Here is a 57,671-nt window from a genome sequence, read left to right on the forward strand (position 1 = left end):
CATCTACTGTAATATTTTTACCACCGGCTGAAATAATTTCACCCAACCTTGGCGCTATAATATGCACAACCGCTCCCTGTGCAACAAGGAAATCTTTAACTTTGCTAAGTGTCTGTTCATTTACTCCATCTGCAGCAAGTATTGCAATTTTTCTTGACTTGATGGTATCTTTGATCGTTGTAGCCATACTTAGCGCTATAGACCTTGCAAGGCTTCCTTTAGGGTTTACAGAAGCATAATCCTTCCTTTTGCCATCAGCTGGCAGGCTATTGTTTAGGTCTGCCAACGGGATTTTTGGAATCTGCAGGCCAAGTGCCTGCGCAACTGCCTCAGCCAGGCCCTTATCTATCTGGGTTAATACAGCCAGCATACGCTCGCGGACCGGAATAGCTTTTACTTTGCCGAGTTCAAAACTAAGGGCATCAATAAGGTGGTTTTTTTCGGCATTGCTCTGTGAATTGAAGAACAAACGGGCCTGCGAAAAATGATCAAAAAAACTTCTGCTCCTTGCCCGGATCTTTCTGGCATCAATTACTTCATTATGACTTACAAAGCCACCCTGTGCAGCAGGTGCCTGCCTTGGGTCGTTTGCGCCGAGTCCGTTCGGACCATAACTGGTTTTACCCCTGTTAATTGTTTGGCGCATATGGCCATCGCGTTGGTTATTATGTACGGGAATTACAGGTCTGTTAATCGGGATTTCATGAAAATTTGGGCCACCCAATCGGATTAGCTGGGTATCGGTATAAGAAAACAATCTGCCTTGTAATAGCGGATCGTTAGTAAAATCGATACCTGGCACAACATGACCAACATGGAAAGCGACCTGCTCCGTTTCAGCGAAAAAGTTATCGGGATTTCTGTTAAGTGTCATCTTACCAATACGCTGCACAGGAACAAGTTCTTCAGGGATCAGCTTGGTAGGATCCAACAGATCAAATTCAAACTTAAACTCATCAGCTTCAGGAACGATCTGCACACCGAGTTCCCATTCTGGAAAGGCGCCGGCCTCAATAGCATCCCAAAGATCCCTTCTATGAAAATCAGGGTCTTTGCCCGAAATATTCTGTGCCTCATCCCAAGCTACCGAATGAACACCCAAAAGTGGCTTCCAGTGGAATTTAACAAAACTGGCTTCACCATTGGCATTCACAAACCTGAAGGTATGTACGCCAAAGCCCTCCATCATGCGGTAGCTCCTTGGTATGGCGCGATCACTCATCAACCACATAATCATATGCGACGACTCTGGCATCTGAGAAATAAAATCCCAGAAAGTATCGTGAGCCGAAGCGGCCTGTGGCATTTCGTTATCAGGCTCTGGTTTTACTGCGTGAACAAGGTCTGGAAATTTAACCGCATCCTGAATAAAAAATACTGGCATGTTATTACCCACAAGATCAAAGTTCCCCTGTTGGGTATAAAATTTTACTGCAAAGCCCCTTACATCACGTGCCAGGTCTGTCGATCCCCTGGAACCTGCTACTGTTGAAAACCTAACAAACACCGGAGTTTCTGCTCCCGGATCGCATAAAAATGCAGCCCTGGTTAACTTAGACATGTCTTCGTATACCTTAAAAACTCCATGTGCAGCCGAACCCCTGGCATGCACTACCCTTTCGGGTATGCGTTCATGATCGAAATGTGTAATTTTCTCCCTAAGGATAAAATCCTCTAAAAGTGTTGCTCCTCTTTCTCCGGCTTTGAGCGAATTCTGATCATCGTTAATACCGACCCCATGGTTAGTTGTTAAAAATTCGCCTGTCGAATCTGCTACGAAAGATTCGAGATTAGCCGTCTTATCATTTTCCGGCTGGGCAGGTTTAGTTTTTCTTTTTGGTGCTTTCTTGTCCATAGTTTTTTGCTTGCGCCTCTTTTTGGGCTATTAACAATTAATTTTCTTCTGTGATTAATGCATTACTGGTTGAGGGAAAAACTATCGGCCAATGTGCCGTTGGCACGGACAAAGTTTATCTTTGCCAATGTATTTTCATCAACAATCTCTGATATTTTTTATGGCACCGGATGTATTTTCGGTGGCATATAGAAAACCTGCAAAAACAACAAATGGTTTTAACAATTTGCCCTACCATGTTAAGTACCAACTTTGGGCAACGCTTTTAAAAACTCTGCTTAGGGATAACTAAGTACTTACACTATTAGCGTCCGTAAAGTTCGGTTTCTGATTTCAACCATTTTCGAAGCGCTTTGTTTGCTTCATTTTTTAACTAACCAAAAGTTGTATTGTTGTCGTGGGTTCCGGTATAGATAATAAAAGTGTTTATTGAATTATACGCTTTCAAAAAAATTAATCCTGATGAGGAGTTCCGTAATCTTCTGCGCGGTCTGCATCCGAATCCGATTTTGCTGCCTGTTTTGATAATTCCCTGGCAGATGCCTCATCCTGGTAAGCACTATCTGCATCACTAGCCTCAATCTGTGAATGCGGTACAATACCAACCGTATTTTCATTGTCCTGTTGATCTGTTTTTTTGTTTTCCATTGTTTTAAGTTTAAACATTCAAAATTATTTCCTGCAAGAAGCGCAAACCTTTGTTTTAAAGCATGTACTTCATTAAATAAACAAGGTAAACTGTTACAGGTTTGATTTATTTAACGGTTAAAGTATTTGGTTACAACACCGGTTAACATTTCAATTAAATGTTAACCAGCAGACACAGTACCAACATGTGTTTAATAACTTAAAAAAGGAACGCCCAGGTATTTATATCCCCAAAGCCAGCAAGAGAAAACAAAAACTGAAAACCATCTGAAATTTTCACCTGTTTATATAACCAAAAACAACCCCTTAGACTTAATACTAAAGAATATGACAAACAAGCAAAACTTTTTTGAGCGTATATCTGACAGGATTACTTATTGGACCGGAAGTGCAAGCGCCTTCACCATAGCTGTCGGCATTATCGTAATCTGGGGCATTAGCGGACCTATTTTTAACTATTCGGATACCTGGCAACTGGTTATTAATACCGGAACAACAATTATTACTTTTTTAATGGTATTTCTGATCCAAAAAACCCAGAATAAGGACTCGAAAGCCATACAATTAAAACTTAATGAGTTATTGGCAGCCAGCAGACATGCCAGTAACCGCATGGTTGATATAGAAGATCTTTCGGAAGCAGAACTGGATGTACTGCACAAATACTATGCGAAACTTTCTGATGTGGCAGAAAAAGAAGAAGATATCCACCATTCCCATTCAATTGATTCTGCAAAGAAACGTTCAGAAGAAAAATTAACAGGTGAACCCAGATTAGTTAAAAATAAAAAAATGGTTAAACCTTAGTTGTTTCATTTATAATTTAATAGCACATTAATTAATAAGCTAAGCTTATATTTCTGCTATGAAAAATAAAAACAACCCGAACCAACACTGCTTTTTTATTGTTTATTACTTAAATACAGCAATAAGCAATCAACTTTAAATTATGATAAAACAAATATGAGCAACCTACCCTTAAATAACAACCAAGAAGATCTGCATAAGTTAAAGAAAAAATTTGATGATGGGTTAATTGAATCATCATGGAGCGAAAATGGAGAATTGACCTATATTATCAACGATGGATTGGATTTAAATGAATATGCTAACCTGGCCAAACAGATTCTGGAAAGTGAAGGCGATATTGCCCATGATTTTACCGGCAAGGTTACCAATAAATCAGGAACTTCATCCGCAAGATTCGAATACAGGTCTGGCTGGTTTTTAGATGGCATGGCTGATGGAGAAATTGAATAACCGGTAGCAGCAATGTGCAAACATACTGATAACGAAATATGAAATTAGGGAAAGCATACATCGGCACATCGGGATGGAAATACCGCCATTGGGAAGGCAATTTTTATCCTGATGATCTTAAAAAGAAAGATCAGTTTAAATATTTTACCGAACATTTCGATACTGTAGAGCTGAATAATTCATTTTATCGCCAACCAAGTATTGATAACTTTAAGCAATGGCAATTGCAAAGCCCGAAAAATTTCACTTATACTGTTAAAGCCAATAGATATTTTACACATCTCAAAAAATTGAATGTGGAAAAGGCCGAAATCCTGGATTTTTTAAAAGCCAGTGAAGGGCTGGAAAACAAACTGGGACCTATGCTTTTTCAGCTCCCGCCTAAATGGAAATTAAATACCGAAAGGCTGGAAAGGTTTTTAGAATTGCTTCCTAAAAAGCACCGATACACTTTCGAATTTAGAAATCCAAGTTGGTATCATGATGATGTATTTATGCTGCTCGCCAAACATAACTGTGCTTTTTGCATTTATGAGCTGGCCGGGCATCAATCTCCCATTTTGAGCACAGCAGATTTTGTGTATATCAGACTACACGGACCTGAAGGAAAATATCAGGGAAGTTACAACGAGCATAGCTTAACAAAATGGAACAACATGTTAATTTCGTGGATCAAAGAAGGAAAAGACGTGTACCTCTATTTCGATAATGACCAGGCTGGTTATGCTGCTTTTAATGCGCTCGAAATAAAAAAGATGATCGGTCCAGCGTATCAAAAATTTGGCAAGTAAAAAAATTAGGCTAAAATACCCAAGCTTATGTTGGTTAATTTTTCGCTTTGCTTAAAACTTTTAATCTGATGGTTCTGTTTATTTTAACAAAGTAAACCGCATTATGGCAAATACGAAAAACGACAGAAAAGACCTTGAGAAAGGTAATCAAAGGAAAAACCAGGAACAGCTAAATCAAATTGCTTTGGGCAATACTGAAATAAAAAACACGCCGTTAACCAATAACAACGATCTTTTAAGTTTGCCCAAAACCTCTGGCACAGGTGCGAACCCTGCCGCGGCCTCCCCCCATTCGCTTATTGTACACGAAGATGAAAAGGATAAAGACAGGTATGAAGAAGGCAACAATAAAGATCAAAAAAATGCCACTACAAAATAACCCGAAAACGCAAATGGTATTTTTAATGAACAAATTTTAGTGTACAAACTATTTATTTATGAGTAAACTGATCTGTATACTTGAGGATGATGCAGGGATAAGAGATATATTACAGTTCCTGCTTTTAGAAGAAGGCTACCAGGTAGCATGTTATACTACCGTTAATGAGTTTTTGAGCAGAAAAAATATCAATCCAGACCTTTATTTATTAGATGTAATGCTGCCCGACGGCAACGGCATGGCGGTATGTAAACTGCTTAAGGCTGACCCTCAAACCGCTGCGACACCAGTAATTATGATGAGTGCCCATGCCGATATAAAACAAATGACCAGCGGATGTAATGCCGAAGAATTTGTGGTAAAACCCTTTGATATCTTTGTATTACTAAAAAAGATTGTCAATCTATTAAATTTAAAAAGTGCTGCAAAGGATACATAAGTGGTTAATTAAACTTCAGCCAGGTTAGATTAAAACTTTGTATAATTATAGCGCGAACACCAGAACAATAAAAACTGGGGGCGGTAACATCAGCTTTGCTTATTTTTTTAAGCCTTGGATTTCATTCAGGTCTGCCGTCCAATGGGCAATTTTTGCTTCAGCCCAGGCCCTCAAATCAGGGTTGAGCAATCCTGCAGAACCAGTAGCTTTTACGTGAAAACCAATCATTTTTTGGTCTGAATCTATGAGAAGTGAATGTAACTGTTCAAATTGGACCGGATTATGTTGACGCAATAGCGTTAGTTTTTGTAAGTGTTCTGCTTTGAGCGAAGTTTGTAAAAATTGATCCTTTGTATTTGTATTTGCTACTAACTGCTGAATATAGGCTTGATTTTCATCCCCTCTCCTGATGCCTAAATTCTTAATTTCTGGCGCATCAGCCATCTTTTGTAGTTCAAGGTTCAACTGCTGCTGATATTGCATTTCAGGATACACCGAGTCGGTAAATTCGCGATCGTGCATGGTAAATTCGGTCTGATCATGCTTACAGCCAAGCAAAAACAGCGCAACGATTAGAAATAGACAAAACTGAGGATATTTCATGATTTTAATGCTTTTACTAAATATTAATTTACCTATTAATAAACCAGCACAATTGTTCCCCATACTTATCTGGTTTTTCACCATAAAACAAAATAAGAACAGAGATAGTTTTATAAAATAATTGTTGATCGTGCAGAAAAGCATAAAAAATACCAATGGTTGTGCAGTAAATAATTGCACGGACTAAAAAGAAACTGAAAAGAAAAATTCGTAAAACTTTCACAAAAGCGCAATTGTTTTATTACCAGTATTTTAACACTAATTCTATTCTTATGAAAAAACTTATGATTATGATGCTGGCCTGCTCAATCTGCCTGGCATCAGTTGCTCAAACACGGCAAGACACCACCAAAAAAAAGACAGAAAAAACAAAGCCTGCAAAGAAAAGCAAAGAATGGCCGTCTAAAAAAGACACCACCAAACGTGACACGCTCAAACGTGACACCATGTACAAAACCAATCCAGTACATTAAGCAAGGGCCCTCACGGGCCTTTTTTAATGCATCAACAATTTTTCTAAAAATTTAAGTTATTTAGACATCAAGTGGCTTACAAGCTCAACCTCATTGGTCAAATCTAACCGCAACGGCGTAATAGAAACATAACCATGATCAATAGCCCAACGGTCGGTGTCTTCTTCGGCCGGCTCAAGCGGAGTTACAGTAATCCAAAAATGTTTCCGTCCCATCGGATCTTCTCCTGGAACAACATTTCCATCATACAGGCGTACAGACTGCCGCGTCCACTTAATGCCCTTAGGTTCTGGCGGAAAATTAACATTATACAGGGCAAGCTCGTTGTTTATAAATAATTCCTCGAGTGAACTGACCACAAAGGATTTTAGTTTTTCGAAATCAGGTTCGGTACGGCCAACCGGCGTACTTAAAGCAATGCCTTTTACGCCCAAAAGAACAGCTTGTTTTGCCGCGGCTAATGTTCCCGAATGCCACATGGAATTGCCTAAATTTGGTCCCATATTAATCCCCGAAAGCACCACATTGGTATCAGGGTATAAGTGCAGGCCAAGTGCAACACAATCGGCCGGTGTACCGTTTACACGAAAGGCATCTATACCCTCAAAAGCAATCGGCGATTTTTTGTAGCTCAAAGGCCGTGAATGTGTTATTGCATGGCCCATAGATGACTGTTCTACATCAGGGGCAACAATTCTTACTGAGCCAAAAGTTTTGGCAATGTTGGCAAGTGCTGCTATTCCGGGGCTATAAATGCCATCGTCATTGGTGATCAAGATATTCATTTCTATTTTTTTTACTGTTTATACCTCTTAATAAAACTAAGTCTGGCCTGTATTGTTCAAATAAAGATGAAAAAGCCAGCGCCTTTAGTTCATGTAATCCATAATCCTGGAGCGGGACAGCAGAAACATTCAGAAAAAAAACTCTCGTCAGCCATTGAGCGTCATGGCTTTTCGATAGATTACGCGTCTTCTGAAAAACGTTCGTTAAAAGATATCCGCCCCGAAACTTCATTTATTGCCATTGCCGGCGGCGATGGAACCATAAAAAAAACGATTATCAAACTTCTTGATAAAAAATTGCGTTACAAACGGCCGGTAGCCCTTCTCCCTTTCGGTACTGCAAATAATATTGCAACCTCTCTTGGTATTTCAGACGATCTGGACCGTAATATAGCTTCCTGGTCTAATTACATTCTGCGAAAATTTGATATTGGACAGGTTACCGGAACAACAGAACCACTCTTTTTTATCGAATCTTTTGGCTTTGGCATTTTTCCTAAACTGATGCAAAAGCTCGAAGGCATGGATACAACAGCAATCAAAACGGCTGAGGATGAATTCAAAATTGCACTGGATACGCTATTAGCCATCACCGAAACCTATGCTGCTCACACCTGTAGCATAGAGGTAGAGGATGAAAAAATAAGGAAAAAATGTATCATGATCGAAATCATGAATATTTCGCGCCTTGGTCCCAATTTGAGGTTAAGTGAACATGCCGATCCCAGCGATGGTTTTTTTGATGTGGTAATTGTAGAAGAAAACCAAAGGGAAATTCTAAAAAACTATGTCGCAGAAATTGCAAAAGGAAAAGATGTAGTGTTTCCTATACCCCCGATAAGAACAAAACACTTAAAGATAAAATGGAACGGAAAAGATGCGCACGTTGATGACCAACTGATAAATGACATAAAAAAGAGCCGTTTAAAAGTAAACCTCATGCACAGCCTTTTAGAAATAATGGTGGAAAGTGACAAACTCAAATAAATTTGTTTTGCGCTATTTAAAACTACTGTTACTGATCATCCTACTTATCAAAGATTGTAGAAGTTAACACGGCTTTTTTATCCAAAAAGAACATTCATAGGTTTAGGTAAAAAATAAGTCAAGGAAAATCGCCAATAATTCAAAAACCTTTGCGCTTTGCTTCCTGTTTTAACATAAAAACAGCTTATGAAAAACAGTAATGACCTTACGTCCACCAGGGACGAAAAAAATGAAAGTCTTTGGCAGGTTTCGCATCCTAGCCTGGAAATCAAACCGCTCAAAGAAAATACAGTTTACGATGTAGTAATCGTTGGAGGAGGAATTACCGGCGTAACCACCGCACTTGAACTACAGCGAAAGGGTAAAAAATGTCTTTTGATAGAAGCGCAAAACCTGGGCTTCGGCACAACAGGAGGCACGAGCGCACACCTGAATACCTTTTTGGATGCCACTTATCCGGAGGTTGATAGCGATTTTGGAAAAGAAGCCTCTGCCCAGCTTGCCCGTGCTACAAAAGAAATAATCGAAATGATCCATCGTAATATCAAAGCACTCGAAATCGATGCAGACTTTGAATACAAGGATGCTTTCCTTTTTTCTCAGAACCAGGAAGAGACCGAGCAGCTTAAATCTATCCTTTCCTCTTCACAGCAGGCTGGTGTTAAAGTAAGTGAAGTATTTGAAAACGGCATTCAAATCGATTTCCAACACGTATTATTATTTAAAGAGCAAGCGCAATTCCATCCCATAAAATATATACTTGGCCTCGCCAGAGAATTCCTTAAATTGGGCGGAGATATCCTGGAGCATACCTTTGTTGAAAACAGTGAATATAAAGACGACATCCACTATATAAGTGCAGGAAATATAACCGTTCAGGGCAGGCGTTTGGTATGGGCTACACACATTCCACCTGGAATTAATATCCTCTCGCTCAGAAATGCACCTTACCGAAGTTATGTACTGGCCGCTAAACTTAAAAACGGAGATTACCCCAACTGCCTGGCCTACGATATGCAAGAGCCTTATCACTACTTCCGAAGTCACGAAATAGATGGAGATCAATACCTGTTAATTGGTGGCGCTGACCATAAGACGGGGCACGATGATCCGGAAAAGGCCTTTTCGGCGCTAGAGCAATATGCAATGGAAAACTTTGACATTAGTTCCATTGATTATCGGTGGTCATCACAATATTATGTTCCCGTAGATGGCCTACCCTATATTGGACAGTTTCCGGGTGGCGATGCAAACAGCTTTGTAGCAACGGGTTTTAACGGGAACGGAATGATCTTCGGCAGCCTTTCGGCCATTATCTTAACCGATCTGATATTGGGTATTGAAAACGATCTTGCAAAACTGCTCAGCCCGTCGCGATTGAAACCTATTTCTGGTTTTATGGATTTTGTGCAAGAAAATGCAGATGTGGCCTATCATTTCATTGCTGACCGGTTTGGAACAGAAATTATCCAGTCAACAAATGAACTAAAAAACGATGAAGGCAAAATAGTAGAGTTAGAAGGCAAAAAGCTCGCTTTATATAAAGATATAAACGGCAAGGTTATCGCATTAAACCCTGTGTGCACACATGCCGGTTGCATTGTTAACTGGAACGCCAGTGAAAAGAGCTGGGACTGTCCTTGTCATGGGGGAAGATTCGCTACTGATGGTCGTGTTCTTACAGGGCCGCCAAGGAAAGCGTTGGAGAGAATAGAAATCCATAAGACTGGAGAAGCCTGATAAAGCAAGATCAGATATTAACCTGAACAAGATTTCAACCTTTACTAAAAGGTGCTAAAAAAGATCAATGTCCAAACAAATCCATCAACATTAGGGTTGTAATTTCATGGCTTCATTTAATATCCAGATCGATCATGGTGATGATAAAATTACCCTGACAATTATTCCAAAGGAAGATTATTATATAATCGTTTATCTAGGCAGTATACTCGGTGCCATCCGAAAAATGGGGCTGGACTGGATACTGCTTCAACAGGAAGAGATTGATCCCGGAATGCCAGAATATTCCGATCATAAACTGAATTCCGAAGCGACACAGGTATCATTAGGCATTCATGAAATTAACCTCATTGCAGGCGAAATTGAAAATCACCTTGCAAATCAGTAATAACAGAAGCTTAGCCAGATCTTCATTTTTATTATCAGAGAAGTTCCGTTCTTACTCCCTATTGCATAAAACCATTTATCCATAAAGGTTGTTATTTAGGCCAAGGACTCCATATTACCGGCATCAGGACTGTAGAGACCTGCAAAACTGATCTGTTTATGTGGGGGCCAATAGTTAGATTTTACAATGAATGAAAAGATGAAAAGTGTAGGCAAAATGCTCATTGGCAGAAACCTCACAATTGCTTTTGCTGAAAGCGCAACGGCAGGCCGGCTTTCAGCAGATTTTTCAATGATAGATGATGCAGGTAAATTCCTTAAAGGAGGCATTACCTGTTATGATGCCTGCTTAAAGGAAGATCTTTTACAGGTTGACGCTTCGTTGATCAAGATGTATACACCTGAATCAATGGAGGTTACACAGGCCATAACCCTGGGACTGTCAAAATTGATAGATGCTGACATCCATATCGGCATTACCGGACTTACAGCTCCCGGAGGAAGTGAAACCCAGGAAAAACCGGTAGGCACCATTTTCATCTACGCTACCCACCACCACGAACTGGCTTTTTCAGAAAGGCTTAATTTTACCGGAAGTCGTGAGGAAATTGTTACAGCAACCGTATTGGCTTGCGCAACCATGTTAGAAGATTACATCATCTCTTTAGATAACTAATAAATAGATATGAAAGCAAAGAAAGTATTTCCAAAAAAGACCTGGCTGTACCGGAACGGACTTTCGGTAACTTTTATCAGCCTATTTGTTTTTACACTCCTCGCACAGGCAATTACCGGCTGGAAAGAACACAATGGCGAACTGAGCGACCAGGGAGCTTCGCCGATCTCTTTTAATAATTACCTTCATACCGGGCATTTTATTTCAGCCACTTTCGAAAATTTTGAAAGCGAGTTCCTGCAGATGGTTCTTTATGTGCTGCTAACCGTAAAATTACGTCAGATCGGTTCGGCCGAATCTAAAAAACTTGATGAAGAAGAAGCGGTAGACCGCGAGCCTGTCGCCTCGAAGGATGCCCCATGGCCTGTACGCAAGGGCGGGCTGATTTTGAAACTGTATTCGAACTCGCTTTCTATTACTTTCAGCATACTTTTTCTGTTAAGCTGGTACCTCCATTTTTATGGTAGCTGGCGAGATCACAACGCTGAGCAAATATTAAAAGGTAAAGCAACAGATACGATGACTGCCTATCTTGGCCAGGCCAACTTCTGGTTTGAAACCTTTCAAAACTGGCAGAGCGAATTTCTTTCAGTAGCTGCTATTGTCGTATTAACCATTTTCTTAAGGCAGAAAGGCTCTCCTGAATCTAAACCCGTAGATGCGCCGCATATGGAAACGGGAAAATAAAAAGATCAGAATATTAAAATTGACAATGATTAATAGATTAATAGCAAGAATTTAAATAAAAAACATAAAACCATTTGAAATTTCAGCTTGTTCTATAAATATCAAAAACCTATTAAAATTATAATTATGGCAACTACAAAAACAGCGGGCAATAAAGCCTCAAAATCTACATCAAAAACAGGAAAAATAGAAAATTCTGAATTCCATGATTTTTTTATTGATGAATTAAAGGATATTTATTGGGCAGAAAAACACCTTGCTAAAGCGCTTCCAAAAATGCAGAAAGCAGCCACTAGCCCTGAGCTTGCAGCAGCTTTTGAAAAGCACACCACGGAAACTCAACAACATGTAAGCACACTGGAAGAAGTTTTTGGGCTTTTAGGTGAAAAACCGGTAGCTAAAAAGTGTGATGCAATGGCAGGTTTACTGGAAGAAGCCGATGGAATTATCGCTGATACCGATAAAGGTACAATGATAAGAGATGCAGGACTTATCCTGGCAGCTCAAAAAGTGGAACATTATGAAATTGCAACCTATGGTACCCTAAGGGTATTTGCCGAAAATATTGGACATAGCGACGTGGCCGAACTGCTTTCTCAGACCCTTGACAATGAAAAGGCAACCGATGTGGCACTTACTGAAATTGCTGTCAACGCGGTTAATGAAGAGGCCGTTGCAGAATAAAAAGAGTTTGTATCATAAAGGCATTTTACCTCAGATGTTGTCCTGTTGTCCAAAGGACTCCTATGAAGGGCCTGTTTAAATACTCTTAAGGAGGTTTAAACAGGCCTTTCGACAGGCTACCGTTGATAGCTTGCAAAAAACAGTCGTCTTTCCCGCGCAGGCGGGAATCTTAAAGCGCTGGTAGCGATCGTTGTAAGATTGCTTCGTCGGCGGAAAAGCCTTCTCGCAATAACGATTCTTGGAAGATTTCTCCTCAGAAGGAGTTCCTTTGGAACACTACGATCGAAATGACGATACTTCGAGACCATTTAGTGTTATTATTATGCAAATGATATGATCAACGCAGGAAATCCCATATTCAGCCACAAATTCACTTCTGATCCAACTGTTTTGTTATACGATCAGAAAGTATATTTATATACCGGGCATGATGAAGCACCACCAGGGGTACAAAGCTATATCATGCGCAACTGGCTCTGCTTTTCTTCCACTGACCTGATCCACTGGGAAGAACATCCGATACCACTACGGGCAAAAGATTTTAGCTGGGCTAGTGGGGATGCATTTGCATCCTGTGTGGTTTTTAACAAACAGCACTTTTATTGGTTTGCTGCAGTCTCCCATCGTGATATACCAGGCAAAGCAATTGCACTTGGAATATCAGAAACACCAACAGGTCCTTTCCGTGATCCAATCGGATCGGCACTGATCACTGGAAATGATATCCCTTTCGACAAAAATCCGATGGCGAACCTCGACCCTTCTGTAATCATTGACACAGACGGCCAGGCTTATATCTTTTGGGGTAACCAACAGTGCTATTTCGCTAAGCTAAGTGACGATATGCTCAATTTGCAGGGCAAAATCAATACGATTGAGCTACCTGGTTTCTCTGAAGGTGCCCATGTTTTTAAACGCAACGACTGGTACTATCTAACATACGGTTATGGCAACCCGGAAAAGGTAGCCTATGCCATGAGCCCCAGCATACGTGGGCCATGGGTATTCAAAGGAATATTAAACGAACTGGCCGGAAACTGCGAAACAAACCGTCCAGCCATTGTCGAATTCAATGGAAGGAACTACTTCTTTTATCATAGCGGCGCATTAAAAGGCGGAGGCAGTCACAGGCGTTCGGTCTGCGTTGATTATCTTTATTATAATCCAGATGGGACAATCAAGCGGGTGCTAATGACCAGCGAAGGGTTAGGCTAGCACTCCCAGCTTAGACCGCCTGACCAACAAAAAACACCATCCTAATATACTCCAGCAATGATTTATAGTTCTAATCCAGATCGCTGCAATTGCATTTACCAGGGAAGCACAAAACAAACAGGTATTATGAAAAAAACACCCGATTATTCAAATGTACTAGTAAAAATGACGAAATAAACTATTCTCATAGCCACAATCCGAATAATTTAGCCTGCTGATCATCAAACCAGATTATGAGCCGAAAGCCGAACAAATTACTAGCGATTCTGCTATTCCTTTTCTTAGGGGTCCTAACCTTAAGTGCATACAAAAGAGCCAGCGGGCTTAAAGATTACTATAAAAATTATTTCCCCATAGGTGTTGCCGTTAAGCCGAGCGACCTCCATAATCAAGAAAAGTCGTTGATCTTAACACATTTTAATAGTATCACGGCAGAAAATGCAATGAAAATGGGTCCAATACACCCTTTTGAAAATAGATTTTTCTGGAAAATTGCAGATTCAATTGTTCAATTTGGATTACAGAATAAGATAAAAGTAAGGGGCCACTGCTTAGTTTGGTATGCCCAAACACCAAGATGGTTATTTAAAGACTCTACAGGAAACCAGGTAACGAAAGAAGTGTTGCTTTCCAGGATCAAAAACCATATTAACACCGTTGTATCACGCTACCGTGGGAAAATTTATGCCTGGGATGTAGTAAATGAGGTGATTGCAGATGACACCAGCACTTTCCGAAAATCTCAGCTGTATAATATTGCCGGAGAGGAATTTATTGAACAAGCATTTAGGGATGCACATGCAGCAGATCCAAAAGCATTGTTGTTTTATAACGATTACAATACGGAAAATCCCATCAAACGGGATAAGATATATCGGATGCTTAAAAAGCTATTAGCCAAAGGAGTTCCCATCCATGGCATTGGATTACAGGCGCATTGGTCTATCAGTAACCCTACCCGCTTCGAACTTGAAAAATCTATTGAATTATTTTCATCACTAGGTCTTCAGATCCAATTTACCGAACTGGATATTTCCGTGTATTCGGGAAGACAGGGCGGCCAGATGATTACAGGCGAAAAAGGCATTAATGCAGCTGTTTTTACACCAGAAATGGAACAGCAGCAATTGGAAAAATACAAGATGGTTTTTGAGGTGTTCAGAAAATATAAAAAGAACATTACAGGTGTTACTTTTTGGAACCTCTCCGACCGTTATAGCTGGCTCGATGCCAGGGGTAGGAAAAACTTTCCATTACTATTTGATACCGATTTAAAACCCAAAAAAGCATACTACGAGGTTACAAAGTTTTAAACAAGCAACCATTTGATGATCAAAGACAATATCTACTGCTAAATCATCAGCTATTAAGCGTAACAAAACATCAATTAACTATAACCAAATATGACTAAACTTCGTGCCATCTTTACATGCGCAGCTTTATTGCTGATCAGCATTCCCTCATTTTCACAAGATTCGAATTTTTATATATTTCTGTGTTTCGGACAATCGAACATGGAAGGTGCCGCCAAATTTGAAACACAAGATACTACAGCAGTTGACCAACGGTTTCGCCTGTTGGAAGCCGTTAATTGCGACAACTTAAACCGTACAAAAGGCAACTGGTATACTGCTGTCCCACCACTAACACGATGTAAAACAGGACTGGGGCCGGTAGATTATTTCGGCCGGACACTTGTTGCCAACCTGCCCAAAAATATTAAAATCGGTGTAATCAATGTCGCCGTAGGCGGATGTAAAATTGAACTGTTCGACAAAGAAAATTACCAATCCTACACGGCAACAGCGCCAGATTGGATGAAGGGTATGTTAGCTGAATACGAGGGAAACCCATATGCCAGGATGGTAGAGATGGCTAAAATTGCACAGCAAAGTGGCATAATCAAAGGGATATTGTTGCATCAGGGAGAGTCAAACACCGGCGACAAAGCCTGGCCAGAAAAAGTAAAGGGCGTGTATGAAAACTTATTAAAAGACCTAAAATTAGAAGCTAAAAAAACGCCGCTACTGGCCGGAGAAGTGGTAAACGCCGATCAGGGTGGAGTTTGTGCCAGCATGAACGCCATTATTGCAACTTTACCGCAAACCATCCCCAATGCACATGTTATTTCTTCTGCGGGTTGCCTCGATGGACCGGACAACCTTCATTTTTCTGCCGAAGGCTACCGCATGTTAGGCAAAAGATATGGAGAAAAGATGCTGAGCTTACTCGGCAAAAAATAATCAAATAGCCTATACTTTTCCAAACTGATCAAGATACAATGAGTGCCAAAAATATATTTTCTACTTATATCCTATCTCTATTCTTTGTACTGGGCTTCGAAGGATGTAAAACGGGTCAATCGCTTTCCAGTAATCAAACAGATACCAGGGGTTTAAAAGGTTTTTACAAAGATTACTTTTCAATTGGTGTTGCCGTTGGCAAAAGAAATCTGAGCGGAGAGGAAAGTGCGTTGATTAAAAAACATTTTAACAGCATTACAGCAGAAAACGACATGAAAATGGAGTCGATGCAGCCTATAGAGGGGAAATTTAATTGGCGGGAAGCCGATTCTATTATCAGCTTTGCAGCGCAAAATAACATCAAAGTACGTGGCCATAATTTATGCTGGCACGAACAGGCACCCTCATGGTTTTTCACCGATAAAGAGGGAAAGAAAGTAAGTAAAATAGTATTGTTACAACGGTTGAAGGCACATATTGATGCCGTAGTTGGGCGATATAAGGGAAAAATATATGCCTGGGATGTTGTAAATGAGGCCATTGACGATGATTCTACAAAATACTTACGAAATTCGAAATGGTACCAAATCTGTGGTGAAGACTTTATCATTAAAGCCTTTGAATATGCACATGCCGCCGATCCCGATGCAAAGCTTTATTACAATGATTACAATACCGAACGACCAGAAAAAAGAGAACGCGTATACAAGTTGCTAAAAAGCCTGAAGGACAAAGGCGTACCTATAGACGGTGTTGGCCTCCAGGCGCATTGGTCTATCTACGAACCTAGTGAAAAAGAACTTGTTACAGCAATTGAACGCTATTCATCTTTAGGTCTTAAAATACAGTTTACCGAGTTAGACCTTTCCATTTATCCATGGGAGAAAAATAAACGGGCCAAACGTGCGAATGAAAGCGATGCTTACACCGCTGAACTTGAAGCCAGGCAGGTTGAAAAGTACAAAATGGTGTTCAACGTGTTCAGAAAGTATAAAAATGTAATCACCAACGTTACATTCTGGAACATTTCTGATCGCCGTACCTGGCTGGATGGTTATCCTGTACCTGGCCGCAAAAATTACCCTTTACTTTTCGACACGCAATTAAAACCAAAAAAAGCCTATTGGAGCGTTATTAAATTTTAAATAATGAAGAAAATATTTCCGCTCATCCTACTCCTTTTCAACGTCCTCATTGCACAAGCCGCCGGGTTCGGTCCAATTACGGTAAATACTTATTTGCCTGGAAGTTTTGCTGTGGTGAGCAAAGGTAAGGTCCCGTCTATTTTAGTAAGTGCCAACGAATGGCCAGGTGCTATACGTGCTGCCCAAAATCTTCAAAACGATATTAAAAAGGTAAGTGGACTTGAACCTGAGCTTTTAACGGATAAAACAACCAGCATGCCGATCATCATTGGCACTATCGGCAACAGCAAAATCATCGACGAAATGATCAGGAACCATAGTCTAAATGTTTCCGAAATTGCCGGAAAATGGGAAGCCACATTAATTCAGGTGATAAAAAACCCAATTAAGGGTATAGATTCTGCTTTAGTAATTGCTGGAAGCGATAAGCGGGGAACGATATACGGAATATACGAGCTTTCTGCTCAAATTGGTGTTTCGCCTTGGTACTATTGGGCCGATGTTCCAATAAAAAAAAGCAGTTCACTCTATGTTATTGCGGGGCGTCATGTAATTTCTTCACCTGCGGTAAAATATCGGGGGATATTTTTAAATGACGAAGCTCCCGCACTTTCCGGATGGAGCAGAAAAGAATTTGGAGGTTTTAACCATAAGTTCTATGAGAAGGTGTTCGAATTGATTCTTCGCTTAAAAGGAAATTATTTATGGCCCGCCATGTGGGGAAGTGCATTTAACGACGACGATAAACTCAACCCTGTTTTAGCCGACGAGTATGGCGTAGTAATTGGCACTTCTCATCACGAACCCTTAACACGGGCCCATGATGAGTGGAAAAGATATAAAGGCGGCAAATGGAACTATGATCAAAATCCAGAACAGTTACGTGCATTTTGGGAAAGCGGCCTGCAACGTGTAGCCGATAAAGAACAGATCATCACTGTTGGCATGCGTGGCGATGGCGACGAGCCCATGTCTACAGGCACAGCTACGGCATTATTGGAAAAAATTGTAAAAGATCAACGTGAAATAATTGAAAAAGTAACCAAAAAACCTGCAGCGCAAACGCCACAGCTATGGGCCTTGTATAAGGAGGTTCAGGATTATTACGATAAAGGGATGCGCGTTCCCGATGATGTAACTTTACTTTTATGCGATGATAATTGGGGCAACATTAGAAAATTGCCAGGTTTAGGTGAAGCGCCCAGAAAAGGCGGTTATGGGATTTATTATCACTTCGACTACGTCGGTGGCCCCAGAAACTACAAATGGGTAAACACTAACCCTATCCAAAAAATTTGGGAACAGATGCGATTGGCTTACGAACACGATGCCAATCAGATCTGGATCGTAAACGTAGGCGATTTAAAACCAATGGAGTTCCCCATCCAATTCTTTTTAGATTATGCCTGGAATCCTGACGCCATCCCGGCCGATAAATTAATAGACTACACAATTAATTGGGCGACCAACCAGTTTGGGAATGAACACGCTACAGCAATTGCCAACCATATAGATACTTATCTAAAATACGCAGGTAGAACTAAACCAGAACTGCTTAATGCAAATACCTATAGTTTAAGCAGCTATAACGAGTTCGAACAAGTTGCCGCTGATTTTAAAAAACTTAAAGAACAAGCAATTACAACACAACATCAATTACCTGTCAATCAAAAAGACGCCTATTACCAATTGGTTCTTCATCCCATTGAAGCTGTGGCTAATTTATATGAGATGTATCTCGCGGTAGCCAAAAACAAACTATATGCCAAACAGGGCAGATTTTCAGCCAATGGTTTCGCCGGCAAAGTTGATTCTCTATTTAAGCGGGATGCCGAAATCAGCACTTACTACAATAAAATAATGGCTGGAGGAAAATGGGACCATATGATGGATCAAACGCATATTGGTTACACTTCCTGGCAACAGCCCGATAGCAATATTATCCCTAAAACTACGCTGATTAACAATGCTACTACCACCCTAGGTGTTTCACTGGAGAACTCGGAGCTCCATTATACGGGAAAAACAAAGGTAGCGCAGGGCTTCACTTTTTCAGCGCTTGCAAATACATCACATACGCTCGAAATTTTTAGAACAGGTGCGGGTGAAATGAAATACGACATCAAAGCTCCAGATTTTGTAATGTTAAGCAGCAAAAAGGGAACACTTAACGATGATCAGAAAATTCAGATCAGCATCGATTGGAATAAAGCGCCAAAAAACACCAAAACAAGTGAAATTCTCATTTCTGGCAGTGATAAATCGAGCATCACCATCCCCATTAAAACCGAAAACATTATACCAACCGACTTACCTGCTAATTTATTCCTCCCTGATAAGGGCTATATTTCGATGGAAGCGACAAGTTATAACAGAGCGGTAAACAGCAGACCTATTTTCTGGAAAACCATTCCCAATTACGGAAAAACCAGGGGCGGCGTAATCGCAACACCTGTAACTTCACCAATTCAGCAGCCTGGTGAAGGCTCACCACATTTAGCTTATGACATTTTTGTAACTGAAACGGGCAATTTTACCTTAAATACCTTTATCTCCCCTACTATTGATTTTACCGGGAAAGATGGACTAAAGTTCGCCGTGTCATTAGACGGGCAAGCTCCCATAGTAGTTAATATCAGTAAGGATTACACCGCTGATTATGCCTGGGGACAATCGGTAGCCAACAACATCAAAATTTTTAAAACTCCCCTTGTCTTTAACAAAACCGGAAAACACACCATCAACTATTGGATGATTAATCCAGGTGTGGTACTGCAAAAATTAGTACTAGATCTTGGAGAATTAAAACCAAGTTACTTAGGACCACCAGAAAGCATTAAAAGCACACGAAATTAAATTAACCAAACCATGAACAACATGATTAACGAATTAAAAAAAATCACCCTTTTTTCATCCATTATGGGAATGGCTATTGCCAGCTCCTGCCAGCAAGCAAACCAAAAAACAGAAAAGGAAACGGCAAATACGCCTAAAAAAACCAGCTATTTATCACAGCCAATAATCTCCAAAATTTATACTGCCGATCCTTCTGCCCACGTTTTTAATGGAAAAATTTATGTTTACCCTTCACATGATATCGAGGCTGGCACTCCGGAAAATGATAATGGTGATCATTTTGACATGAGAGATTACCACATTTTGAGCATGGACAGTATTAATGGTAAAGTTACCGATCACGGTGTGGCATTAAGCATAAAAGATATTCCATGGGCCGGCAGGCAACTTTGGGCTCCGGATGCCGCCTTTAAAAACGGAACCTATTATCTGTATTTCCCGGTTAAAGATAAATCTGATGTATTTAGAATAGGTGTTGCTACATCAAAAAGTCCGGCAGGGCCATTTAAGGCTGAACCTGAACCTATTAAAGGGAGTTTTAGTATCGATCCGGCGGTGTTTACAGATACTGATGGCGCCAGTTACATGTACTTTGGTGGAATTTGGGGCGGGCAGTTGCAACGTTGGAATAATGGAAAATACGATGCCAATGGATCTAAAACCGACTCACAAAAAGAAAATGAACCCGCATTGAGTGCTAAGGTAGCGAAATTGAGCAGCAGTATGTTATCGTTTGATGGCGAAGTGAAAGATGTTCAACTAGTAGATAAACAAGGAAAAGCACTACTCACTAATGACCACGACAGACGTTTTTTTGAAGGTGCCTGGATGCACAAATTTAATGGAAAATATTATTTCACTTACTCAACAGGTGATACCCATTATTTAGCATATGCGATTGGCGACAAACCTTATGGACCGTTTGTTTACGAAGGCACTTTTATGAAGCCCGTTCAAGGTTGGACCACCCACCATTCCATTTTAGAGATAAAAGGCAAATGGTATATTTTTTACCACGACACCCAGCTTTCGGGGAAAACACACCTCAGAAATGTGAAAGTGACGGAATTGAAGCACAATGCCGATGGAACAATCCAAATGATTGAACCATGGGTTGAATAAGGGTGTATCATAAAAGCGATTTCACCTCAGATGCTGTCATGTTGAGCCTGTCGAAACTCCTTAAAGGGTATTTAAATGGGTCCTTCGACAGGCTCAGGATGACAAATCTATCTTTATGATACAACCTCGTTGTACGGATTGAAGCAATTGATGAAGTTAATCTAGGTAGAATTATTATTATCCCCAGGTTTCTGGAATTGACAATTGAGAAATCTGGGGACAAAAAACGCGCAATACAGCGAATAAATGCCCTTCGACTACACTATCAATGACAGATCCTAGTAGAAAAATCGTCATCTCGACCGAAGCAAAGCGGAGTGGAGAGATCTTTGAACTATGTTACCGAAAAGTTTAAAGATTTCTCCATTACGCTACCGATGAAAAATCGGTAAGCTTCAGTCGAAATGACGACACTTCTAATCGACTAACTTCATAATTTATTGATAAGTAAACTTGAAGCAGTCTGTCCAAAATTCTGATGATTTAGCTAAATCAACAAATAAACTGATAAGATTAAGCGGGAACTATTCTATTTTGCTTCAATCCTAAAATAATCGAAGTCAACATATCCTCCAGCATTTTCAGTTGCGTAATTAAACAGCCCAAAACGGTAGCCTATAAAATGGGGAAGCGTATACGACATTTGCAAAGGCTCCCCTATTGGTTTCCAGGTTTTGCCATCAAAGCTGTAAAAAAAATAACCTTTATCTATTCGGTTCTCAAAATCACATCTTGCTTTGAGATAAATGGTTTGCTGTCCAGCTGGAACATCTTCACCATTTACAGTACCACTTTGGGCGCTTACCGTTACTACCGTTTTCTTTGATCCTGTATGTTTTACGCCTACCCAGCCGAATTTGCGTTGCAGCAAAATCAATCCCGCCTGGTCTCCAGTTTTCATATTGGAAATATCAATTGAAGTGATTGCGGTTGATACGGGCCCGATGGTACGCTGGGTTAATGTATTACGGGCCAGAAGAATATTCGTATCCAATCTGGAGGTGGTAATCCGTAAAAATCCTGGGCGTTTGGTTAGCGACCAAAATGCATGGTCTGGATTGTGGTTCCATTGCCATACCAGAGGAAGCGCGGGCTCGCCTTTTTTGCGGGTAAATTCATCTGATGCCACAATACCGGGAATTAAGCCACTACTAACCGGAAGTTCCAATGTTTCCGGGACTTTACCATCAACACCCAACATCGGCCAGCCATCTTCCCAGGTAACCGGAACTAAATATGGAATGCGGCCAACGGATCCAAAATCTCTAAAAAGATAAGAAAACCATTTTCCTTCTGGCGTACTGATTAAACCGCCCTGCGCACCCCCCTTATCTTTAAGTGCTACACGCCCTTCATATGGCCCCATAAGTTTGTCGGAACGGTGTACTACAACTGTACGCATCCCATTTCGTGGCCAGGTAATGTTAAAAAGATAATATTTGCCATTAATTTTAAACAGTTGGGAGCCCTCAGCTGGTAATCCGGCCCCCGTACCTGTTGGAAGGCTTGCGTTTTCGATAATCGCTATGGGTTTCGTGTCAGGTTTTATTCCAGATAAATCTTCCTTTAATTCTACCAAAGTAATTTTGCCGGCTCCGTATACCATGTAAGCTTTTCCATCCTCAAAAAACAAGGAGTGGTCATGGAGCGAAGGTTTAAAAGACGTAAGTTTCCACGGGCCTTTTTCAATATCTTTTGTACTGTAGATATACGTTTTGCCTGTGGTACCAGAGAAAGTGCTTACATAATAAATGCCTTGATGAAAACGAAGGCTGCTTGCCCACGATCCTCGCCCATAATCCCACTTTCCATTGGATAAAGTTAATTCGTCAGCATTTCCGAGGGTATCGTAAGCATAACTTACAATTTTCCAGTTTACCAGATCAGTTGATTTCATGATGGGCACCCCAGGATTCATGTGCATCGTAGTGCTGCTCATGTAATACACTTTCCCTACTCTGATCATCGAAAGATCGGGAACATCGGCAAAAATGAGTGGATTTGTCGCTTTTTGCGCGTAAACACTAAATGTATTTAGCATAAAAAAGAGCAATGATGTAAATAATTTAAGATTCTTCATAGAGGTTACTCAGCTTTTTCAATTTGCACTGCGTTTATATTCGGTATTCAAAGCTATTTAGAAATATGCAGATCAACGAACCGCTTTGTTCAAATCTATGTTACAAATGTTTTTAATTCAATCAATCCCGTTACAGGAAAATAAGCAAACTAACCAAATGTGCTAGTAAAATTGACGAAATAAAGTAGTTGCTGACTAGGGTTCTCAATAATTTAGCGGCATTGATTGAAATTAACCAAATTTATCTTTTATGAACCTTAAATCCATCCTAGCCTTCTGCGCTTTTCTGTTTCTTCTTACAACCACCCAAATCAGCTCCGCCGATGATGTTATAGTCGGTTATCGTCATTTGGCAGACCCTGGCACCCTTGTTTACAATGGAAGAGTTTATCTCTACGCGTCTAATGATGATGAGAACTCCTACGATAAAAATAGCGGATACAAAATGAAATCGATCGTTTGCATTTCGAGCAGCGACATGAAAAACTGGACAGACCATGGTGTGGTATTTGAAGCACCTAGAGATGTAGCCTGGGCAGGCAGAACCTGGGCTCCGGCAGCAATTGCCCGCGACGGCAAAATTTTTCTATACTTCGGAAATGGCGGCAATGGCATCGGCGTAGCAACTTCAAGCAGTCCGATAGGGCCATTTAAAGATCCCATTGGGAAAAAACTCGTTGAAACCGAAACACCAGGTGTACTACCTGCACCCAACATGTGGTTATTTGATCCAATGACCTTTATTGACGATGATGGCCAGGCCTATATGTATTTTGGTGGTAACGGCGAAAGTAATGTTCGGGTAATTAAACTTAACCGGGATATGATCAGCGTAGATGGCCCTGCTACATCTATTACTGCTCCTGCATTTTTCGAGGCTTCGTGGATGCATAAGCGCAATGGGATTTATTATTTCTCCTACTCAACCAACCCGAAAGCGCAGATGCGCATCGACTATATGATGAGTAAAAGCCCTACAACTGGATTTACCTATGGAGGAATTGTTGCCGCGCAACCGCCAAAAAACAATAACAACAACCATCAGGGGATTTTCGAATTTAAAGGACAATGGTACCACGCCTACCACAACAGGGCTGTAGCATACAAATTGGGAATCCCCACAGAATTTAAAAGAAATCTGGCTGTTGAGGTGCTAAATTACAAAGCCGATGGCAGTATCGAACAGGTAACCTACACGGCAGATGGAGTACCACAGGTGGAAGGATTAAATCCCTACATGCGTGTGGAGGCCGAAACGATGAGTGACCAACAAGGTGTTAAAACTGAAACATGCAGCAAAGGTGGTTTAAATGTTACGCATATTAAAAACGGAGACTGGATAAAAGTTAGGGGCGTAGACTTCGGCAAGGGAGCAAAAAAGTTTTCAGCTTCTGTAGCAAGTATTGGAAAGGACAATAAAATTGAACTCCGCTTAGGCAGCCCTGACGGAAAAGTAATCGGAACACTAGCCCTACCAAACACTGGTGATGCGCAGGCCTGGAAAGAAGTGAGCTGCAAAGTTAATGGCGCAACGGGAAAACAAGATCTTTTTATAACCATTAAAGGCGCAGAAAAACCAGAAGTAAATATTGATTTTTGGACATTTTCGGCGAAATAGAATTTCACCCTATTTTTAAGCAAATTAACCTCGCAGGTATTGCACCTGCGAGGTTTTTTTTATGGCTAATCAACCTGGAAAAACTTTTCGCAGGAGGCCTAGAAATATTAATTATTTTTCAATATGCGTCAGGCAATAAGATCAACAGAAATGTATTGTTTATTTTTGCTTGTAAATGGCATCATTGCCACTATAATCTAACCATTTAAAAGACGCTGTACTTTTAGTGTTTTCTCCGGATGAAGTACCATAAAGCGCATAAAGTGAGCCGACAAAACCTCCCGCGGTTTCAGTACTCAAAAACTTCCCATCCACATTATCCTTCAATATTTTCCATTTGCCCGGACTTTCAGCGTACAGAAAATTGTAAAGCCCTCGATTAGCTCCTATTTTAAACTGCAGGGTTTTAGCTTTTACCGGAGCTTCAATAATCAAGTCCATACCCTTAGTAGCTCGGTTTCCTTTGTAAAGCTGAACGACCTGCTTGCCATCTTTTATTGATTTGCAGATGTAATAAAAATTATATTCACCTTGAAAGATAAGCATTCCTGCTTTTTCATTTGGCTGCGATGCCGTAAAGGTCATCTCGGTTGAAGCGCTACCTGTTAAATGCTGCTGTCTTTTACCAATAAATGCCGGATTTCCTAACCCCATGCACGTTTCTGGCAATAACTTCATTGTTAAGCCATTTTCTTTATCTAACTTATACCAGCTGGTATCATTGGTTCTTAGAAACAATAACGATTGATCAAGTTTTTTATCGAATGTAGTTCTGTAAGCAAAGTTTCCACTTTGTGGCGGGGCAGTCTGTTTTACTTCCTTAAAATCAGCAGTATAACTATATTGAACTTCTTTTTGGTCTGGATTAATGATAGGCCAGCCATCTACCCATTTAACCGGTGCGATAAATGTTTCCCTCCCAGTATTATAATGATTGCCTTCATAAGGTCTTACAGCCAGGAAAATGGCATAAGTTTTCCCATCTGGACCATCAACCAATTCTGCATGACCGGTAGAGGTAATCGGGTCTTTACGGTTTGGATCTAAATCGCGTTGTGTCAATATCGGGTTTTTCTCATATGGAACATAAGGTCCGGTGGCTTGCTTACTTCTTAAAATTACCTGTGAGTGATTAACGGAAGTACCTCCTTCGGCAGCACAGAGATAATACCAATCGCCACGTTTAAAAATGTGCGGTCCTTCAATCCAGACCGGTTTTTTGCTGATGTCTACCCCACCATTTACCAGCTGAACTTCTTCACCCACTACTTTTAAACCCACTGGATCAAATTGAAAAGTACGGATGGTTCGGTGCCCTGGATATAGGGACTTATTATCTGGCGCATCGCTGTTATAAACGATATAGGCTTTGTCCTGATCAAAAAAAAGTGACGGGTCAATCCCTCTCACTTGCGGTAACCAAACTGGATCACTCCATGGTCCTTCAGGTTTTTTTGACGTCATTACAAAATTTCCGCGCTTATCGATATTGGTACAGGTCATATAAAATATCCCTTTATAATAATTGATTGAAGGTGCAAAAAGCCCTCTCGAGGTACGATCACCGAAGAAAGTCATTTGTGACGGGCGATCGATCACATTGCCGATCTGTTTCCAATTTTTTAAATCCTTGCTATGGAACACCGGAACCCCTGGAAAGTAGGCGAAGGTTGAATTAACAAGGTAATAATCGCTTCCCACTTTGGTTACACTGGGATCAGGATAAAACCCAGCCATAATCGGGTTTGTAAATTTAATTTGTCCGTACGAATAGCCAGTATAAAGAAGGGCAATCAATAGAAGAAGTTTTTTCATAAAATGCACGTTGGTTATGCTCAAAACTAACATCTACTTCCTTACTGACATGAGCCATTTGTTCAAAAGAAAGCTCCAGATGTTTGTTTTAAAAAAATCAATATGGGTGACAGGGGATTTTATAGCTCACAATATGTCGTCATTGCAATGACAACCTTTCTATGTAAGTCTGTCATCAACCCACCCATGTATTTGAAAAATTCTAACATCTACCATTGACAGACTCCAATAAAATGGTCGTCATCTCGACTGTAGCGCAGTCCCGAACGTTCGGGAGAGAGATCTATCTAGGCAGATTTCTCGACTGCGTTGCACTCCGCTCGAAATGACGATAGCTTGAGGGAGCTATCTCCTCAAGCTTCTATGTCATTTATATTGATTTTTATACAATAAATTACTCCTCAGACTGACATCGCAATTATTTTTATTAAAATTTAAATAAGCTCTTAGATAGCTTTTAAAGCTTCACGCGTTTATCTTTTCGTTTTACATTGATATATTCGGAGGGAAGCATGTTAAACTGCGCTTTAAAAAGCTTCGAAAAATAGCTTGGCGTACCAAAACCAGTCATGTATGCAATCTGTGCAACGTTGTAATCACTTTTCTCCAATAATTCTACTGCCCTTTCCAGTTTTACGGATCTAATGTATTCGATTGGTGTCAGGCCAGTAATTTCGAGCAGTTTGTGGTAGAGAGAACCTCGGCTCATGCCCACATGCCTGCTTAGTTCCTCTACTGAGAGTTCTGGATTGTTAAGCTTTTCGTCAATATACTGGACGATTTTATTCAACAACTTAACTTCGCTAGACTCAATTTCGATTTCTTTAGCCTGTACCTGCACCTGTTTAGAATATGCATTTTTTACCGAGCGATTAAACAACAATAGGTTGTCGATTTTCGCATGGAGAATGTCAAAATTAAAAGGCTTGGTGAGGTAGTCGTTGGCACCGGATTTCAGGCCTTTAACCTGGTCTTCTTCTCCACTGATTGCGGTTAACAGGATAACTGGGATATGACTTGTTCTTTTGTCTGCCTTTATTTTTTGGCTTAGCTCAATGCCATTCATTTCTGGCATGCTGATGTCGGTAACAACTAATTGCGGGTGCCCGGAAAGCGTTTTCTGCCAACCTTCTTTACCATTTGACGCCTCTATAATATGATAAAATGGCTGCAGACTATCTTTTAGGTAAAACCTAAATTCCTCATTGTCTTCAACCAAAAGGATTGTGGGCATCTTGACCTCATTAGTTGCTGGTTCAGTAACGGATTCATCCAGTTCTTCGTTCGTAAAACCATAGGCGGTATCATCAACCTCTTGATCATTTTCTTCATCCACTATCTCAACTGGAATCGAAACCAAAAATGCTGTTCCCTTTCCAAGTTCACTTTTTACGGTAATCTGCCCGCCGTGCAGTTCTACAAACTCTTTTACAATCGACAACCCGATTCCACTGCCTTGATTTAAGATAGAACTCACATTGTTATCCATAAAAAAACGATCGAACACCTTGTCTTTACTTTGATGTGCAATGCCTATTCCGGTGTCTGAAACCTCAATACAAAATACAGGCTTAGTCTGATCGGCAGCGGCTCTTATGAACATATTAAGAGATACTTCCCCACCTTCTTTTGTAAATTTAAATGCATTAGAAAGCAGGTTAAATACAATTCTTTCCATTTTATCCTGATCAAAATGCGTTCTCAGGTTTTTAATATCGCTGTTAATACGAAGAGAAATTTTCTTGCGCTCGGAAAGATCCTGGAATGCTTCTGCAGCTTCACTGATAAAAGTAATGAGATCGGCCTCGTTCAGGTTCAACTTTAGTTCCTGTTCTTCCATTTTTCTAAAATCGAGCAGTTGATTGACCAGATTTAACAGCCTCCGTGCATTTCTACGGATCATCTTTACCTGACCGGCTACAGAAGATTCCTGTTTAACGGCAAGCAACTTATCAACGGGTGCCAAAATCAATGAAATCGGCGTTCTAAACTCATGGCTTAAATTGGTGAGGAATTTGATCTTTTGTATATCCAACGCATGGGCACGTTCGGCATCCCTTCGCTGCTGTAGGATCCTTTGTTCAGCATTGATCTGGGCCTGTTCAATAGCAAGTTGCTGTTTGATGCGCTGAATTCCCCGTCGCCTAATGGCAAACAGGATTGTACCAATTAAGACTGCATAAAAAATATAAGCATAAATAGTTCTCCAGAAGGGCGGTTGTATATGAACAGAAATTGAAGTGATTTTATCACTCCAAACGCCGTCGTTGTTACTTGCCCTTACCTGAAAAATGTAATCTCCGGGGTCCAAATTCGTATAATATGCTGTTTTCTCTTTACCAACTTCATTCCAGCCATCATCCAAACCAACAAGGCGATAGGAATAGTGGTTTTGTTGCGGCGCTGTGTAATTTAACGCTACATAACTAATTGAGAAATTTTGCCCATAGCTCAGTTTAATTTTTTTCGCGAAGCCAATCTGCTCTTCAATAGGTGATTTTTCACCAGGAAGTACAACAGTATTGGCGACCTTTAGTTCGGTAAGCAACACATTTGGAACCACATTATTGGAGGGCAATTCAAGCGGATTAAAATAGTTGAAACCGTCTTGCCCGCCAAAATAAAGCTCGCCATCTGAAGTGCTGATTCCCGAACCCAATATAAAAGGACTGTCTTGCACCCCATTGGGACGTCCAAAGTTTTTTATTTTTTTTGTTTCTGGATCAAGACAACTGATGCCATTATCGGTACTGAACCAAATCAGACCGTCTCTGCCTTCCAATATTTTGTAAACAATAGCATTTGGTAATCCGTTTGTTTCGTTAAAATTGGTAAATTTTCCGGTACGGCGATTGAAAAGATCGAGCCCGGCACCATCAGTTCCGGCCCAAATATTTCCTCTACTATCACATAACAAACTCAATACCACATCATTAGAAAGCCCACTATTTGCTTTTCGGTATACTTTAAATTTGCCGTTGTTGCGTTGAAATACGGCTATTCCCGTTCCGCTGGATGATATCCACATATTTCCATAAGGATCTTCAACAATTGAACGTATAAAACCATTGCTAGGGAGAACCATAGGTGGCGAGGATTGAGTGCCGTACCGGGTAAATGAATTTGTCTTATAATCAAATACATTCACTCCAGTTCCGTTTGTACCAATCCATATCAAGCCCTTGCTATCTTCTTTGATAGCGAAAATTTCGTTTTGATTAAGATCAGTTGCCGATGGTCCGGCTAGGAATTGTTTGTAAGTTTTGGTTTTGGGATTATAGGCAAACAAGCCATGCTGATACGTTCCCACCCAAAGCACGCCCCTGGAATCGAGCATTAGCGTAAGGATGGACAATGGATTTCGCGAAAAATCAATTTTGCTTTTCATGTCGATATGCTCGAACACACCTTTGTCCCGATCGAAAAAATGTAGTCCTCCGCCATCCGTGCCCACAAAGATTTTTTGTTTTGAGAATTCGGCAAAAGAAGTGACAATGGGCGATGAAAGTCCTTTTGGATCAAATGGGCTGCTACGCTTTAGGTTAAACAGTGCTAAATTTGGATCGAACTTATTAACGCCGCCCTGGTAGGTACCTAGCCAAATAATGCCATTATTAGCCATACAAATGCTTCTAACCGACTTATTGCTAAGGCCAAAGGTTTCACGTTTGTTGGGACGAATGTTTGAGAAAACCTCGGTGGCGGTATCGAAAATAGTTACCCCATCTTCGGTTCCTAACCACAATTTGCCTCCTTTTTCCAATCTGGCAGAATAAATAATGTCGTTTGAAAACAACTTATCACCCGATTGCAAAAAGGATTTGAAATGCTTTTCATCATCCAACAACATATTGAGGCCATTGTAGGTACCAAAAAATATCCGCCCCTTTTCATCCTTCACAATAGTTTTAATGAAATTATTAGTAAGGCGCGAAGGGTCATTGGGATGATGGATAAACTTTTCGGTGGCGCCATTGGTTAAATTAAGTGCCAAAAGCCCTAAATTGGTGCCGATCCATATCTTATTGCCGCTACCTTGAAGAAAAGAAAGCACACTGGAACCGTTGCCCATCAATGCACCGATACCTACATTTTTTACCTTAAAAGTTTTGGTATTGATAACCCGGTAGCCGCCAAAAGTGCCTACCCAGATATTTCCGGTTCTATCTTCGTAAAGTGTTAATACATTAAACGGGACGTTACGATTCGGGATGCCTTCACCTACAAATGATTTAAATGTATTTTTCTTAGCATCATAGTAAGCCAAGCCCCCTCCGTTCGTACCTACCCAAAGTCTTCCCTTCCGGTCTTCTAAAAGTGCCGAGATATTGTTAGACGGAATGCTCGTGCTATCACCACTTTTAGTGGTATAAACGGTAAAATTGGTACCATCAAACTTATTCAGCCCATCGCTGGTACCAAACCATACAAGACCATTATGATCCTGCAGGATTGTATTTACAGTATTTGAAGAAAGGCCATTTTTAGTATTGAGGGTAATGAAATTGGGGTTACTTTGCCCCTTTACAATAGTGTACGTCAATAACAATATCCCTAGAAGTGACATTGCGCTTATACCTGATACTCGTTTTAACATCATAACAATAGATTCACGCTTTAGCGATCTGGATTGTGATTGTACTAGTGCAGGGCTTGCTTAGCTCGCCTTTGGTACACTTTGGATTTATATTTGCTTTGTGCGTAAATATAGTTAACACCCCTAATTTAAACTATTTTATTTCAGCTTCGAACGGAGATGCTGGCAAGCCCTCTGCGTTATACAAATTTGCACCGTCGGGATTATCCGCCCAGGCGTATCGAACAGCAACAGGATTGGAAATGCTATCGTTCCAAACAATTACGGTGTTACCTTCAATTTTAGCCTTGGCCCAAATATATTTTTTATCGGCACCTGCAATGGAAAAATGATAAAGTTCGGGTTCACCTTTTGCAATTATTCCACTTCCCATATGATCAAAATTCAAAATCACCTTATTGCCCTGCACTGTTGCTGATCTGTAGATTGGACCTGAGTAAACAATGTTTTTTTCACCATAAATCAGCTTTTGGGCCCACAAAGCCAAACGCTCGCCAATTGTTTTTTTGTTCAGGGGATGAATATCATTCCATTCGCCGGCACCGAGCCCAACAGACATTCCTGTATTTGGCACTTTTAAGGTTTGGAGCTGGCTCTGCCGCAGTTGTGCCCAGTCGCTCTCAACAGGAACATAATCAACCTCCATATAATTGGGTAGTTGTGCAAATAAAAATGGAATATTGCTCAAGCCCCATTTATTTCTCCAATCGTTAATCAGTGCAGGTAGCAGTTTGGCGTATTCTCTTGGCTTGCCTGCATTTGTTTCACCCTGGTACCATAAAAAGCCACTTATACTATAATTGATTGCAGGTGCAACCATAGTATTGTAAAGTCCCGTAGGAGAACTTTGCGCCACAATTGGCTGGATAATTTGTTGCCCTGACTGGGAATAGCTTGTTTTAGGAAATACTTGGTCCACCTGGTAATCCCATTCGCCCCTTAAGTCAATTACTTGTCCGTTGGCCTGTAACGAATAATTTTTGTCAGGCACAAAGCCACCTTTGCCCATTGTATTTGTAACTTTTACTAAAATGATATTTTTACCTGGTTTTAACAGGTTGGCTGGCACATTGTATCTTCTTGGAGGATACTGATAAGTGATATTGCCTACAAAAATGCCATTTACGAAAGTGGAATCTGCATCGATAATACGCCCCATAAAAAGTTTTGCCTGCACGCCTGTCATCCCTGCAGGAACATCAATTTCTTTTTTAAAATATAGGATGCCATTCAGGTTTCTCACGCCCTGATCTGCCCAATAACCTGGCATCCAGAACTTATGCCATGTTTTTGGCACATAGGATGATTGCAAGCTTTTAACTGGCATAGGTAGCCCCTGTTTTTTAAGGTTGTTCATATAAGTGGTATCCCGAAAGTTTTTGATCTGGGCTTCAGCTGCAGGAAAATCCTTAAATGCGTCCATACTCATCCAGGCCTCTATTGGCGTTCCACCCACGCTGGAATTAATGATCCCAATGGGAATTTTGTATTTTTGATAGAGTTTTTTTGCGAAGAAATAAGTAACTCCTCCAAACTCAAGCAATTCTTTACCTGATGCCAACTTCCACTCCCCTTTTGGCAAATCCAGTGATTCTTTGGATACATCAGCCTTTGTGGGTACAAAGAAATTCCTGATCTGCGGAAAATTATCATTATTAACTTCGTCTGGATAATTTTCTTTCAGTCTTTCCATTGCTAACACCATGTTAGATTGGCCTGCACAAAAATATACGTCTCCAATTAAAATATCGGTTAGTGTAATCAAATTCTGTCCTTCAATAGTCATGGTATATGGGCCTCCGGCTTTCATTTTGGGAAGCATAATCAACCACTTCCCATCGCTGCCGGTAATTGTCTTAAACTTTCTATTGTTAAAAGAAAGTTTAACTTTCTCATTTGCATTGGCCCAACCCCAGATCTTTAAATCTGTATTTCGTTGTAGCACCATTCGATTACTGATTAACTGTGGAAGTTTTACCTCTGCTTTTGTTTTTAGGTTAGTGAATAAAACTGTAACGAGCAAAGCGCAAAGCGGAAGATAAGATTTTACGGTCATGCTTATAAAGTCTGGAAAATATGGCAATAGATAATTTTCGGGGAAACGTAGACGCTTACCATCCTTTCCCCAGTTTCATCACAGAAATACATCGTTTAAAGCGTTAATATTTGGTTATTTCTTTTTAAAAAAATTATGCTCATGTAAAACTCCATGCCTGAATAATTTCTACCCGAATATATCATTTACTTTCGAAAAAAACAATCGGTTGCATAACTATATTAAATTTGTTATAATCAGGCTGAAAAAAGAGCCTGGGAAAATGAAATGGTAAATTATGCGGATGGAAGAGGTAGTATAAACTCAATTAGATCTTAGTCAACTTCATTGGTGATTTCCAATAAAAAAGCCAGGAAAACGGTTAACGTCGTTCCTGGCTTTAAGCACATAGTAAATTTATTTATTCTTCAAGCCTTCGGCTGTGCCAACATAGGCAGGTTTTCGAACAAAACCTTCTGTCCACAAGCCAATTGGCTCCCCTGCTCTCCAGCTCGAAGTAGCTGGACTATCCTGAGGTGCCCATATAGTAATTCCATATCGCTGAGCGGCCGGAATAAGCTCAAAGTATTTCTTGATTACATATTTGTACATCTCAGCTTGAGCTGCATATTGCTCGGGTGTTGCCTGTGCAGTTTTTATATTTCCTGCAAAACCCATATCCAATTCTGATATTTTGATAAGTTTACCAGTTGCGGCCAATAATTTGAACATTTCTTCAATCTTGGCTTTATCAGAAGTAGTTACAATGTGCATTTGTGTACCAATACCATCTATTTTTGCGCCTTTGCCTTCCAAATACTTTACGTATTCAATTAATCCTTTGCATTTATCGATGCTATATTCGAGGTTATAATCATTAATAAAATGAATATCAGTCGCATTACCATACTGCCTAGCCAATTGAAATGCCTTTAGCGCATAATCCTTACCCAGGTAATCTTGCCAAAAGAATTCATCAGCCGCAATGGAAGTTCTACCCACAGCAGTTTTAAGCTCAGCTGGCTTTGCATCATCCATTGGCTCGTTTACAACATCCCAGGCTTTAACATAATCTTTTGAAGCGGTAACTATACCTTTAATCCAGGTGTCTAATGCCGTGGTTAAAATGGTCTTTTTCTGCTCGGCAGTTTTTTCTACAATTGTAGTGCCGCCAAGCGGATTGTATTTTTTAAGCGTGATATTATCGAAATAAAAATTTGTTGCTGTTTTACCTAGGTTAAAAGCCAAAGCACCGCTTGTTGCAATGTCTGTAGTAACGGTAATTTCTTTCGTATAGGTTGTCCAGGTTGGTGTTGAAGAAATTGCACCAAAAAAATCATAAAACTTATACGCACCAGGCGTAATATGGGCCTGCGTAGGGTAAGATGCTGCTACATCAGAACGCACATTCATTTTAAGCTCATATTTCTCTCCTACTGCTACCGCTGGAAATTTAAGAAATAATTGCGCATCATAATCGTTGGCCCGCACTGCCGAGTTACTAATTTTCAAAGCCCGTCCTGTGCCGTTAAAACCTTCGCCAGCTGCAGTAAAAGAGGCAACGGCATTGGTATTGGATTGATAAACTGAGGCGTTGTCGGTTTCAAAATCGGCTCCGATGACCAGATCCCAGGTAGGACCACCGCTTGAAGGAGTAACCACCGGAGCAATCAGTCCTTTTAAATATGTTGCATTTTGATTGGCATGCCAGGCGAGTGTATGCCCATAAACTGTAATACCAGCTTTGGACGCTGTCTCCAACAGGTTTTTCACATTGCTTAAAGCCAGGCTTCCGTCAGCTTGTACAACCGCTCCATGTTTCATCTCATAACCCAGCGTAATTTCATCAAAATTACTATTGGTCAATCTATAAATTACGCCTTTGGAGAGATAGGACTGAAGGCTGGTTCCCGCACCAAATTTAAATTTAGGATTTGCTGTTCTATCAATATAGGTTTTTAATGGCTGATAGGCATCGATCTGCTCTTGGGCCGAGAAGCTTGTGGGTTTAGCCACCTGAAAATCGAGTGCCTCGTACTTGTGGCAGGAAGCAAGCAATATTGCCCCCGCCAGACCAAATGCTATTTTGTATAATCGTTTCATTTTCTCAATTTTTTGATTAAATACTTAATTATTTGACTGGCGTAAATGTTTCTGCCTTCACGCCACGATCGCGCATTACCAGGGTATCTACGCTATTCACTGTTCTATCATTCAGATCGATCTGATAGTTCAAATAAAGGGCATCGCGATCCTGGCTGCCCCAGCTGTTTTTCTCTCCCCGTTTAATAAATTTTCCGGTGCCACTCGCTGTAAAGCTGGCATCACCAGCTGCAATTGCACAGTTGCCCGTATTATCAAAAGTTAACAATAAGGTTCGGCTGATACTGGTTCCGCCTGTTACTTTAAATGTGACAGGAAACTCGGCCTGGGTTAGCGAACGTGTGTTTAACTTGTTGATTTCATCATTCTCCACATATTTCATATGGCGAACTACAGTTTGATTGAGCGCGGTGTTACCGCCTTTACCCACAATCACATCCTTTCCTCTGCGGAGATAAAAACCCTGCCAGGTATTGATATACTTTACGGCATACAAAGTATATTTTTTTTCGGGCAAGATCATTTTGTTCTGATCAACACTGGTCATCGTTAAAGGGATCACATAAGTGGTATTGATAGCCAATGGGTCTGCGAAAAAAGCATCGGTTAGCTGTACATCTACTCCACCTACTAAACTTCCTTTTGGGATGACAATTTTGTTAGCTGCAAGTGTATAATAATTAGCCGGCATAGGCCTTACGATACCGCTGTAGGGCGATGGAAAGGATAATCCCTGAGTTAGCGCGTTATCCACACTGATGCCAATGCTAATATCTTCCTTATTTGAGTAAACTCCACCAACCGTACCCATAATCTGAAATCTATGTTGGTTATCAAGTGAAGTATCAAAAATATCTTCGCCCATGGTGATGGTCCGAATCGGCCCTTGATAGGCAAAATAAACGGTTTGCGCATCATTATCTGGAAATGCCCATTCTTCGTTTTTGCAAGCGCCAAGTGTTAAGACGAGCGCAAGTAAAATATATACTTTATTTTTCATGATGTTATTTGTTATAGTGATGAATATTACCATCCCGTGTTTTGTTGCAAAGCATTATACTTTAGCGTTTCGCTGTAAGGAATTGGTCCAAACCTCATATACTCCTGATAGCTTCTTGCTTCTACATTGATTTCCTGATAGGTGCCTTGCGAGATACTCACTCCTTTCACTGGTTCGGTTAACGCTGCGTTCCATCTGCGAAGATCCCAGAAACGAAATCCTTCAAAAGCCAATTCTAACCTACGCTCATTCCTAATCAATGTTCTCATGGCATCTTTATCTGTTTTAATCGATTCGAGGTAAGCATCACCATTTGCAGTTCCTACGCCGGCCCTGGCACGAATAGCTTTAATGATATCATAAGCAGAATAGGGATTGCCGCCGTTTGCTGTAGGCCCCCATGCCTCATTCGCTGCCTCTGCATAGATCAGGAATATTTCGGTATAGCGGATATGTGGCCTATAGTGTTTCTGATTATTTACAGTTGGTGTACGACTAACATCCTGCCTTAACAGTTTTTTCATGTAGTAACCAGTTCTTGTAGAGACTTCTTTTCTATTCAATCCGTCATCATTCGTTGCCACATCTGTTGTGGTATTGATTACTTTGTTTGTCGGCCCGATCGTATTTCCATTGTACACTATAAATTTTGCTAAACGCGGATCTCTACCTGTAAATGGAGTGGAAGGATTATATCCGCTCTGTGGTGTACTGGCAATTGGATAACCGTTTTGCATCGGGAAAGCATTAACCAGATTTTGAGTTGGGTTTATGCGGCCTTGTCCAGACAGGGTTGGCGGATAGTTAGCAGCTTCTAAATCACTATTTGATCCAACATTTGTACGCCAAAGCACTTCTCGGGGACTAGCGCCAGAAGCCAATGCATCAATTTCTGCTTTGTTATCATACCAGGTAACACCATTAGGATCTAGGTTGGCCAACCAGTTATTAAGTGAAAGTACCTGTGCTGCGTAGGTGGCGGCATCGGCCCATGTGGTAGAATTGCCTGTGCTGAAAGCCGGACTTGCACCCATTAGTGCTACGCGGGCACGAATGGCTTTAGAAATACGGCCTGTCATGCGCTGATTAAAAAACTTACCGAAAACGCGGTTATAGGTCTCTACATTAATTCCGACATATTTTGTCGGGATCTGGCTGGTGCTATTGATATCAGCATAGTCTAAAGGAAGCAATTGTTCTGCTTTATCCAAATCACCATAAATCTGTTTAATACAGGCATCAAATGTGGCCCTTGGCTGGTTAAAGTTAGAAGCCGGTGTTTCGGGTTCGAGTACAATAGGGAAACCATATAAATTACCCCCTACTTTTCCGGCATGCGCTTGTAGCATATACGACATTAAGTAGGCTCTCAAAGCATATGCTTCACCTTTTTGCCTGTCGTTAAACATCCTGCTCAACACCGGGTCTTTAGAATCCCAAAGCACCTTGTCTGTCTCTGCCAAAAATAAGTTGATATACTGTATACCTGCTCTTGCATTGGTCCATTGATCTAATGGATTAAATGCAGCCGACCATTGCCCGGTGGCAATTTTCCTAAAATTATTATTGATATCATTACTTACTGCATCATCTGTAGCTACATCGTTAAAAGACCAGCCATTTGATGGAAGCCTTGTGTAACCATTTAGCAATAACCCATGGGCAAGTGCGGGTTCGGTATAGATGTTCTCAAAATCTCCATTATTTTGTGGAGCGGGGTCGGTAAACTTTTTACAGCCCGAGAGCATCACAACGACAACTATAAATCGTATTAATATTCTGTTCATCTTTTCTAATCTAATATTCAATTAAAACATTGCCTTTACGCCTAGGTTATATAACCTTGTTTGTGGGGCACCCCCTAAATTCAGCTCAAGTATTTCTCTTTCCTTCGCTATTGTTAAAAGATTAAATCCTGCCACATACAGCCCCAGTTCTTTCAACACTTTACTTTTGAACAATTTATCGGAAACTGTGTAGGAGATCTGAACTTTAGATAAATCAAACCGATCTGTGCTGTACAACCAGAAATCAGACACTCTGAAATTATTGTCGCCATTTAAAGTGGTAAGCCGCGGAAAGGTTGCCGTATTTTTTGTTTGAGGCGTCCATCTGTCGCGCACCACTGCCGAATACTTATCGCTTCCGTTAACCCAAAAATAGTTATCGCTTTTCATGGCACTTCCACCGAAGCGACCTGTACCTAAAACAAATAGGGTAAGATTTTTCCATTTGGCAGTTATATTCAATCCTGCTGTAAACGGAGCACCGAACCATCCACCGCGACCAAGATATACCTGATCCTTATCGTCAATGATTTTGTCACCGTTCTGATCAATATATTTGATATCGCCAGGAGCCAATGCTGATCCAAATGCTGGTTTTGCACTACTAATTCCATCGGCCGCTGCCACTTCACTGGCATCCATGTAAAAACCATTGCTTTTTAATCCCCAGATCGCATCGAGCGGTTTGCCGGCGCGGTATTGATAGCTATTTTCGTAAGTTAACAGATCGGCACGTTTAGTTGCTTTGGTTGTATAATATGTTCCTGATGCTCCAAAAGTCCAGTCAATAGCTCCTATGCGTTTATTAAAATTTAAGTAAAAATCTAAACCGGTACGCTGATCACTATTATAATTGCTGTAAGGAACAAAAGAAGAACTCGGAAATCCGGTAGTGAAATAGTTTGGATAAAGAACATTAATCTGACCGATAATCCCAGTGATGTTATTTCTAAAAACATTTGCTCCGAAATTAAACTGATTTTTGAACATTCCGCCTTTTATCCCGATACTGATTTCTTTCCTTTTAGCAAAAGTTAAATCCATGTTGGATCCACGGCGCGAATCTGTAGACTGTGTACCTGTACCATCATTCCAACCATACCAGTTACCTCCTGTGCCTGTATAAATGCTCTCATAGGCAAAATACTCATCAAAATCAAGATCGGTATTTAAAATACCTGCTGATGCGGTTAGTGTTAAGTCGTTAATGAACGAAACTTTTTTCAAAAATGGCTCTTCGCTAAGGCGCCATCCAATAGAAGCTGCAGGAGAGAGTGCAATCCTGTTTCCTGGTGGCATTTTTGGCGAGCGCACCACTGCTCCGGTAATTTCGGCAAAATACTTATTGCTGAAATCATAATTTAACTGCAATCCTAAATTAGAATTTGTTGTTGGCTGGTAGATTTCAGATTGGGATTGACGATATGCCGCAGCCAGCAATACTGCTGAGATATGATGATTATTACGAATTGTAGTATTGTAGTTAAATTGACCAGACAACGAAATGGTCTGTCTATAATAACTATCTGCAATGTTCTGAACTCCGGTTTTAGTATCTTCTCCCCAGCGCGTTAAGCTTCCAATCATCGTTGTACCAGAGTAGGTTGTCCAATTAGGCTGGTAAGTTGCATATCCGTTTCGATAACCCTGATTGTAACTGTTCAGGTAATCAACCCCCATAGTGGTACTAAAGGTAAGTCCATTCAAAATTCCTTTCAGATCAGCATCAATACCAGTGGTAAACTGAAACTGGCGTTGTACAAACTTATTATTACCACCTGCATAAATGGCCGCAAAGGGATTGGTTTGATCTAATTGGGTACCACCAAGAATGTATTGTCCATCAATAATTGTAGCGTTTTTAATCATCGCTTTGCTCACCTCATCGCTCTGTTCCAATAAATTAATTGGTATTAAGGGGGTAAATAAATGGGGGCGCAATGTTGCAGCGTTAGCCCAGTAATTCGTATTTACTCCGCCTCCGCTGGCAAACACAGCGCTTGCGTCGACCCGGGCTTTTAGTGCTTTGGTTAGCTGCATATCAACATTTCCGCGGATGTTAAAGCGTTCTGTTGTATTATTTTCTTTTGCTTCGCCGAAATTAAGCAGCGAACCTGTAGATGCAAACCCAACATTGGTGTAATAACGGGCACGATCATTCCCTCCTGAAATTTCTGCAACGCCATCATAGCGTGAAAAACTATTTTTGAGGTATTCTGAAGCGTAATAATCTACACTTGGATAACGATAAGGGTTAACGCCAGAGTGATTATAAATAGTTTCTGGGGTATAAGCCGCTGCCAAACCATCATTTGATAAAGCCTCATTGTACAGGGTCATGTACTCTGAAGAGCCCAGATATTGAGCGAATCTTTTTGGTGTATTTAATCCGATATTGGAACGAACGTTTATTTTTTGCTTAGTGGCCGTACCCCTTTTTGTGGTGATCAAGATTACTCCTTTTGCACCGCGGCTGCCATATAGGGCAACGGCCGAAGCACTCTTGAGAAAAGTGATCTCCTCAATTTCATTTGGTGTAACACTGTTCACATCCCTCGGAACCCCATCAATCAATATAAACGAGCTATTCATACCCCAAAGGTTGTTGTTATTAAGATTGTTGCCACTAAAGCCCGGAGCAAAAGCCTCCATCCCGTCCAATCCATAAGTTATAAAGTTTTTCTCAAAGAGCTGTGCCAGGTTAACGCTTGAAACGCCAGCAGGAAGATTACTTTCGGTGGCATTTTTAAAACCCACATTTATTAGTCTATCCTCTTTAGTTAAGGTAATCTGCTTTAGGTTGGCTAATGCGATTACTGGCAAGGTTTTATAACCTTTAGCATTTACCGTAAATGTGCTATTCTCCTCTATCGATAGAGAGAATTCACCTGCCTGGTTTGCTATGGTGAGCACGTCGTTTCCTTCAACAGTTATGGATGCCCCTTTTATAGGATTTCCATTGATATCCCGAACAACAGCTTTTATAGGTATCTTAACGGCGTCCTGACCTTTGATTACACCAACAAACAGTGTAAAAAAGACACACAGCGCCAATGCATTTCTTAAAAATTTCATCATTCTTGTCTTTAATTATTTGTGATCATGAACTACCTTACCATCCAGGGTTTTGCGCAAACTCCTTATACATATTTACATCTGCTCGTTTAAGTGGCAACCAATAATGCTTTTCACTAAACGGACGCTGTAATATTAATCGCTCACGATAGTTTACGACCTTGTTTAATTTGGTGTCGACCGTAGGGCTTAAAGGAGCAGCGCGATCAAATTCTGCTGCTGTTTTTAAGGTATAAGGCACTTCGGCGAGCAAATGCCAGCGGCGAAGATCATTAAACCGATGTCCTTCAAAGGCAAGTTCAACGGCGCGTTCGCGCCTTACTTCTTTCATAAACTCTGTTGTAGATACTAAAAACTGTGCGGCAACACGTCCAACACCAGCACGATCTCGGATCACATTGATTGCATCTACGGCAGTTTTGCTAAATCCCTCTGCGGTTGCGCTTGGGGAATCGTACCCTGTAGCAACCGATTCTGCGTACATCAGGTAGATATCGGCCAAACGCATATATGAAACCTTAATATTCAGGTTTTGTCCGTAATTCCAGCCCTGATCAAAGTTATTGGCAGTTCTGGGCACAAATTTGAACATCATATAGCCAGTACGGCTACCAGAACGTTCATCCCTATAACTTCCGTTTGTGAACAGGTTTGCATATCGGTGTGGCTCCATATTCGCTGCCAAAGTTCCCTGCACTACCTTAACTCCATCATATATAATATCATTATAGAACCTTGGATCGCGATCGCGCCAAGGAAATTGCGGATCATATCCTGAGCCACTAGGATCAGCCTGGGCAGAATTCGAAATGGGCAAACCATTTTTCATCCCATAATAATTAACATAATTTGCGGTAGGCGCAAATACCAATGCATCCGCCCCTACAATTGCTGGTGTATATTGTTTTGCAGTGCCATAGGTTGAACCATGTGCTCCCCAATATGGCCCTGTAAATATTACTTCAGTACCTCCCGGGATTAAGAAATTTTGGCCAGTTGTATAAAAATTGGTACTGTATTGTGCAAAAGGCAATAACTTATGAGGAGCAGCGCCACTTTCTGTTAGTTTTAATAACTCGGCAAATGCAGCAGCCGCTTTTTTACTCAGTTCTACATTGTAGGTTTTGCTACCGGTAGATTCTAGGTTCATTAATGGACTAGCGGCCCACAGATAGTTTTTACCTAAATAACCTAATGCCATGATTTTATTGATGCGCAACTGGTTTTTACCCAGGGTTTGGATCCCGGCTGTTGTATTATCCCAATTAATTGGCAAAAGATCGGCAGCGGCTCTTAAATCCAGTGCTGCCTTTGCTGCGCATTCCTGATACTTTAGCCTTGGCAATCTCAATTCTTCATCGGCTGGCAATACTTTATCAATGTATGGTAGCCCCCCAAAATATTGCATGAGCTGGAAATGGAACCAACCTCTAAAGAATAATAGTTGACCTCTGATCAGGTTACGTTCTTCATCGGTTGCGTTTGCCATCAGGTTTAGGTTCTCAAGGCCTAAATTCGCTTTACGAATGCCATACCAGGCCAGTGGATACAGACCTTTGCTAAAACGATCGTTATTTGTATTCGCGTTGGCATTATCTAAAAATCCAGCTCCCCATCCATCAAACTCTCTTTGCCAGCCCCAAAAATCGCCGTTATCTATTTTGTTAACGAAGTGAAAATTTTGAACTGTAGACTGGATTTCGTCTTCACCCCAGTTGAAACTGTTGGTCCAGTACCGGTTGGTAAAATCTGGAATACAATTATATAGCTCCTCGGTAAAGCCCTGAAAACTACGAAAGTCTTTGAAGGCAGATTCTGCTGACACAGTTGCTTCAGGATCTCTGTCTAAATATTTTTTACAAGATACCATGCCGGTTCCCGCCCAAATCATTCCTATCAATAATAGGCGTGTTATATATTTTTTCATAATGATCATGTTTAGAAGATGAAATTAGCGCCTAGATTATAGCGTTTTACAGTTGGATATGCACCCTGCGATGCCCAGCCCTGTCCGCCCGCACTTTGATAATTTGCTTCACGGTCATCCGGCATCTTAGTCCATACGTGTAAATTGTTTCCATTTAGGAATATACGTATACTTGAGATTCCTGCTTTTTTAACCCAGTCCTGTCTAAACGTATAAGCAACCTCAGCATTTTTTAAACGCAGATAAGAAGCATCATAGAAGTACCTGTCTGCCGTGTAAAAACCCGCTGGCGTTGTTTCCCAACGTGGCATCGGACCATCAGGATTTGTATTGTCTTTTGACCAATAACTTCCTTCATCATAGGCAACTGTATTCTTTCCTGAAAAAGACCCGAGCACTACCTGGCGGGTAACATTGTTCACACCGTAAAACTGAGCAAATGCGCTAAATCCTTTCCATTCAAAACCTATAGTTGCATTGTAGGTGTTTTCAGGAGCGCCAGAATAACCATAAGGAATGTTATCATTCGCATCAATTATCCCATCTGCATTGTAATCTACCAGATGATAGTTTCCTGGAATTTTCAATTGGTCATTGGCATTGTGCATGGTACTTCCATAAAGCTGATCCCAAGTATTGTAATAACCAGCGCTCACATAAGAATAAGCCTGTCCAATCTGTTTATCAAGAGGCTTAGCATATAACGGTAACAATCCGGCAACATCAGCATATACAACTTTGTTCTTGGCATGAGTATAATTGATATTGGCCCACGCAGTAAAATTGCTGGTGATTTTTTTATTGAACCGGATATCAATTTCATAACCTCTGGACCTCACCTTACCAACGTTAAACGTAGGTGGTGTGGCACCATAGTAACTTGGAACAGCACGATTGTTGGTAAGGATATCGCTCCTGTCGTCCTGGAAGAAATCTACACTTCCAGAGATCGTGTTTCCAAAAAACCCAAAATCAAGCGCGATATTCTTCTTTACAACCTTTTCCCAGCGTACGTTTGGATTACCTACCGTAGTTTCCCTATACCAGTTATAAGGACTATTCTCTGCAGCTTCACCAGTAGTACCGAGTGGCGTAGTGCCTCCAAATACCCAGTTCGTTAAAAATGCAAATCTTGGGGAACCACCATCATCACCAATTTCGCCATAAGATCCGCGTAATTTTAAAGAGTTGATGAATTTGATTGGTTTCATAAACTTTTCTTCAGAAATCATCCATCCAAGTCCACCAGATGAAAAGAAATCAAAGCGATAAGCCGGGCCGAATTTCTCAGAGCCATTATAAGCCCCATTATATTCGAAACTGTACTTTCCTGCATAATTATAAGTAGTACGGAAAACCCAGTCTTCACGATAAGAAGGAATAATACTTCCGGTAGCTGTGTTATCTCTACTCCAAAGCCCCATAGCAGTTAAATTATGCTTTTGGGCAATGGTCTTAACATAATTGATCTGCATTTGAGAAAACATTCTGCGGTAGGTTGCGCCATCGTTAACATCACCCGCGCGGCTTGCCCATCTTACACTTTCCCTCCATTCCAGCTCTGTTGCCGCATCTTTGGTTTGTGAATAACTTACTATTCCCGTTTCAGGGTCGATGTATTTACTTAGTGTTCCATTATTCCGGTCATCAATTCCACGACCAGCTTCGATAAATGTATTATCGATAGAAAGTGTTCCTTTTAAACTCAATCCCTTAACAAGAGAATTTAAGCTTTGATCCAAGGTAAAATCTGTGGTGATACGGGAAGTTGTGGTCGTTTGAAGGCCACTGGTAGACAAAATCCTAACAGAGTTTAAACTCTGTTGTTCATTGGGCTTGTAATATCCCCATGTGCCATCCGAATAAACCGGAAGATAGAGATTTGGTGCTGCAGAATAAGCAGCTGTCCAGGTATTGTAAGGGTTGACATCAATCCATGGGCGCTCTGATGTACCTCTTGAACCAGAGATATTTGTTCTGAATACCGTTGATGGTGTTAATTGAAAATCAAGGTTGCTTCTTACGTTCAATCTTTTGAAACTGTAGCCACCGTTATAACCGCGATCGTTACCAAATCTTCTGAACAAATCTCCTTCATCAAGGTAGTCAACAGAAGAAAAATACTTCACAAACGATGTTCCCCCGCTTACATTAAGATTGGCATTGTAAGACATTGCATTATCTCTAAACAAGGTATTTACCCAGTCTACGTTTGGATAACGCTCAGCTTCTTCAAGATTGGCGGGCGAACGATATTTTTGCATCACAGCTTCGGGAAGATATGAACTCCATGCGCCCGGAGCGAGTGCTAATTCGTATTCGATTGTTCGGTTACGCACCTGGAACATATCGTACGAGTCGAGCTTACCTGGCAATTTAGATGCAGATTTAACAACTGTATTAGCAGCTGCTCTGATTTCTGCCTTCCCTTCACGCCCCCTTTTGGTGGTAATCAAGATTACGCCATTTGCTCCTTTTACCCCAAATACCGCAGTAGCTGAAGCATCTTTAAGTACCGATACTGAAGCCACGGAGCTGATATCGATGTTATTTATCGATCGTTCAACTCCATCTACTAAAATAAGCGGACTGGCATTGTTCCAGGTGCTGCGCCCGCGAATAAGAATCTGAGGATCTTCATCCCCTGGCATTCCAGTACTGGCGGTAGTAATCACACCTGGCAAATTTCCAGTTAATGCGGCACCTAAACTAGATACACCACCTGTTCTTTCCAACACTTCGCTGGTCGTTTGAGAAATTGCACCAACCACGCTTTGTTTCTTCTGAACGCCGTATCCTACAATCACTACATCTCCCAATTGATCAGAGTTAGATTTCATGGTTATGTTTACCGTATTTTTGCCGGCAATACTCACATCCTGAGTTTTCATTCCTACATATGCAACGGTAAGCGTCTGCCGATCAGCGGGTACCTCTATTGCAAATTCTCCATTTGTGCCAGTTTGCACTTTAGAACCAGTACCTTTTACAGTAATAGTAACTCCTATTAATAGCTGTTTTTGTTCATCAACTACCGTCCCGGTTATTTTTCGCCGTTGTTGCGCGGCAGCTGTATCAATCAACAGCGCGGAGATAATCAGTGTTAAATACATCACGAGTAATAACTGCTTTGCTCCCTGATATCTGGAGCGCGCATCATTACCCATATTGGTTATTTTTTCCATTATTTAAAATCATTTAAAGAGAAATAGATTTGGATAATTGTATGCCAGTCCTAGTTAGTTAGGATCACCAAAACAGATTTTTCAATTGTTTTAGTTAGCGTAGAGCGGAGTAACCCCTCTTTGAAGTAGTAGTAGTTTTTAGTCATAAAATTTGGTTTATTTTGGTTAGGATTAATATTCAATACTATTGAACGGATTCAATCTGTATCGGTGTGAGATCGATTTGGATTTAATCAGGTGCTTTCATGAGCGTTTGTTCAGTTTGGTTCATATTTATTTGGTTAGCCCCTTAAATAAAAACCAATTTTAGCTTTCCTGATCATTGAACTATCTGCCTTTGGCATCGCACTGAGATTTAAGATCAGTGTTAAGCGCTATTAGGGTAAGTGTTGGTCGTACTTACTTCAGTATAATGTTCGAACGGAAAGATAATGGCTTTACCTGTTTGGGTATTCGAAGCTAAGACAACTACAATTTTAAGGATAGCACAATTGTTTAAATTTATACCCAGTTTGTTTAAGTGGTGTAGAAAGTGCCTTTATGCATCAAAAAAAGCATTAAAGTGATAACATCCATTTTATTTTAAACACAATTGTCTTATCCATATAAGTATCTGGATAGCGTATAAATCCAATGTGTATCGTCTTTTAGCTATTATGCGTCACGCTGTTTTCCATTTAGCGAACCTATATTATATATGCAGCAGACAAAAATATGATTTAACCTTTAGCTTATTTGTAGATATATCTACAAATAAGCTTAAATAAATCATCACAAGAGAAAAAACAACTATAGGCTTATCATTATAACGATTGCTCATATTCCTGTAAACAAAAAATGGCACCACAATAACTAAAGCAGATAATGGCTAAAATATATGTTATGGAGCCAGACTATACCTGCCCCATTATTTATTATCTGTATATTGAACCGCTAATAATTTTAGTGTATATCAGGATAGCAAAAGCCGTGGTTATCCCTCAAAATAAAAACAAACAGATGAAATATAAAATATACTTTCTTGCTGCATTTTTGGTAATGGCATCTGCTAAAACAAGGGCGCAAGCTTATCTTTCTTCATCAGCTGAACTGATCAAAAGGGTTCTGCCCAAACAGCATCAGTTTTTTTTAATCCAAAGCATCGTTTCTGAAAACGGCATGGATGTCTTTGAAATCGAAAGCAAAAAAAACACCATCATTTTAAGGGGGAGCAGCGGTGTAGCTATTGCTTCGGCTTTTTATTATTATTTAACGGAATACGCCCATTGCCAGATAACCTGGAACGGCGTTAACCTTAAATTGCCACAAAACCTACCGGTGGTTAAAAATAAAGTAAGGAAATCTACACCTTACGAGTACCGCTATTACCTTAACTACTGCACTTTTAATTACAGCATGAGCTGGTGGGACTGGGCCAGGTGGGAAAAAGAAATAGATTGGATGGCACTTCATAGTATTAATATGCCCTTGGCTATTACCGGAGAAGAATATACCTGGTATCTTTTGTATAAAGAAATGGGCTTTAGTGATGATGATCTGAAGGATTTCTTTACCGGACCAGCTTATTTTTCGTGGTTCTGGATGGGAAATATAGACGGTTGGGGCGGTCCCCTGCCATTGGACTGGATGAAAAGTCACTTCGAACTGCAAAAGAAAATCTTGGCCAGACAGCGTTCTCTTGGCATGAAACCGGTTCTACCTGCATTTACAGGGCATGTACCAGCCGCGTTTAAAAAGAAATTTCCAAATGCGAAACTGAAGGCTACCAACTGGACCAATGGTTTCGCAGACACTTATATCCTCGATTCGGAAGATCCTATGTTCGCCGCTATCGGAAAAAAGTTTTTACAGAAACAGACCGCGTTGCTGGGTACCGATCACCTCTACTCTGCCGATACCTTTAACGAAAATGAACCACCATCATCAGAACTTGACTTTTTAGGTAAACTGAGTGCAAGAATTTATGATGGGATGTCGCAGGCAGACCCCAAGGCTATATGGGTAATGCAGGGCTGGCTATTTTATAGTGACAGAAAATTCTGGAAAGAGCCCCAAACAGAAGCCCTTTTAAAAGCCGTACCCAACGACAAGATGATATTGTTAGACCTGGCCACAGAAATAGAGCCGGTATGGAAACGCACTTCGGGTTTTTACGGAAAACCTTGGATCTGGAATATGCTGCACAATTTTGGCGGAAATACCAATCTTTTTGGGCGGATGGACGTAATTGCCACCGCACCTGCACAAGCCTTGAACGATCCACAAAGTGGCAAGATGAAAGGTATTGGCCTCACAATGGAAGGTATTGAACAAAACCCGGTATTGTACGAGTTGATGATGGCCAATGTTTGGCAATCGAAACCGATAGATCTAAAAACATGGCTGCCTAATTTTGTTTTTAACAGATACGGAAAAAACAATCCCAATGCGCAAAAGGCATGGGAAATTTTAAGAAAAACAGTTTATAATGTACCCCAAGATAAATACATCAGAGATGGCGCAGAATCTATTATTCAGGCACGTCCTACACTTGATTCACTGACCCGTTGGGCTAAAACGACCTTAAATTATCAGGAGCGAGATCTGTTACCAGCCTGGGATGAACTCATAAAGGCCGCGCCTACCTGCGGCAATAGTGATGGTTTTCAGTACGACATAGTGGATGTAACCCGACAGGCCATGGCAAATTATGCCTTGCCTTTACAGCGAAATTTTGTAACCGCCTACAAGAAAAAGGATATGGTTACCTTTAAGGCAGAAAGCCAAAAATTTCTTCAGCTTATTGACGATATGGACAAGCTATTAGCTACCCGAAAAGATTTTATGCTTGGTCCGTGGGTTGAGCAGGCAAGAACATGGGGAAACAATCCAGCTGAAAAAGCACTTTACGAAATGAACGCAAAAGATTTGATTACCCTATGGGGTGATGAAAAAAGTCCGTTAAACGAATATGCCTGCAGACAATGGAGTGGTTTGTTCAGTGACTTTTACAAACCGAGATGGGCGCTTTTTTTCAGATATGCATCAAAAGCCATCGACAATCAAAAAGAAATCGATATCAAACAGTTTAACAGGGAGGTAAGTGCCTGGGAATGGAGCTGGGTAAACCAAAGGAAAGATTATCCCCTAAAAACGGTTGGCAGTTCAGTAAGTATAGCCATTGAGATGCATAAAAAATACAGAAGCATAATTGAAAAAGCGCATCAGTATCGCTAAGCTAACACTAATGGGAACACTTGCAGGTTCCTACTGGGTAAGGACCGTCATCAGCCTGAAAATATTGCACTTTTGCAACTATGAATATACTGCAAAAAACCGTATTTATCACTGCTCCAATGCATGCGGTATGGGATAGCCTTACTGTCCCTGAGTTTATTCAGGAATGGACATATGATAGCCCTATTGAAATACAGACAGATTGGAAAGTCGGTAGTACAATAATCACTAGTGGGGATCTTCACGGGATCCCGTTCATCAATTCAGGAACAATCCTGGAACTGGATCCCGGCATCAAACTCTGCTATAGTTTTTTAAGTTCCCTCTCCAATTTACCCGATACAGAAGAAAGCTATTGTATATTGGAATTTAATTTGAAACATGAAGATAAACAGACCAGGCTTGAGCTTACCATTCGCAATTTTCCTGACGAGGTAATCCGTAAGCACCTGGAGCTGTATTGGGGGCCAACAGTTAAACTCATCAAGCAACAAACAGAAAACCGTCAAATCTAAATACTTGCCAGGTGACATCAATACTTATTTAGCGTTCCATATCAAGGATCCATTTTGAGCCTTACAAGCCGCCAACTATTCCTGCAAAGCCGCCTCTAGGCAAGCATTGGATTTGCAGTATACCCGATTTTTTGATGCTTTTGGTTTCGCTGGTAATCGATTTCGTATCTGCTCCATCTTTAAATAACTGGAGAGAATAATCTGCATTGCCCAAAAATTTCAAATTTAAATCGAGTGTTTGCGGGGTATCTTTTCCATTAAGTCCAGCTACATACCAAAGCTTCCCCTTTCTTCGTGCAATAACGATCATTTCGCCGGGATAGCCCTGGATCAGTTTGGTTTCATCCCAGGTTGTGGGAAAATCTTTTAGAAAATTCTGTGGTCCTGCTGATAAATCATAATATGCAGATGGCCTGTCTGCAAAATGTTGTAAACCAGACTCAAATACCACGGCCAATGCCAGCTCGTGGGCAAAGGATGTAATATGCGGGTGCTGCGAATTAGAAAACGTTACCGGGGTGTAGTCCATAGAGCCTACTACATTCCGGGTGAATGGAAGAGTAGTATTATGCGCAGCAGCCTTATCCGTTAAAGTCGGTTTGTTATTGTACCATTCGGCACCGTACACCGCTTCGGTAGTCATTAAATTGGGATACGTACGGGCCCAGCCCCGGGGTATGGTAGCTCCGTGAAAGTTGACCAGCAGCTTGTATTTTGCGGCATCTTCCAGAATATCCATATAATATTTCATCATGTCCTGCTGGTCTCCTGCAAAAAAATCGACCTTAACACCCGATACTCCCATACTTCTCAGCCATGAAAACTCCTTTTCTCTTTTCTCGTGTGTTAACAGCCTGTCCACTGGAGTTGCACCAAGCCAATCGGTACCTGAGTTATACCATAAAAGCGTTTTTATGCCTTTACTCCTGGCATAACTCAAGGCATCGTTAATGGTTCCTCCGTTTGCCATTGCATCCCATTCCCAGTCAATAAGTACATACGGCCAGTTCATCTTCACAGCCAGATCAATGTATTCAATTACTCTCTTATAATCCTTTGAGCCATGATTGTATGCCCAATATACCCAGGCAACGCTTCCTGGTTCAATCCATTTCGTGTCCTTAAAGGCAGTAGGTTCGCTCACATCGGTAATCAACGTACTTTCCACCAGATCGGCCAGTCCACCTACTATCATTACGTGCCATTGCGAATTCCAGGGCAAGTTGGAAACAGCTCCCCCATGAAAACTCTTTTTTGCCGCAGGATAAGTTACCTTATACAGGTTTGTATTTCGTTTATTGTTAAGCTTCGTCCCACAATTTTGCCTGCTTATACCTGCCTCCGAAATTAGTACCCATAACGGCTGGTTATTAACCTTATACAGGGCAGGATACCCCCATTCACTGCTCTTTTTTTCATCAGTTCCACTAGTATTAAGCGAATAAAATTTCTCATAGCCATAATCGTAGGGCTGCATCCATCTTGCCGTACCTTCAGGAATCACATAGCCTGTGGCTTCCTCTTTAATTGATAAACTGGGGTCTAATTGATTGGGGAAGGCGTACATGAACGCAACACCATCGTTATAAACTTTAAAAGTGATATCCAAGGGCTGATCGGACGGATTCTTATAACTGAATGTTTTTTCAGTGCCAAAATTCTCGCAACGCTTTCGCTTTCCAGTCACCATTTCATATTTGTCATGAACAGCAACAGCCTTACCTTCTCCAATAAGCCTGAGATTCGATACGAACTGCTGATCTTCCCTTGAAATGCCTAGCGGTGAGCTGGGCAGCACTTCAATATATGCACTTCCTTTTTTATAAAGTACTTTAAAATATGCCTGGCCGGCCCCTCCCCCGCCAGCTTGTTGCATTTCCACAACGACTTTAATTTTTTTATTGGGCGATAGAATTTGTTGGGAATACCCAACAGTGCTAAAAATAAGGTTCAGTGCTAAAAAAAGACTTTTCATTTGTTTTTATTTTTATAAATTGTGTTGCTAAAGTTGAAATATTTATCTGTTAATCCCATTTCCCTCCACAATTGCCAAGAAAAGAGAATCTAGAAATTTTACATTAGTTTTTTCCGTCCCTGATCTGGGATTCATTGCATCATTGTTTCTGAAGCTAAATAAGGCGCAACAGCCTAAATCATAACAAAAGATCTAGAGTTTATAACATTCCACTCTTAATGCTGCTTGATATCGATTATATATTTTTATGCCATTACCCATATTCCTCAATCGGGGAAAATTTTAATTTAAGTCATCGTTACAGTCTCAAGGTTATCTTTCAGTTTTATATCAAATTTAGATAACGCTTCTTTCTAACAATTATACTAATTAGACTATATTTTGCACAAAACCGACAAAAATATAATCAGTATAGCTTTAAGTTTCCAGGTTGATTTGCGACGTTTACCTTTTGGTTTCGAGCACAAATGTTGTAACAATAGGATCAAGTTGAGTTGGATCTATTGTCAACGTAATCCCATTATTATCTTGCTTGAACTTAACTTTAGGGCCATCCAGCACCTTGCTTGAAGAAACCACCTTGTTCAGTGCCGGTAACTTAATCTCGGATGACCCGTCTGGCATTTTCACCAAATGAACATAGATCTTATTTCCCTTGTGGGTTGAACCGTAATAATTATCTACCGGTTGGAAGGGACCGGGACGTGTTCCATAAATTCCCTGGCCATTTTTTTTCAGCCAATCACCAACCTCCTTCAACCTCGCTACATGCGTGGGGGGTATTACGCCATCCGGGTCAGGGCCAACATTTAGTAGCATATTACCACCGCGATCAACGGTATTCACTAACATATCAACGATAAGTTTAAGCGGGATTAGGTTCTGGACTTTATTGAACCCCCAACTTGACCGGTTCAGATTTAGGCACTTTTCCCAGGGAAAGGGTATGATCGGGCCTTTCACCGCTGCATCGCCCTCGTTGGTCTGAAAATCGCCAACCATGCCCGATCTCGGGTTGATGACGATGTCCGGATTATAGCTACGTACCATGCCATTAAGTTTTAGCGGTTCCCAGAACCAGGCCGCATCCGCATCACCTCCCTTGTGGGCCAGCCAGCCGCCATCATACCAAAGTATCTCTATCTTGCCATAGTTCTTCATCAGTTCTTCGACCTGCCCGTAAGTCTGTTTTTTTAGTAGCGCCGCATTTTCAGGCAACCCTTTAGGATTAAAATAACCTGGGAACCGCCAGTCCAAGGGGGAATAATAAAGGCCCACATGCAAGCCGGCCCTACGGCAGGCATCTGCATATTCTTTCACAAAATCCCTATGTGCCGCAGTTTCAAAACTGTTAAAATGACCATAACTGGCAGGGCTGTTCCATAATGCAAATCCGTCATGATGCCTGGCCGTTAATACCATATATTTCATGCCTGCATCCTTGGCCGCTTTCGCCCAGGCATCACCACTAAATTGTCTTGGATTAAATTGGTCGGCCAGCTTGGCATATTGTTCCACGGGTATTTTCTTGTTAAACATGGTCCATTCACCGGTTGCGGGAATCGAATACAGGCCCCAATGGATGAACATGCCGAACTTTTGATCTTCCCACCATTGCATTTTTTCAGCGGGAAGATTGGAGCCAGGGCCTTTAACACCGCGCCCAGCCCCTTTCAGCCCCGCAAATGCATTGCCTTTTTCCATTGATTTTCTTTCCGCCTCGCCCATATCCTGGCCAATGGCTTTCAGGGAAAGCATCGACAATATCAACAATAAGGTTTTCATTTTGAGTTTTGGGGTCATATTTGATTTTAGTTTCGATTAATTAATTATTGCCGAGGTGCCGCAAACCCTCCAAACAGCGGCTTGATCAATGGTTAATTTGACTTGCTTAAACTATCCATCATTTAAACGGGATCTTGCCGAATACAACAACGGTAAAAATTTAGGCAAGAGTTTTTTAAGTTTATCAACAAGATAAAAAATGACGGTTTTCATACTCTTTATGGGGTAATTATGTGCCGTGTCAAAGCTTCTTCGGCAATTTCTTGCCTTAAGCTGGTAAACCGTTCCTTTGTAAGCTTTAATAATGGCGTTTAACTACTGGCTTCCCTTTTGCATTCCAAGCGCTAACTTAAAGCAAAGGGAAGTTTTAAACGGTTCCGTATCGGGTAGAGTAATAACCAACGCATCGATAGTTCTTGTCCATTTGATTTTACCCTTATACCCTAATAACTCAACAGAGGATATTTGCTGGATATCATTATTGTTGAAGCCTAATGATTTAATCGAAATCTGAGAGCCTGAAGGCGGAATCATAAGGGTGAAAGCATAAAGATTACCATCCTTGCCCACGGTGAAACGTAGGTCTTCCGGTCCGAAGGTAAAATTGGCTTGATTTTTACCAATGCTGCCCCTCGGTATTGAACGCAGTTTACCATCTTTCCCTTCACCGGCAACTTTCCATGCCTTGCTTCCATAGATCGCGGAACTGTTGATCTTCATCCAATCGCCGATCTCATAAAGCATTTTTAAACATGCAGGATCAAGTGAGCCATCCGGCATGATAGGTATGCTAACTGCATACGAACCGTCTTTGGAAACATACTCCAATAAAAAACGGATCACTGAAGATGCATCGTAAACGTAGTTCGGACCATAATACCAATCCCCAACTGGATTTTCCCCAATCCACGGCTGATCAGTCTTTACTTTGTCAGGATAATTACCTTCAAAAGTTGTCACGATGCCTTTCTGACCGGCGGGATGGAACTTGGTAATACTGAATACATCCACTTTACCATGCTTTTTGATAGAATGGTTAAAGTAAGATGCGATGACCCGTTGATCGGCATCCGATTTATATCCTGTGCCGGAATTCCATCCGCTAAATGGCTGGGTGCTGTTACCATCGGTATAAATAAAATCGGGATCATATTTACTAATTACGTCCAGCATGCGCAAAGCCCATCTGTCAACGTACCATTTGGCATAATCAAGATGATTTGAAAAGATGCCTTTAGGCAAGTTGTATTCAAACTTGTCCATTCCCTTGTATTCCCTCATGTTAATACCATAAAGCAGTTTCGGGTCATAACCTTCCCACCATTTGCCTTTACCGTCGGCCAGGGTTAACCTGCCATCATACATTTGCCCGATCTTTGGACCTTTGCTATCGTTACGAAATGCGGTTTGCCACCACCACCAGGTATACTCGTGGTGAAAGGCTACACCGTAATGCATTCCAGCGCTTTTTACAGCCTTTGCCCACTCACCAAGCAAATCTCTCTTGGGGCCCATGTTCACGGAATTCCAAGGCTGATATTTAGAGTTCCACAAGTCAAAATTATCATGGTGCACGGCTTGTATAAGCATGAACCGGGCACCAATGTCATGGTACAATTTCACATACCAGGATGGGTCAAGCTTGGAGGGTTTCCAATCACGTAATACTTCCTTGTAACCAGAATCCACGGGAGACCCATAACGTTTTTGATGGTTGTCGTATGCCAACCGACCTTCCATGTACATTTTACGGGCATACCAATCGCCACTCATTCCGGCAGCTTGTGGGCCGAAATGCACCCAGATGCCAAACTTTGCTTCTCGCAACCACTCAGGGGCATCATTGGGATAACCTTTGTTGATAGATGACCATGTCGGCTCAAATGGGCCCTCAGTAATCGGGAAGTTTGTTTTAACTTCCTTTACACCTGCGGTATCACCCATCTCAACCGATCCTACCGGTAAGGCAGGAGGGATAAATGGGATTGGCACGGGAGGTGGCAACAAAGGCATGTTGTCAGCAATGCCTATGGCATCCAACTCTCTTTGAGAAATATGTGATGTTTGAAGTTTCTTGGAAGAGGCGCAGCCTAATGCTAAGGATGCGACAGTTGCCATGAGCAGGTATTTGAAACTGGACTTTTTCATGATTTTTTACTATTACGATAAATAATGTTTATACACCTAAGCTGTGCCTGGATGTAAGTTATATAAGAGTGAGACCATGCCGGAAGATAGGTCTTTGAATACATCAGAGGCTATTTCCTGCCCGCTATGCATGCCACTTGGATGTTTTAGCAAGAGCGCCTCCTGAACCAACAAATGGACCTGCCAGGTCATCTGTAACTGCACCGTCGATTTTTTGGGGCACCCAAGAGATAATAGAGGTATTTTATATCTTCTCATTTATTTTTTCCTAGTTATTGTTGGCGCCCATGCATTAGTTTTGGCCGATGAGGCATCCTTAAACAGATCGAGGATGATGCCTTTATCTTTCCAATGTATCAAATTGGACAAAGAAAATGTTTTAAGGTAGTTGCCCGACCAGTCGCTGAACCCATCGATTGTCGGGTTTATGTAGTACTTATCTGTCTTGTGAGAAAATAACATCCCTGGACCGGAATCCTCACCGCCGAATGACGGCTCGTTGTTAATCACGACCTGAATCCGGTATGTAATTGGTTTGCCCCCACCTATCTGTAATTTATAGTTCATCGCACCCTTTGTGAAATCCAGCAGGCCTTTCGGTGAGATATCTACCCCGGGAAACTGTGTAAGGCCAGGGTTGAATTTAGAAAGGTCGGTACCTGGGCTTAACGGCAATGTCAATATTTTGTTTGCCGTATCAAGGCTTATGTCCAATTTTTTTATGGCTCGGTTTGACGCCGTTCGGGCAAGGTCGTCCGTTGAAAACCATTTTGCCAAAAGCCTTTCAGCTTCTGCAACCGTAATGGGCATTACGGTTCCATGGCGGGGGTGAAAGTTCATAAATACTGCATCATCTATCATTGTGAAATTGCGCAGGTCCTTGCTCTTGGTAAACTGGTAACGTCCTTTGGTATAAACGTCATACATCAAAATATAGCCGGTACCGTCGTTCAGCTTAAATGTACCGACTCCTTCAACTGGGTCTGTCGTTTGCTGCAGATAATTATCAGCTATTTGATAGGGTCCAATTAGAGAATTTGACATGGCTACCTTGATGCCAGCAATCTTACTATTCTCAGTTTTAAAAAAGAGGTAACTCTTACCCTCTTTCTGAAGAATGTCGCCATCTATTGCCGCACCGTTGCCAGGCATGAAGAGTAGTTGTTTCGGCACTGTCTCAAGGTCTGTAAAATCCTTGTTGGCATAAGCATAATAAATTTTATCCGGCCCCTTGCCATATTTCATGGACCAATAAACCATGTACTTGCCGGCCTTTTCATTGTAAATGGTTTGCGGCGCCCATACCCGCAACAAGCTATCCTGACCCGGAAACCTGTTTTTTATATTTATAACAGTGGAACTCCAGTTGATTAGATCGTTCGACTTTAGCAGAACCATTGCTCGGTTTGAATTCCAGCCACTAGCAACAACCATGTCTGTGGCAACCATATAAAAGGTCTTACCATCTTGGCCGCGCAGAATATGCGGGTCACGGACTCCCCCGGTAGAGCTTATTTTTTTAGAAGGTAAAATGGGTTTGCCATTGTTCATCGCATAGTAGCTGTAGCCATCTTTACTGATAGCGAAACGAATGGCTTCCTGATCTTTTCCTTTTCCAGTGAAATACACGAACAGATAAGCGCCATAAAGTTGCTTACTTTTTAATATGCTTTGCTTTTTTATTTGAGCATTCGAAACAGCGGTTGTAACCAAACAAACTATCAGCAGTATATTTTTTATCATTTTAAGTTCTAATATCGTTCTATATACTTTTTTTTGAAATGGGAAAATTATTCATTAGTAGGCCTATAATTTTTTACATGATCTTTTATTAG

The 57,671-nt window shown here is 41.0% G+C and carries 39 protein-coding genes (1 of these 39 running past the window's edge); 21 read left to right on the forward strand and 18 right to left on the reverse strand.

Features of this window, described 5'->3' with window-relative positions; genetic code table 11:
- Both J7E57_RS07085 and J7E57_RS07090 read right to left on the reverse strand, forming a co-directional pair.
- Nucleotides 1-1,855 carry the 5' portion of a catalase gene (locus J7E57_RS07085; protein WP_215126480.1) on the reverse strand. Its footprint begins 338 nt before the window's first position, so only the first 1,855 of its 2,193 coding nucleotides appear in the window; its start codon is at nt 1,853-1,855; its stop codon lies off the left edge, out of view.
- A gap of 453 nt (nt 1,856-2,308) precedes the next feature.
- Complete coding sequence (locus tag J7E57_RS07090) at nt 2,309-2,503, reverse strand: hypothetical protein (protein WP_215126482.1); 195 nt, start codon at nt 2,501-2,503, stop codon at nt 2,309-2,311.
- 327 nt (nt 2,504-2,830) lie between these two features.
- Between J7E57_RS07090 and J7E57_RS07095 the strand changes: the two genes are divergently transcribed.
- From J7E57_RS07095 to J7E57_RS07115, 5 genes are all read left to right on the forward strand, one after another.
- Nucleotides 2,831-3,310, forward strand: coding sequence for a low affinity iron permease family protein (locus tag J7E57_RS07095; RefSeq protein ID WP_215126484.1), 480 nt, complete (start codon nt 2,831-2,833; stop codon nt 3,308-3,310).
- Between the two features lie 156 nt (nt 3,311-3,466).
- On the forward strand, nt 3,467-3,763 hold the full coding sequence (locus tag J7E57_RS07100; RefSeq protein WP_215126486.1) for a hypothetical protein: 297 nt from the start codon (nt 3,467-3,469) through the stop codon (nt 3,761-3,763).
- Nucleotides 3,764-3,801: 38 nt separating this feature from the next.
- Entirely contained in the window at nt 3,802-4,554 is a 753-nt protein-coding gene (locus J7E57_RS07105) for a DUF72 domain-containing protein (protein ID WP_215126488.1), read from the forward strand.
- Between the two features lie 103 nt (nt 4,555-4,657).
- The gene (locus J7E57_RS07110; RefSeq protein WP_215126491.1) at nt 4,658-4,933 is read left to right on the forward strand and encodes a hypothetical protein; all 276 of its coding nucleotides are present in this window, start codon (nt 4,658-4,660) and stop codon (nt 4,931-4,933) included.
- 58 nt (nt 4,934-4,991) lie between these two features.
- Nucleotides 4,992-5,372 (forward strand): response regulator transcription factor, encoded by a 381-nt coding sequence (locus J7E57_RS07115; protein WP_215126492.1) that lies wholly within the window; start codon nt 4,992-4,994, stop codon nt 5,370-5,372.
- Between the two features lie 99 nt (nt 5,373-5,471).
- Here J7E57_RS07115 and J7E57_RS07120 read toward each other — a convergent pair whose 3' ends face one another.
- On the reverse strand, nt 5,472-5,975 hold the full coding sequence (locus tag J7E57_RS07120) for a hypothetical protein (protein WP_215126494.1): 504 nt from the start codon (nt 5,973-5,975) through the stop codon (nt 5,472-5,474).
- Between the two features lie 272 nt (nt 5,976-6,247).
- Between J7E57_RS07120 and J7E57_RS07125 the strand changes: the two genes are divergently transcribed.
- Nucleotides 6,248-6,448 (forward strand): hypothetical protein, encoded by a 201-nt coding sequence (locus J7E57_RS07125; RefSeq protein ID WP_215126496.1) that lies wholly within the window; start codon nt 6,248-6,250, stop codon nt 6,446-6,448.
- 56 nt (nt 6,449-6,504) lie between these two features.
- Here the strand turns inward: J7E57_RS07125 and surE are convergent, their stop codons facing one another.
- Nucleotides 6,505-7,233, reverse strand: coding sequence for a 5'/3'-nucleotidase SurE (gene surE / locus J7E57_RS07130; RefSeq protein WP_215126499.1), 729 nt, complete (start codon nt 7,231-7,233; stop codon nt 6,505-6,507).
- 66 nt (nt 7,234-7,299) lie between these two features.
- On the opposite strand from surE, the gene J7E57_RS07135 reads away from it, so the two are divergent.
- The 12 genes from J7E57_RS07135 to J7E57_RS07190 all read left to right on the forward strand — a co-directional run bounded on the left by J7E57_RS07135 (nt 7,300) and on the right by J7E57_RS07190 (nt 20,975).
- Nucleotides 7,300-8,220, forward strand: coding sequence for a diacylglycerol/lipid kinase family protein (locus J7E57_RS07135; protein ID WP_215126500.1), 921 nt, complete (start codon nt 7,300-7,302; stop codon nt 8,218-8,220).
- Nucleotides 8,221-8,406: 186 nt separating this feature from the next.
- Complete coding sequence (locus J7E57_RS07140; protein WP_215126501.1) at nt 8,407-9,960, forward strand: FAD-dependent oxidoreductase; 1,554 nt, start codon at nt 8,407-8,409, stop codon at nt 9,958-9,960.
- A 106-nt stretch (nt 9,961-10,066) separates the two neighbouring features.
- A complete protein-coding gene (locus tag J7E57_RS07145; protein ID WP_215126503.1) occupies nt 10,067-10,348 on the forward strand; it encodes a hypothetical protein in 282 nt (93 codons plus the stop codon).
- Between the two features lie 198 nt (nt 10,349-10,546).
- Entirely contained in the window at nt 10,547-11,023 is a 477-nt protein-coding gene (locus tag J7E57_RS07150; RefSeq protein ID WP_251029834.1) for a CinA family protein, read from the forward strand.
- Nucleotides 11,024-11,032: 9 nt separating this feature from the next.
- On the forward strand, nt 11,033-11,710 hold the full coding sequence (locus J7E57_RS07155; RefSeq protein WP_215126507.1) for a DUF6766 family protein: 678 nt from the start codon (nt 11,033-11,035) through the stop codon (nt 11,708-11,710).
- 126 nt (nt 11,711-11,836) lie between these two features.
- Entirely contained in the window at nt 11,837-12,394 is a 558-nt protein-coding gene (locus J7E57_RS07160; RefSeq protein WP_215126509.1) for a ferritin-like domain-containing protein, read from the forward strand.
- A gap of 333 nt (nt 12,395-12,727) precedes the next feature.
- The gene (locus J7E57_RS07165; RefSeq protein WP_215126512.1) at nt 12,728-13,609 is read left to right on the forward strand and encodes a glycoside hydrolase family 43 protein; all 882 of its coding nucleotides are present in this window, start codon (nt 12,728-12,730) and stop codon (nt 13,607-13,609) included.
- A 233-nt stretch (nt 13,610-13,842) separates the two neighbouring features.
- The gene (locus tag J7E57_RS07170) at nt 13,843-14,922 is read left to right on the forward strand and encodes an endo-1,4-beta-xylanase (protein WP_215126514.1); all 1,080 of its coding nucleotides are present in this window, start codon (nt 13,843-13,845) and stop codon (nt 14,920-14,922) included.
- Between the two features lie 90 nt (nt 14,923-15,012).
- Entirely contained in the window at nt 15,013-15,852 is an 840-nt protein-coding gene (locus tag J7E57_RS07175; RefSeq protein WP_215126516.1) for a sialate O-acetylesterase, read from the forward strand.
- Nucleotides 15,853-15,890: 38 nt separating this feature from the next.
- Nucleotides 15,891-16,997: an endo-1,4-beta-xylanase gene (locus J7E57_RS07180; protein ID WP_215126518.1), complete on the forward strand. Its 1,107-nt coding sequence runs from the start codon at nt 15,891-15,893 to the stop codon at nt 16,995-16,997.
- 3 nt (nt 16,998-17,000) lie between these two features.
- Nucleotides 17,001-19,853: a glycosyl hydrolase 115 family protein gene (locus J7E57_RS07185; protein WP_215126520.1), complete on the forward strand. Its 2,853-nt coding sequence runs from the start codon at nt 17,001-17,003 to the stop codon at nt 19,851-19,853.
- Between the two features lie 21 nt (nt 19,854-19,874).
- Nucleotides 19,875-20,975 (forward strand): glycoside hydrolase family 43 protein, encoded by a 1,101-nt coding sequence (locus J7E57_RS07190; RefSeq protein ID WP_251029835.1) that lies wholly within the window; start codon nt 19,875-19,877, stop codon nt 20,973-20,975.
- Nucleotides 20,976-21,504: 529 nt separating this feature from the next.
- On the opposite strand, the gene J7E57_RS07195 is transcribed toward J7E57_RS07190, so the two are convergent.
- On the reverse strand, nt 21,505-23,055 hold the full coding sequence (locus J7E57_RS07195) for a glycoside hydrolase 43 family protein (RefSeq protein ID WP_215126522.1): 1,551 nt from the start codon (nt 23,053-23,055) through the stop codon (nt 21,505-21,507).
- 250 nt (nt 23,056-23,305) lie between these two features.
- Here J7E57_RS07195 and J7E57_RS07200 point away from each other — a divergent pair, with 250 nt between their 5' ends.
- Complete coding sequence (locus J7E57_RS07200; protein ID WP_215126524.1) at nt 23,306-24,673, forward strand: glycoside hydrolase family 43 protein; 1,368 nt, start codon at nt 23,306-23,308, stop codon at nt 24,671-24,673.
- A gap of 159 nt (nt 24,674-24,832) precedes the next feature.
- On the opposite strand, the gene J7E57_RS07205 is transcribed toward J7E57_RS07200, so the two are convergent.
- The 9 genes from J7E57_RS07205 to J7E57_RS07245 all read right to left on the reverse strand — a co-directional run bounded on the left by J7E57_RS07205 (nt 24,833) and on the right by J7E57_RS07245 (nt 46,197).
- Nucleotides 24,833-26,488, reverse strand: a complete 1,656-nt coding sequence (locus J7E57_RS07205) for a glycoside hydrolase family 43 protein (RefSeq protein ID WP_251029836.1) — start codon at nt 26,486-26,488, stop codon at nt 24,833-24,835.
- Nucleotides 26,489-26,945: 457 nt separating this feature from the next.
- A complete protein-coding gene (locus J7E57_RS07210; RefSeq protein WP_215126528.1) occupies nt 26,946-31,088 on the reverse strand; it encodes a hybrid sensor histidine kinase/response regulator transcription factor in 4,143 nt (1,380 codons plus the stop codon).
- Between the two features lie 130 nt (nt 31,089-31,218).
- Nucleotides 31,219-33,141, reverse strand: a complete 1,923-nt coding sequence (locus tag J7E57_RS07215; RefSeq protein ID WP_215126530.1) for a sialate O-acetylesterase — start codon at nt 33,139-33,141, stop codon at nt 31,219-31,221.
- Between the two features lie 396 nt (nt 33,142-33,537).
- Nucleotides 33,538-35,223 carry an endo-1,4-beta-xylanase gene (locus J7E57_RS07220; RefSeq protein WP_215126532.1) on the reverse strand — a complete coding sequence of 562 codons (1,686 nt, stop codon included), beginning with the start codon at nt 35,221-35,223 and terminating at the stop codon, nt 33,538-33,540.
- Nucleotides 35,224-35,251: 28 nt separating this feature from the next.
- Nucleotides 35,252-36,223, reverse strand: coding sequence for a DUF5627 domain-containing protein (locus J7E57_RS07225; protein WP_215126534.1), 972 nt, complete (start codon nt 36,221-36,223; stop codon nt 35,252-35,254).
- A 26-nt stretch (nt 36,224-36,249) separates the two neighbouring features.
- Nucleotides 36,250-38,010, reverse strand: coding sequence for a RagB/SusD family nutrient uptake outer membrane protein (locus J7E57_RS07230; RefSeq protein ID WP_215126536.1), 1,761 nt, complete (start codon nt 38,008-38,010; stop codon nt 36,250-36,252).
- A 21-nt stretch (nt 38,011-38,031) separates the two neighbouring features.
- Nucleotides 38,032-41,088, reverse strand: coding sequence for a SusC/RagA family TonB-linked outer membrane protein (locus J7E57_RS07235; RefSeq protein ID WP_215126538.1), 3,057 nt, complete (start codon nt 41,086-41,088; stop codon nt 38,032-38,034).
- Between the two features lie 34 nt (nt 41,089-41,122).
- Complete coding sequence (locus J7E57_RS07240) at nt 41,123-43,012, reverse strand: RagB/SusD family nutrient uptake outer membrane protein (protein ID WP_215126540.1); 1,890 nt, start codon at nt 43,010-43,012, stop codon at nt 41,123-41,125.
- A gap of 11 nt (nt 43,013-43,023) precedes the next feature.
- Nucleotides 43,024-46,197 (reverse strand): SusC/RagA family TonB-linked outer membrane protein, encoded by a 3,174-nt coding sequence (locus J7E57_RS07245; protein ID WP_251029837.1) that lies wholly within the window; start codon nt 46,195-46,197, stop codon nt 43,024-43,026.
- 864 nt (nt 46,198-47,061) lie between these two features.
- Here J7E57_RS07245 and J7E57_RS07250 point away from each other — a divergent pair.
- Nucleotides 47,062-49,413: an alpha-N-acetylglucosaminidase gene (locus J7E57_RS07250; protein WP_251029838.1), complete on the forward strand. Its 2,352-nt coding sequence runs from the start codon at nt 47,062-47,064 to the stop codon at nt 49,411-49,413.
- A gap of 80 nt (nt 49,414-49,493) precedes the next feature.
- The gene (locus J7E57_RS07255; RefSeq protein ID WP_215126544.1) at nt 49,494-49,928 is read left to right on the forward strand and encodes an SRPBCC domain-containing protein; all 435 of its coding nucleotides are present in this window, start codon (nt 49,494-49,496) and stop codon (nt 49,926-49,928) included.
- Between the two features lie 61 nt (nt 49,929-49,989).
- On the opposite strand, the gene J7E57_RS07260 is transcribed toward J7E57_RS07255, so the two are convergent.
- From J7E57_RS07260 to J7E57_RS07275, 4 genes are all read right to left on the reverse strand, one after another.
- The gene (locus tag J7E57_RS07260) at nt 49,990-51,903 is read right to left on the reverse strand and encodes a glycoside hydrolase family 97 protein (RefSeq protein WP_215126546.1); all 1,914 of its coding nucleotides are present in this window, start codon (nt 51,901-51,903) and stop codon (nt 49,990-49,992) included.
- A 444-nt stretch (nt 51,904-52,347) separates the two neighbouring features.
- Entirely contained in the window at nt 52,348-53,688 is a 1,341-nt protein-coding gene (locus J7E57_RS07265; RefSeq protein WP_215126548.1) for an alpha-L-fucosidase, read from the reverse strand.
- A gap of 315 nt (nt 53,689-54,003) precedes the next feature.
- Complete coding sequence (locus tag J7E57_RS07270; RefSeq protein WP_215126551.1) at nt 54,004-55,836, reverse strand: alpha-L-fucosidase; 1,833 nt, start codon at nt 55,834-55,836, stop codon at nt 54,004-54,006.
- 258 nt (nt 55,837-56,094) lie between these two features.
- Nucleotides 56,095-57,579 (reverse strand): family 43 glycosylhydrolase, encoded by a 1,485-nt coding sequence (locus tag J7E57_RS07275; protein ID WP_215126553.1) that lies wholly within the window; start codon nt 57,577-57,579, stop codon nt 56,095-56,097.
- Between the last annotated feature and the right edge of the window lie 92 nt (nt 57,580-57,671).

Origin of the sequence: Pedobacter sp. ISL-64 (assembly GCF_018613605.1) — a bacterium.
Taxonomy (GTDB): domain Bacteria; phylum Bacteroidota; class Bacteroidia; order Sphingobacteriales; family Sphingobacteriaceae; genus Pedobacter.

What these genes read in the sequence shown, in the direction of transcription:
- J7E57_RS07090 (WP_215126482.1), bottom strand. Translation starts at nt 2,503, where the DNA reads ATGGAAAACAAAAAAACAGATCAACAGGACAATGAAAATACGGTTGGT.
- J7E57_RS07095 (WP_215126484.1), top strand. Translation starts at nt 2,831, where the DNA reads ATGACAAACAAGCAAAACTTTTTTGAGCGTATATCTGACAGGATTACT.
- J7E57_RS07100 (WP_215126486.1), top strand. Translation starts at nt 3,467, where the DNA reads ATGAGCAACCTACCCTTAAATAACAACCAAGAAGATCTGCATAAGTTA.
- J7E57_RS07105 (WP_215126488.1), top strand. Translation starts at nt 3,802, where the DNA reads ATGAAATTAGGGAAAGCATACATCGGCACATCGGGATGGAAATACCGC.
- J7E57_RS07110 (WP_215126491.1), top strand. Translation starts at nt 4,658, where the DNA reads ATGGCAAATACGAAAAACGACAGAAAAGACCTTGAGAAAGGTAATCAA.
- J7E57_RS07115 (WP_215126492.1), top strand. Translation starts at nt 4,992, where the DNA reads ATGAGTAAACTGATCTGTATACTTGAGGATGATGCAGGGATAAGAGAT.
- J7E57_RS07120 (WP_215126494.1), bottom strand. Translation starts at nt 5,975, where the DNA reads ATGAAATATCCTCAGTTTTGTCTATTTCTAATCGTTGCGCTGTTTTTG.
- J7E57_RS07125 (WP_215126496.1), top strand. Translation starts at nt 6,248, where the DNA reads ATGAAAAAACTTATGATTATGATGCTGGCCTGCTCAATCTGCCTGGCA.
- surE (WP_215126499.1), bottom strand. Translation starts at nt 7,233, where the DNA reads ATGAATATCTTGATCACCAATGACGATGGCATTTATAGCCCCGGAATA.
- J7E57_RS07135 (WP_215126500.1), top strand. Translation starts at nt 7,300, where the DNA reads ATGAAAAAGCCAGCGCCTTTAGTTCATGTAATCCATAATCCTGGAGCG.
- J7E57_RS07140 (WP_215126501.1), top strand. Translation starts at nt 8,407, where the DNA reads ATGAAAAACAGTAATGACCTTACGTCCACCAGGGACGAAAAAAATGAA.
- J7E57_RS07145 (WP_215126503.1), top strand. Translation starts at nt 10,067, where the DNA reads ATGGCTTCATTTAATATCCAGATCGATCATGGTGATGATAAAATTACC.
- J7E57_RS07150 (WP_251029834.1), top strand. Translation starts at nt 10,547, where the DNA reads ATGAAAAGTGTAGGCAAAATGCTCATTGGCAGAAACCTCACAATTGCT.
- J7E57_RS07155 (WP_215126507.1), top strand. Translation starts at nt 11,033, where the DNA reads ATGAAAGCAAAGAAAGTATTTCCAAAAAAGACCTGGCTGTACCGGAAC.
- J7E57_RS07160 (WP_215126509.1), top strand. Translation starts at nt 11,837, where the DNA reads ATGGCAACTACAAAAACAGCGGGCAATAAAGCCTCAAAATCTACATCA.
- J7E57_RS07165 (WP_215126512.1), top strand. Translation starts at nt 12,728, where the DNA reads ATGATCAACGCAGGAAATCCCATATTCAGCCACAAATTCACTTCTGAT.
- J7E57_RS07170 (WP_215126514.1), top strand. Translation starts at nt 13,843, where the DNA reads ATGAGCCGAAAGCCGAACAAATTACTAGCGATTCTGCTATTCCTTTTC.
- J7E57_RS07175 (WP_215126516.1), top strand. Translation starts at nt 15,013, where the DNA reads ATGACTAAACTTCGTGCCATCTTTACATGCGCAGCTTTATTGCTGATC.
- J7E57_RS07180 (WP_215126518.1), top strand. Translation starts at nt 15,891, where the DNA reads ATGAGTGCCAAAAATATATTTTCTACTTATATCCTATCTCTATTCTTT.
- J7E57_RS07185 (WP_215126520.1), top strand. Translation starts at nt 17,001, where the DNA reads ATGAAGAAAATATTTCCGCTCATCCTACTCCTTTTCAACGTCCTCATT.
- J7E57_RS07190 (WP_251029835.1), top strand. Translation starts at nt 19,875, where the DNA reads ATGATTAACGAATTAAAAAAAATCACCCTTTTTTCATCCATTATGGGA.
- J7E57_RS07195 (WP_215126522.1), bottom strand. Translation starts at nt 23,055, where the DNA reads ATGAAGAATCTTAAATTATTTACATCATTGCTCTTTTTTATGCTAAAT.
- J7E57_RS07200 (WP_215126524.1), top strand. Translation starts at nt 23,306, where the DNA reads ATGAACCTTAAATCCATCCTAGCCTTCTGCGCTTTTCTGTTTCTTCTT.
- J7E57_RS07205 (WP_251029836.1), bottom strand. Translation starts at nt 26,488, where the DNA reads ATGAAAAAACTTCTTCTATTGATTGCCCTTCTTTATACTGGCTATTCG.
- J7E57_RS07210 (WP_215126528.1), bottom strand. Translation starts at nt 31,088, where the DNA reads ATGATGTTAAAACGAGTATCAGGTATAAGCGCAATGTCACTTCTAGGG.
- J7E57_RS07215 (WP_215126530.1), bottom strand. Translation starts at nt 33,141, where the DNA reads ATGACCGTAAAATCTTATCTTCCGCTTTGCGCTTTGCTCGTTACAGTT.
- J7E57_RS07220 (WP_215126532.1), bottom strand. Translation starts at nt 35,223, where the DNA reads ATGAAACGATTATACAAAATAGCATTTGGTCTGGCGGGGGCAATATTG.
- J7E57_RS07225 (WP_215126534.1), bottom strand. Translation starts at nt 36,223, where the DNA reads ATGAAAAATAAAGTATATATTTTACTTGCGCTCGTCTTAACACTTGGC.
- J7E57_RS07230 (WP_215126536.1), bottom strand. Translation starts at nt 38,010, where the DNA reads ATGAACAGAATATTAATACGATTTATAGTTGTCGTTGTGATGCTCTCG.
- J7E57_RS07235 (WP_215126538.1), bottom strand. Translation starts at nt 41,088, where the DNA reads ATGATGAAATTTTTAAGAAATGCATTGGCGCTGTGTGTCTTTTTTACA.
- J7E57_RS07240 (WP_215126540.1), bottom strand. Translation starts at nt 43,012, where the DNA reads ATGAAAAAATATATAACACGCCTATTATTGATAGGAATGATTTGGGCG.
- J7E57_RS07245 (WP_251029837.1), bottom strand. Translation starts at nt 46,197, where the DNA reads ATGGAAAAAATAACCAATATGGGTAATGATGCGCGCTCCAGATATCAG.
- J7E57_RS07250 (WP_251029838.1), top strand. Translation starts at nt 47,062, where the DNA reads ATGGCTAAAATATATGTTATGGAGCCAGACTATACCTGCCCCATTATT.
- J7E57_RS07255 (WP_215126544.1), top strand. Translation starts at nt 49,494, where the DNA reads ATGAATATACTGCAAAAAACCGTATTTATCACTGCTCCAATGCATGCG.
- J7E57_RS07260 (WP_215126546.1), bottom strand. Translation starts at nt 51,903, where the DNA reads ATGAAAAGTCTTTTTTTAGCACTGAACCTTATTTTTAGCACTGTTGGG.
- J7E57_RS07265 (WP_215126548.1), bottom strand. Translation starts at nt 53,688, where the DNA reads ATGAAAACCTTATTGTTGATATTGTCGATGCTTTCCCTGAAAGCCATT.
- J7E57_RS07270 (WP_215126551.1), bottom strand. Translation starts at nt 55,836, where the DNA reads ATGAAAAAGTCCAGTTTCAAATACCTGCTCATGGCAACTGTCGCATCC.
- J7E57_RS07275 (WP_215126553.1), bottom strand. Translation starts at nt 57,579, where the DNA reads ATGATAAAAAATATACTGCTGATAGTTTGTTTGGTTACAACCGCTGTT.